The following is a 54,844-nucleotide window of genomic DNA, read 5'->3' as shown; positions in this document are numbered from 1 at the left end:
CAAAACGCTCGGCTGGAAAACCCCAGCCGAGCGTTTACGTGATTTACTACTAACCACCTAACCAGCAGGTGTTGCAACGACCCCTAGAAACCGCCAAGTGATCGGCCCGCCGTCGTGCGTCTTTGCGGCTTATTTCTTGCCCTGGTTGGCAACGGCGAGGATGGCCTCTGCAGCGGCATCGGGATCCAGGTAGGTGCCGCCGGGCTTGATGGGTTCGAAGTTCTCGTCGAGGTCGTAGACCAGCGGGATGCCCGTGGGGATGTTCAAACCGGCGATGGCTTCATCGCTGATGCCGTCCAGGTGCTTGACCAGCGCGCGCAGGGAGTTGCCGTGGGCCGTGACGAGGACGGTCTTGCCGGACTTCAGGTCTTCCTTGATGTCCGACTCCCAGTACGGCAGCAGGCGGACCAGGACATCCTTCAGGCACTCGGTGCGGGGCAGGGCGTCGCCCAGGTCCGCATAGCGGGGGTCGTGCGCCTGCGAGAACTCGGAGTTGTCGTCGAGGGGCGGCGGCGGGGTGTCGTAGGAACGGCGCCATTCCATAAACTGCTCTTCGCCGTATTCGGCAAGGGTCTGGGCCTTGTCCTTACCCTGCAGTGCGCCGTAGTGGCGTTCGTTCAGGCGCCAGTCGCGCTTGACCGGGATCCAGCCGCGGTCGGCCTTGTCCAGGGAGATGTTTGCGGTGTTGATGGCCCGCTTCAGCAGCGAGGTGTAGAGGATATCCGGGAGAACATCGTTCTCAACCAGGAGCTCCCCGCCCCGTGCTGCTTCCGTGCGGCCCTGGTCGTTGAGGTCTACGTCCACCCAACCGGTGAACAGGTTCTTGGCGTTCCATTCGCTGTGGCCGTGGCGCAGCAGAATCAGCTTGTAAGTCATGATTTTCATCCTAGCCGAGCGCTGCTGCCGCCCGCCCAGCGTTACAACTGCCGCCAACGCAGCGTTACGAGTGCACCGAGCGGCCGGGATGCGGCAGGGATAAGGTGGGGCGGTGGTGCAAAAAGCTGAACGGGTGGCCGCCCCGCAGATAACCGGCGGGAACCGGGCCGGCAGGCAGGGCCGGCCGGTAGGCAACGTCACCCGCGGCACCACCAATCCGAACCGCATGCGCCGGGTTGACCGCTGGCTGACGGGGCCGCAGGGGTGGCGGCTCCGGTCCGCTGAAAACCCCCTGGTGGTGGACCTGGGCTACGGCGCCACCCCGGCCACCGCCGTCGAACTCTTTGAGAGGCTGTCCGCCGTGCGGCCGGACGTCCAGGTGCGCGGCGTCGAAATTGAACCGGACCGGGTCCGGGCCGCCTTGCCGCTGCAGCGGCCGGGTCTGAGCTTCCATGTGGGCGGCTTCGAAATTCCCGTTCCGGGACGGCCAGTACTGGTGCGTGCGTTTAACGTCCTGCGGCAGTACGAGGAAGCGGACGTGGCCGGGATCTGGCGGCTGGTCCAGGACCGCCTGTCCGCGGACGGTTTGTTTATTGACGGAACCTGCGACGAGATCGGCCGGCGGGTGACATGGATTGCGCTGGACGCACAACGGCCGCTCTCGCTGAGTATCTCCGTCCGGTTCGGCAGCTTCGACCTGCCCTCCGATGTTGCCGAACGGTTGCCCAAAGCCCTGATCCACCGCAACGTCCCCGGCGAACCGGTGCACGCCCTCATGCAGGCGATGGACCGGGCCTGGCTGGAATCCTCACCGATGGCAGCCTTCGGCAACAGGCAGCGCTGGCAGTCCATGGCCAGCATCCTGCGCGACGCCGGCTGGCCGGTTCAGGACGGACCGGCCAGATGGCGGCTGGGCGAACTGACGGTGGACTGGGAAGCGGTGGCCCCGGGGGATTGAGTTGGCGTGTGGGCCCACATCGGCGGGGTTCCCTCGCCGCTTGCGGGCCGAAGGGGCGGTGGGGAGGCTACCAGGGTCCGTAGGGTCCCGTATTGCGGCTGCCGCCGCGTCCTGCATCCTTCACAGCCGGCCGCACATCTGCCAGGTAGACGGACGCCGCGACGACGGCTGCGAGCCCGAACAGGCCAAGCGTGCCGAAAAAGCCGCCGCTGCCAAAGAACGAAATGACGCCGACGAGGGCGGCTCCGCCGGTCAGGGCCATCCAAAAGGTCTTGGTGCGCTTTCCGGTGGCCTCGAAGGCATTGGCGCGGTGCCGGGCGCAGTCCACCACGGCCCACAATTCAAGTCCGAGCGCCACGAGGGCAAGAATAAAAAATACTGCCTGCTCTACAGGCCTGATAATGAGTTCACCGTCCACAAGCCCAGCCTAGCCGCCCAGCGCGTCCAGCGCCTGCTTCAAATCTGCCCAGAGGTCCTCAACGTTTTCGATGCCCACGCTGAGACGGACCAGATTCTCAGGCACATCCGGGGGCTCGGCGGCGTGCCGTCGCCGGCGTTCGATCAGCGACTCGACTCCGCCCAGCGACGTCGCAGGCAGCCATAGCTTCACCCCACGGACCACCGCGTCTGCAGCATCGGCGCCGCTCATCCCGTCCACGGGCGCTGCCTGGAAGCAGATGATCGAACCGAAGCCCTTCATCTGCACCTTCGCCCGTTCGTGGCCCGGATCGTTGGGAAGGCCCGGGAACCGGAGCGATTCGACCCGGGGATGGGCGGCTATGCGCTCCGCCAGGACCATGGCCGTGGCCTGGGACCGTTCAATGCGGAGCGCCAGTGTCCGCAGCCCGCGCAGGGCCAACCAGGACTCGAAGGGGCCGGCAATGCCGCCGTGGATGGTCCGGTGATGGAGCAGTGCGGAACGGATGTCCGGGTTGGACGTCACCAGTGCGCCAAGGACCACGTCGGAGTGGCCCGCCAGGTACTTGGTCACCGAATGCAGGACGACGTCGGAGCCGAAGCTGAGGGGCTGCTGGACCAAGGGTGTGGAAAAGGTGTTGTCCGTGACCACGATCGCCCCTGCCGCATGGGCTGCGGCCGTAAGAGCCGGCACGTCGGCGATGCTGAGCATGGGGTTCGTGGGGCTCTCTAGCCACAGCATGGCAGCGGCCCGTGCGGCCGGGCCGCCGGGCGAGAGGGCCTCCTTGACCGCGTCGGTATCTGCGATGTCCACGGTCCGGAGTTCGATGAAGCCCTTCTGGGCAAGCTCGGCCGCCATCACCAGGGACCCGGAATAGCAGAGCGTGGGCATAACCAGCACTCCCCCGGCGGGAATGAGGGACAGGGCGGAACTGACCGCAGCCAGGCCCGACGCGTACAGGAGCCCGGGCAGTTCCGACCCTTCGAGCTGGCCCAACGCTTCCTCGAAGGGATCCCAGGTGGGGTTGGAATACCGGCCGTAGCCGCGGTCCCCGTCAGCAAGGGCACCAATGCCGAAGAATGTGGAGGACAGGACGATGGGCGCGTTGACCGGCTGGTCCCTCTCCCGTGGGGGGCGCCCGGCGGCCACCACTACCGTCTCAGCTGCCAGGGAAGCTGCTTGCTGCTCGGAAAGACTCATGCTCGAAAGCCTACTGTCCGGTGCGGGCCCGCCGGAAAGCCGACACCCGCGCGCCAGTACTGTCCACATACCCCCACCCGCAATCTGCGATTGCCGGTGGGGATCGGTAGGCTTGACCGGTGAGCAAACAACGGGCAGGCCTTTTCATCGCATTTGAAGGCGGGGATGGTGCCGGCAAGTCCACCCAGGCAGCCCGGCTTGCAGACGCCCTTGAATCGCGCGGGCTCACGGTCCTGCGGACCCGCGAACCCGGCGGAACCCCGATCGGCGAGAAACTCCGCTCCCTGGTCCTCGACCATGGCCACGGCCACATCGATGCCCACACCGAAGCCCTGATCTTCGCCGCGTCCCGGGCCGCCCACGCCAGCCAAGTCATCCGGCCGGCGCTGGAGCGCGGGGAGATCGTCTTGACGGACCGGTATATTGACTCTTCCGTCGCCTACCAGGGAGCGGGGCGGGACCTCGGCCAGGACGCCGTCCGCTCCATTAACGCGTGGGCCACCTCCGGCTTGGAGCCCCACCTCACGGTCCTGCTGGACGTTGACCCGGCAGTGGGCCGGCGGCGCCGGACCGCCGGTGATGCCGCAGAGGACCGGCTCGAATCCGAAGCCGACGAATTTCATCTCAGGATCCGGGAAGCTTTCCTGCACCTGGCCGCAACCCGTGCCGGTTCCTACCTTGTGCTGCCCGCCCATCTGCCCGTGGGCGACCTTGCCGCCCAGATCCTCCAGCGCGTGGACGCGCTGTTGGCGGCCGCGGAGGGCGACGCATGACCGTGTGGGACGACCTTCAGGGCCAGGCCGCCGTCGTGGCACAACTCCGCCAGGCTGCCAGCGGCGACAGCCTGACGCATGCATGGCTGTTCACCGGCCCACCGGGGTCCGGCCGTTCAAATGCCGCCAAGGCGTTCGCCGCGGCATTGAACTGCGACCAGGAGGACGTTAACCGGCGCGGCTGCGGGCAATGCCACGCCTGCCTGACCATCCTTGGGGAAACCCACTCCGACGTCACTTTCGTCCGCACCGAAAAAGTGACCATCACCATTGACGAAGCGCGTGAACTGGTGTCCACGGCGGGCAACCGGCCGTCCTCCGGCCGCTGGCGGATCATCGTGGTGGAGGATGCGGACCGGATGGCGGAGCGCACCACCAACGTTCTGCTCAAAGCCATCGAGGAGCCAACCCCCCGTACTGTGTGGATGCTGTGCGCACCGTCCCCGGCCGACGTACTGGTGACCATCCGCTCGCGTTGCCGGAGTGTTGCGCTGCGCCTGCCGCCGGCCGCCGATGTGGCTGCCCTGCTGGTTAAGCGCGACGGCGTTGAACCGGCCCTGGCGGATCGCGCGGCCCGGGCGGCACAAAGCCACGTGGGTATTGCCCGGCGGCTTGCCCGGGACCCGGCAGCCAGGGAACGTCGTCTGGAAACCGTGAGGTTTCCCTTGGGACTGCGAGGCGTTACCGCCGCGGTGATGATGGCGGAAAAGCTGGTCAAGATCGCTACCGCCGAAGCCAACAGCTCGAACGAGGAACGCGACGCCGCCGAAAAGGCTGCCCTGCTGGCCACCCTGGGGGCACCGGAGTCCGGAACCCTCCCGCCTGCCATGCGGAGCCAGGTAAAGCAGCTTGAGGAGGACCAGAAGCGGCGGGCCAAGCGGTCCATCACCGATTCACTGGACCGGACGCTCACCGACTTGCTGTCCTTCTACCGGGATGTGCTGATTATCCAGCTCGGGAATGCTGTGGAGCTCGTAAACGTTGAGCTGAGTAGTGAATTGGAGGAGTTTGCCGGCCGCTCCTCACCAGAAGCCACGCTCGCGCGGATGGACGCCATCAATAAAGCCCGCGAACGGATTACCACCACCAACGTTGCCCCGCTGTTGACCATTGAGTCCATGGCAGCCAGCCTGATCTAGCCCCCTTCAAGGAGACCCGATGACTGCCCGCCCCCTGCCAGCACGCCCCCGATCCTGGGTGGTTGGCATGCGTGCCGCCGGGGCCATGGCGCTTGCCATGGTTCTGGCCTCCTGCACCCTTCTCGACGGCGGAGACCGCAGCCGGGAGCCGTCCACGGCCAAGGCGGATCCATCGATTGTGGCGTCCGCCCCGGCCGGGCTGGAGCAGTTCTACTCGCAGGAAGTGGTGTGGGAGGCCTGCGAAAGTGAATTCCAGTGCGCCAAGGTCAACGTGCCGATGGACTACGACAAGCCCGAGGGCGAAACCATCGACCTGGCCGTGCTGAAGGCTCCGGGCACGGGCGACAAGACCGGCAGCCTGCTGGTCAACCCGGGAGGACCGGGTGCCTCCGGTTATGACTTCGTCAAGGACGCCTCCGGAACACACTTTTCGCAGGACGTGCGCGACGCCTACGACCTGGTGGGTTTCGATCCCCGGGGCGTCAAGCGCTCCGCCCCCGTTTCCTGCTTGACGGACGCCGAGCGGGACGCCGCGCGCGCCAAAGTCTACGATCTTGAAACCGACGCCGGGCTGGAGACGGCCCGGGCGGACAACAAGGCGATCGCCGCACAGTGTGCCGAGCAGACCGGCCCGGTACTTGCCCATATCGATACGGTGAGCTCCGCCAAGGACCTGGACATCCTCCGGGCAGTGGTCAATGACACAAAGCTCAACTACCTCGGGTATTCCTACGGAACGTTCCTGGGATCCACCTACGCCTCGCTGTTTCCGGACAACGTGGGGCGCATGGTGCTTGACGGTGCCCTCGATCCGGCCATCAGCAGCGAGGAGTTGACCCGCGGACAGGCCCGGGCTTTCGAGAAGGCCATCCGGGCTTATGTCGCCAGCTGCCTCCAGCAGGACGGATGCCCGCTGAGCGGCACCGTTGATGCAGGAGTGCAGCAGGTCCGCGACCTCATCGCCGCCGTCCAGCAGACGCCCCGCACCGCCAAGGACGGGCGCGTCGTCAACGCCACGATGTTCGTCAGCGGCCTGATCACCCCGCTGTACAACGATCAAAGCTGGCCCGCCCTGACCCAGGCCCTTGAAGCGGCGATGACCGGAGACGTGAGCCTGATGCTCCGGCTGGCCGATCTTGGTGCCGACCGCGCTTCGAACGGGACATATACGTCCAACTCGACGTTCGCATTCAACGCCATCAACTGCCTGGACTACCCCACGGTTTCGGACACCGGGGCCATGCGGGCCGAACAGCAGCTCCTGATGCAGGACTCCCCCACGTTTGGGTATTTCTTTGCCTACGGCGGCACCAACTGCGCCGACTGGCCCTACAAGAACACCCGCACGCCTGCGCCTGTTGAGTACACCGGTGATTCGCCCATCGTGGTCATCGGCACTACCGGCGACCCCGCCACACCCGTCGAGTGGGCCGCCTCGCTGCGAAAGCAGCTGGGAAATGCCACCTTGCTGACCTGGGAAGGCGAAGGCCACACCGCTTACGGCCGGGCCAACACCTGCCTCGAGGACCCCGTGGACGCCTACCTTGTGAGTGGCCAGGTTCCCGCTGACAACACAGTGTGCTGAACGCCTCAGCCCTATCCTCCCGCCCATTTTGACCCGGGCGCAGGGACTCTATTACAGTTGACTCTTGCATGAGGCGCCCGGTTCATCCGGGCAAGCGTGCGGTGCTTCCTTAGCTCAGTCGGTAGAGCGTTTCACTCGTAATGAAAAGGTCATCAGTTCGATTCTGATAGGAAGCTCGGGATAAACCCCGTGTTGTCGTTGATTTCGACGATAATGCGGGGTTTTTCGCTGGTTAAGTGAAAATAACGCCGCTCCGGGCGTAGCGTACGCACCCCGGCGTGAGAACCCCAGGGCAGGGGTGGGCTGGACGGAGCCCGATCAAAGGAGCCCGGTCAGAGGGACAGCGTGATGGGCCCTGCCGTGGAGGGGCCGCCGCATTGTTCGCTGCCTCCGACCCGGGTCCAGGTCAGCTCCACCTCGCGTGCAGCGAGGACCTCCCCGCTTGCGGCCAAGGCCCTTACAGTGGCTTTGGCGGGGGCGTTCATGGGTGCGCTGAACTGCCAGGTGCGGTCATCGATTTTCTTTCCGAAGTACGGGCTGTATTTTGACCCGCTGTCGGCGCCTGGCGCTGCGGGAACCGCCGTCGCAGCCTGGCCGGGAATTGCGGAGGGGCCGGGAGCAATGGTGCTTTTGGGAGCCGTGGTTGGTTGCGGCGTGATGGAGCAGGCCCCGTCCGGACAGAACTGGACCGTGTCCACGCCGTCCACCGGCCCGTCAAGGACAACGGTGGCTGAGTTGCTCCAGCCGATCGCGGGACACACACCCGGCGTAGCACAACCTGCGGTCCCGGACACGAGAATCAAGAGCAACCGGACCCACAGCCTCTTCATACGCCCAGCATGACATGGGCAGACGATTAAGATGGGTGCCTTTCGGTTACGTCTTGGTCCGGAGATTGCACCTGGAAGACACACGCAAGTAGTTGACCCATCCAGGAGTCGAGTACTTCCTACGCATGCGTGGCAAGGTACTGGACTCTATCCTTGTGGGTACGGCAGCATGCCGGCCACGGCTGCTGCCGGCCATCCGGTTTGACCAGTGGTTCGTGCTCCCAGCCTAAGAAGACGGTACTGGGGCAGAGGATTCAATTTTCAGGAATTTCCATGCCGCTGTCCCCAGATTCAGTCGAAAAGCCCGCATTACTGGACACGCTCCCCCAGCAGGTGCCCCGGCAAGTAGCGCAGGCAGCCGTTCGCGAGGACGCCCTGCGGCAGGCACCCGGCCGGCCGGTCCTGATGCTCCGCCCTGCCCGGGTAAAGTCGGGTTCCATCATTGGACTCGCCATCGCCTATACGGTCACCCACGTCCTGGTGGAGTGGGACGACGGCGGCGGGAATGATGTGCGGTGGGTCGCCAGCTGGTTGGTGAGGCGGCTTTAGCTGAGCCAGGCACCGCGCCACGGCCACTCACGTGTGTGCAATGCCCGCTTCGTCGTAGGCTGAACTTCGCAAGCAACGAAGAGGAGACTGCGATGGCCGGGACCGCATTGACCGGGACAAGTGTGGCAGGGCTCATGGCGGAGCTTGCCGCCCTTGAGGACCCGCGGGCACGTGAAGTGAATGAAAAACACGGCGATGATCACGGTGTAAACCTCAGCAAGCTGCGTGCCGTCGCGAAGCGCCTGAAGACACAGCAGGAACTCGCCCTCGAGCTCTGGGACACCGGCGACACGGCGGCGAGGCTGCTGGCCCTTCTGATCTGCCGTCCGAAAGCCTTTGGGCGCGACGAATTGGACGGCATGCTGCGCGCCGCCCGCACACCCAAGGTGCACGACTGGCTGGTGAACTACGTGGTGAAAAAGAACCCTAATGCAGAGGAGCTGCGCCTTGCCTGGTTCGCCGATCCCGATCCGGTGGTCGCGAGTGCCGGTTGGGCGCTGACCAGTGAACGCGTGGTGAAGCAGCCCGAAGGCCTCGATATTCCCGGATTGCTGGACGTCATTGAAGCGGAGATGAAGGGCGCACCGGACCGTCTGCAGTGGGCAATGAACACCTGCCTGGCGCACATCGGAATAGCGCACGCCGGACAGCGGGACCGGGCCGTCAGCATCGGAGAGCGCCTGGAAGTGCTCAAGGACTATCCGACGTCCCCGGGCTGCACGTCCCCGTTCGCACCCAGCTGGATCGCCGAAATGGTTCGCCGGCAGCACGAAAATTAGCAAACGCCCTCGCTCAGGCGGAGGGGTATCCTTCTGCAGCAACACCGGCACCTAAGATGGCGTGCATGGAAGACGAGGCCTTGGCAGCGATCGCGAACGGGCTCTATGCCAAGCCGATGGAAGATTTTGTGGAAGCACGGGCCGCCGCAGCAAAGGAAGCTGCCGGTTCGGACAAGGAACTTGGTGCAGCGGTGCGCGCGCTGCCAAAGCCGTCGGTTGCCGCCTGGGCCGTGAACATGCTGGCACTGCACCAACCGGACGTCCTCATCGGGCTGGCGGACCTGGGCGGCAGGATGCGTGCGGCGCAGGCGTCACTGGACGCCGCGGCGCTCCGGGAGCTGGGGCGTGAGCGCCGGACCGTGCTGGCCGCCGCCGTCGACACCGCCCGGTCAGTTGCCCGGCAGCAGGGCCGGTCCATCAGCGATGCCATGGCCACCGACGTCGAGGAGACGCTTCGGGCCCTGACGGCGGACGAGGGAGCAGCCGCCGCCGTCCAGAGCGGGCGGCTCCTGAAAACACTCTCCGCCGACGGCGTGAACGCCGTGGAGCTTGAGGGCTCGGTGGCAGTCCCGGCCGCCCTGCCCGCACCCCGGGCCGCTCCCGCCCCGTCCAAGGCACCGGCCCGAAAGGAACAGCAAGGGAGTACGACGGCGGCAGGCACCGCCCGGAGCAAGCCGGACAAGCCGCGGCTTGAGGCCGTCCGGCAGACACCGCGGCCAACGTCACCACCCGCGCTGGAGAAAGCCAAAGCCGCGCTGGCAGAAGCGCAAGAGGCAGAAGCCGACGCGGTGCAGCTGGCCCGGGACCTGCAGGACCAGGCGGACGAAACACGGGCCGAGATTGCCGGGCTGAGCCAGGAGGCATCAGATCTGCGGGCACGCCTCAAGGCGGCCGAGGACCGGCTGGAGCAGTCCCGCAAAAGGCTCATCAGCACCACCGCCGAGGCAAAACAGGCCGCACGGGCCGCGGACAAAGCGGAGCGCACAGCCGTGCTGGCGCAGGAACGGGTCCTCCGGCTGGGCAACACGCGGGGTTGATTCCTAGGAATGTCAGACCCCGGTTGCAGACTGGATTTATGGAAAAACAACTCGTACAGGAATTCCACGTCACCTACTTCGACGCCGACTGCGGCCGGGCCCGCGCCGAAACTTTTGACACCCTGGCAGAGGCCGAGCGGTTCGCCAGCCGGCACTGTGACGGCGAGGACAGCTGGGCCGTTGTGGATGCAGTCCCCCTGCAGCAGGTCCGCATCGCCGCCTGAACCCGCCAGGCCTGCAAAGGCCACGGCAGCAGCAGATGAGTGCCGCTGCCGATCGGGCCGCTTAAAGCAGCAAACCCGCGTTGCCCGGGAAATTCCCCAGGCAACGCGGGTAAGCGGTCCGCTGATCGGGCCTGTTGAGACCGGGAAGCGGTTCAGCTTAGGCGAAGTCGGCCACCGCTGGATCGGCTCCGATACGGCCCTCGCCCTTGGCAGTGCGGTCCAGTGCGTTGATGGCTTCGACGTCGTCTGCCCCCAGGGAAACATCCAGCGCCGCGAAGTTTTCGCGGATCCGGGACTCCGTGACGGACTTGGGGATAACCACGTTGCCGATCGCGAGGTGCCATGCAATAACCACCTGGGCCGGCGTGGCACCGTGCTTGGCAGCGATGGACGCTACCGTTGCATCCTCGAGGAGCTCTCCGCCTTGGCCCAGCGGTGACCAGGCCTGGGTCAGGATTCCCTTGGAGGCGCCGAACTCGCGCAGCTCACGCTGGCTGAAGTAAGGGTGGAGCTCGATCTGGTGGATGGCCGGAACCACACCCGTTTCGTCGATAATCCGCTCCAGGCCCGCGACCGTGAAGTTCGAAACACCGATCGACTTGACCCGTCCGCGCTTCTGCAGCTCGATCAGGGCCTTCCAGGTGTCCACGTACTTGTCCCGCTTGGGCGTCATCCAGTGAATCAGGTACAGGTCCAGGGTTTCGAGGCCCAGCCGGTCCATGGACTCCTCGAAAGCGGCAAGGGTGGATTCGTAGCCCTGGTCCGCGTTCCACAGCTTGGTGGTGATGAACAGCTGCTCCGGCGTCAGGCCCGAGCTGGCGATGGCGCGCCCAACGCCAGCCTCATTGCCGTAGATCTTGGCGGTGTCGATGTGTCGGTAGCCCGCTTCGAAGGCCTGGCGGACAACCTTTTCGGCCACTCCGTCCTCAACCTGCCATACGCCATAGCCGAGCTGGGGAATCTGGTTTCCGTCGTTGAACGTCAGTGTGGGTGAAAGTGTCATGCCCTTTATCCTGCCAAACGACCTGCCCCGCACAGGAAGATCAGCCCCGACTAAGCCACACGCTTAACCGGGAATATCTTCCTGCCGGGAGCCGGGGCTTTCCTCCTGAAGGCGCCTCTCGGCGTCGGCCACCTGTTGGAACACTGCGTCCGCGCGGCGCCGCACGGATGCTGCTCCCACAGGGACCGGACCCACGGCTAGCCGAAGCATGGCTGCGGCCTCGGCGGTGGTGGCCAGTGAATTACCGGCCTTGGACAGGGAGCGGTGGACCCCGGCCAGGGCCACGGGAATATCCAGCCCCTCGCTGGGTGACTGTTGCTGTGCTTGAACGCAGACTGCCCTGACGCGGTCCAGCAGCGCGGCAAGCTCATTGGCGATGTCCACGAGTTCCGCATAAAGCTGGTCGTCCTCAACCCCTTCGAGGACCTGGTGGAAGCGGTCCAGCCCCCGGTGGAAGCGGTCATGGGCCCGGCGCCACAATCCCTTCCCCAGTTCCGCGTCGTCCTTGCGCCCCTGCCTGGCGGCGCTGAAGAAGCCCAACGACCCTAGAGGTACTGGCCGGGACCGTGGTCCGGGTCATTGGGCTGGCCCGGCCGTGCCGGACTACCGGACCGCTGCCCTGCTGATGCCCGCTGGGGCTCCCCGTTTTCCCCGATCACCACACCCGGCGCAATCACTGTGCCGGGTGGAAGCTGGCGGAGCTGCTGCTGCGCGGCGGCGTGCTCCCGGGCGGCGTGCTGGGCGGCAATGGCAGTCTGTATGCCGTGGAACAACCCCTCCAGCCACCCCACCAGCTGGGCCTGGGCGATGCGCAGTTCCGCGTCGGAGGGAGTGCCTTCATCAGGGAAGGGCAGGCTGATCCTGTCCAGTTCCTCCACCAGTTCAGGAGCAAGCCCGTCTTCCAGTTCCTTGATGGAACGCTCGTGGATTTCGGCGAGCCTTTCCCGGGCGGCGTCGTCGAGGGGGGCGGACTTGACCTCCTCCAGCAGCTGCCTGATCATCGTTCCGATCCGCATCACCTTGGCCGGTTCATCCACCAGGTCCTGCAGGTTGGTGCCTCTGGGCTTGCCGCCATCGGCCGGGACAGCCGGGGCAGGTGCCGGCTGGCTGCCGTCGATGGTGGTCCCCTCTACCGGGAGGTCCTCAGGTGCCTGAGTGTCTTTCGGATCGCTCATGCGTTCATACTCTCACGAGCGATCCGCCGCGGGTCCACTCCATGAAGCCAGCTGACGGTTTGTCCGCTGCAGGCTCAATCAGCAGCACCTGCCCTGCGGATTGGAGTCCTGCCGGTCAGTCCGGTCCCGCCAGAACTCGCGCTCGCCCAGGGGCGGCGTGTTGTGCCCTGCAGCCCGATGGTGCTCCAGGTACTTCGCGTAGGCGTCCGCCCCCAGCACGCCGCCAACAAAACGCGCGAATCCCCGGAAGCCCTCGGCAACCGCGGCGAGTCCGGAACTCATCTGTGGTGGCCTGCCCTCTCGAACCTCAGCTCGGCGGGGACCTTGTCCCACTCAGCCAAGAGCTCCCGCTCGGCGGGAGTAGGGATGAGCCCGGCCGGGGCAAAGACACGCGACGGCCTGGCGGGGTCCTCGTTGCCCTTGGAAGCTGCGCCGTCCGCACGGGTGCGGAACGCGTTGACGGTGGCGAGCACCGCCGTCGCGATCACAATGATGCTGAGCACCACGAAGATCACTGACAGCCAGCCCTGGATGGCGGTGTTGCGCACCACTGCCTCCATTGCTGCCACGGACTTCGCCGTGCCGAACTCCGTCTTCCCGTCTGCGAGCGCCTTGCTGAAGGCGGCGTTGTTGGCGAAGTATCCTACAGCCGGGGTGGGCGAGAAGATCTTCTGGTAGCTCGCCGTGATGGTGACCACCGCCGCGAACGCCAGGGGCAGCGCCACGATCCACAGGTACTTGAAGGTTCCACGCTTGGCAACGATGGCCAGGCACACGCTCAACGCGATGGCCGCCAGCAGCTGGTTGGCAATGCCAAACAACGGGAACAGGGTGTTGATGCCGCCGAGCGGATCGGTGACACCCATCAGCAGCACCGCGCCCCACGCGCCCACCATGATGGCTGTGCAAAGCCAGGCACCCGGCCGCCAGGAGGCTTCCTTGAATTTCGGAACGAAGTTGCCGATGGAATCCTGGAGCATGAACCGTGCCACGCGGGTACCGGCGTCCACTGCGGTAAGGATGAAGAGGGCCTCAAACATGATGGCGAAGTGGTACCAGAAGGCCATCATGGCTGTGCCGCCGATGAACTGCTGCATGATGTGGGCGAGGCCCACTGCCAGGGTGGGGGCACCGCCGGTACGCGAAACGATGCTTTCCTCGCCCACGTTGGCGGCGGTCTGGGCAAGGAAGTCCGGGGTGATGTTGACGCCGGACAGGCCCAGGCTGTTGACCCAGGTTGCCGCTGTTTCCACGGTCCCGCCGGTCAGGGCAGCAGGAGCGTTCATGGCGAAGTAGAGGCCGCGGTCAATGGAGATTGCCGCTACGAGGGCCATGATGGCCACGAAGGATTCCATGAGCATGCCGCCGTAGCCGATAAACCGGGTCTGCCGTTCCTTTTCCACCAGCTTCGGGGTGGTGCCGGAGGAAATCAGCGCGTGGAAGCCGGACAGGGCACCGCAGGCGATGGTGACGAACAGGAAGGGGAACAGTGCGCCGGGGAACACCGGGCCGTTGTCCCTGCCGGCAAACTCACTGAAGGCCGGAACAGTGATCTCGGGGCGGACCACCACGATGGCCAGCGCGAGCATCACGATCACGCCGATCTTCATAAACGTGGACAGGTAATCCCGCGGTGCCAGGAGCAGCCACACCGGCAGGATGGCCGCGATGAAGCCGTAGACGATGAGCCCCCAGGCAATGGTGACCTTGTCCAGGGTGAAGAGCTCGGCGCCCCACGGGGTTTCAGCCACAATGCCGCCGCCGATGATCGCTGCCATCAGCAGGACAAATCCGATCAGGGAAACTTCCATGATCTTGCCGGGCCTCAGGTACCGAAGGTAGACGCCCATAAACAGGGCGATGGGGATGGTCATGCCGACGGAGAAGACGCCCCAGGGGCTTTCACCCAGTGCGTTGACCACCACCAGGGCCAGGATGGCCACAATGATGACCATGATCAGCAGGGTGGCGATCAGGGCCGCCGTGCCGCCGATGACGCCCAGTTCCTCCCGGGCCATCTGTCCCAGCGAGCGCCCGCCGCGCCGCATCGAGAAGAACATCACCAGGTAGTCCTGCACCGCGCCGGCCAGGACGACGCCGACGATGATCCAGATAGTGCCGGGCAGGTACCCCATCTGGGCTGCGATGACCGGGCCGACCAGCGGCCCGGCGCCGGCAATGGCGGCGAAGTGGTGGCCGAACAGGACATTGCGGTCCGTGCGGACGTAGTCCTTGCCGTCCGCCTTGTACTCTGCGGGGGTAGCGCGGCGGTCATCCGGCCGGGTGATGTAGCGCTCGATGACCTTTGAATAGAAGCGGTAGCCGATGAGATAGGTGCTCACCGACGCGAACACGAACCAGATGGCGTTGACCGTCTCGCCGCGGATGATCGCGAGCATAAACCATGCCACGCCGCCCAGCAGGGCGATTGCCGCCCAGAGGGCGATCTTCCCCGGCGTCCATTTTTTGTCTTCCGCGTCGCGGACTTTTTCATCCAGCGCGGAAGGGGGGAGGCCGGTATCAGTAGCCACCGCTCCTTCTCCCCTGGCTGCGCTTCGTCGACTATCGGGCGTTTCGGCCATGTCTCCTCCTCGAGATTCTTTCCGTTTCTGCTGACAGGCACCCTACCAACGGCGGGTGCGGATCGGGCTGGATTCGGCTGCCCGGGGAGAGTCCCTGCGCCGAACGGCTGGCACCCGGCGCCCAACGACACCCTTCGGCTGCAGCCAGCGGCGCCGGCTCGAGAACGCTTCCAAGCAAAGAGGGCCCCCATCCGGTGTTCCGGACGGAGGCCCTGAGTCCCGCCAGTGGCGGATTCGGTTGCTAGGCGTGCGCGTAAGTGAGGCAGTCGGCGTTGTCGGCCCCCGGACCTACATGCACTTCCGGCGCCTTGCACATCAGGTGGTCGTTGTGGACGCATTCAGAGCGCTGGCAAGCTCCGACGTCGGCCAGCACTTTGGGGAGTCCGCCGTGGGCGCCGGTATCGATGAACGTGGCGCAGCGTGCGTGGTTTTCCGCGCCGCCCACCGTGATGGCAGCGGCATTGCAGTTGGTGTGGTCGTTAAAGGAACAGTTCGTTACGCTGCAGTCTGCGACGTGCGTTGCCATGGAAAGTCCTCCTGTTTTCGCTGCCCCGGCCGGACAGCTCCTGAACCCCACGGTAAACCCGCCGGGAACAATCAAAAAGACCCAATTTAGTGACCTAATTGCTCACATACCCTGTGCCTGCTGGACCATCCTCGCTTCACAAAGATCCAACCACCGGACTTCCGCTTCGGTCTGGAAGATTAGGGAATCAAAGACCAGCAGCCAGGCGATATCCCCCGACCGCTGACTGGCGGCGGTGTCCCGGCGCGCCTTCGTGTAGTCCTGCAGCGCCCTGATGGAGGCCACCCGCTGGGCCTGGATGATGGCCTGCACGTCCACGCCCGGGATAGTGACGGCGAGGGCGAGCTTGATGGCGAGCTCATTGCGGGGCGGATTGTTCCGCTCCACCGGGGCTGCGAACCAGCTTCCCACCTCGGCTTTGCCGGCTGCGGTGATGCTGTAGACCACGTGGCCCTCGCCGTCGTCGCCGTCCTTGGCGACCAGGCCGTCGCGTTCCAGCCGGTCAAGCGTGGTGTAGACCTGCCCGATGTTCAGCGGCCACGTGGTCCCCGTGCGGTTTTCAAACTCGACCCGCAGTTGGTAGCCGTAGCGCGGCTGGTCCTGCAGCAGGGCGAGGAGGCTGTGGCGGATGGACATGGAGCTCCTCGTGCTTCGTGGGCCTCGGTGTGCGGTGTCTACAGAAGCAGGAGGATCTTGCCCACGTGGTCGCCGGAGTCGAAGTATTCGTGCGCGGCCCTGACCTCGTCCAGGGGGAAGGTCTTGGCCACGAGGGGACGGATCCGGCCGTCGCTGACCAGGGGCCAGACGGCGTCGCGGACGGCGTTCATGATGGCGCCTTTTTCCTCTACCGGCCGGGGCCGCAGGGCTGTGGCCACCACTGCTGCGCGCTTCTTCAACAGCTGTCCCAGGTCCAGCTCGCCCTTAACTCCGCCCTGCAGGCCGATCACCACCAGCCGGCCATAGTCGGCGAGCGCCTCCACGTTCTGCGGCAGGTACTTGGCGCCCACGACGTCGAGGATCACGTCAGCGCCCCGCCCGCCATTCTGCTCGCGGAGGCTCGCCGGGAAGTCCTCTGTTGCATAGTTGATGGCAATGTCCGCACCCAGGAAGGCTTTGGCGGTTCCCACTTTTTCGTCAGTTCCGGCCGTGGCGGCCACTTTGGCGCCCAGCGCCTTGGCGAGCTGGATGGCCATGGTGCCGATCCCGCCGGTGGCGCCGTGGATCAGGACCGTCTCGCCGGCCTGGAGCTGGGCAGTCATCACCAGGTTGGAGTAAACCGTGGCGGCGACCTCCGGCAGGGACGCAGCTGTCACGAGGTCAACACCGTCGGGAACCCGCAGGACCTGTTCGGCCGGCACCGCCACCTGCTGGGCATATCCGCCGCCCGCCAGCAGTGCAACCACCTTGTCGCCGAGCGAAAACGGTTTGCTGACACCGGGGCCAAAGCCCGCTATCCGGCCGGAGACTTCCAGCCCGGGGATCTCGGATGCACCCGGCGGCGGCGGGTAGAAGCCCCTGCGCTGCTGCACGTCCGCCCTGTTCAGGCCGGCGGCCACGACGTCGATGAGCACCTCCCCCGGTCCGGGCACAGGTGCGTCCGCCTCCCGGATCTCCAGCACGTCCGGGCCGCCCGGTTCGGATATGTAGACGGCTTTCATGGAACACTCCCGTTTCTGACTGAATACTGACTGCAACCAGTGTGCACCGGACACCTTCCGGTCTCTGTTTTGTTGCAGGCAAGTGCCTATGAAACACTACTAGTCGAGGAAGGTTGTCCGAGCGGCCGAAGGAGCTAGTCTTGAAAACTAGTGTGCGGTAACCCCGTACCAAGAGTTCGAATCTCTTACCTTCCGCGATTGGGACCCCTGTCCGCCAGCACGCTGGCCGGCAGGGGTCCTTTCGTTTACCCGGGAATGCAGGCCCTGGATGGACCCTCAGCTTTTATACACGGCAAAAAGGCACCAAAAGAACTGCCGGCCGGGGCTTCCCCTAAAGCTACCGGCCGGTATCATTTTGTGATGGCCGGCACACGGGGTTCCGGCCACCAAACCAACCACTGCTGACAGCATCACCGGTCCGGGCCACTGTGGCTCCGGCCGGCGAGGCAGCCCGTTCCGCTGGGGAACGTCCCGCCGAATGCACGCGCTATCAACCTTGCGTTCATTCACCGCTGTTTTGATGTGCCGGATACCACTTGACCAGGAGCAGGATCCGGGCCCTTGTCCATCGGTACAACCTGGACACCTTCCATCGGCTCCCCCACCGGGGAGACCCTTCTGAAAGTAAGAGCAGATGCACACACCTTGGAAATTAGCGCTGGGTACAGCGCTGTCGGCAGGGCTGATAGCTCCGCTGGCAGCCATCCCCGCGGCCGCGGAGGTCTCGCCCGCGGCGGGAACCTCGCCGGTTGTCATCAACGAGGCCTATCTCAGCGGCGGCAGCACAGGCGCCGCCTACAAGAACAAGTTCGTTGAGCTGTACAACTCATCGGACGCCCCGGTTTCCCTTAACGGCTGGTCGGTCCAATACCGTTCGGCCGCAGGCGTTGCCGCCCCCACCACCGTGGCCGCCTTGACCGGTTCGATCCCGGCGAAGGGGCACTACCTGATCCAGGGCTCCAGCAATGGCGGCAATGGCGCCGAACTCCCCGCCCCGGACCTGGTCGCGACGGGCCTGAACCTCAGCGGCACAACCGGCACCATCGTGCTGGCAAAGCAGCCCACCGCCGTCGCGCTGGGCACCGGGTCCCAGGTGGAGCCTGCCGGCGTGGCCGATCTCCTGGGCTACGGCAGCTCCAACACCTTCGAAACCGCCCTCGCTGCCGGCCCCTCCGGCACGGGAGACGTCAAGAGCCTCAACCGCACGGCCGGCGCCGACAACAACACGAACGCCGCCGACTTCAGCCTGAAAGCCAGCATCACCCCAACCGGCACGGGCGGCACCACCACCCCCGAGCCGGATCCCACACCTGACCCCACGCCGGCTCCCACGCCCTCCACCCGGACCGTTGCCGAAATCCAGGGCACGGGTACCGAAAGCCCGCTGACCGGGTCCACGGTGACCACCACGGGCAAGGTCACGGCAGTCTTCCCCACCGGCGGACTTAACGGGTATTACCTTCAGACTGCGGGAACCGGTGGGGATCTGACGGCAACCAACCACGCGGCGTCGGACGGTATCTTCGTCTACTCCCCCGCCACGGCGGCGTCGGTCCAGGCCGGAGACCACGTGCAGGTGACCGGCACGGTGGCCGAATACTTCGGTATGACCCAGCTCAACGTCGCTGCCGCTGCAGGGCTCACCAAGCTCACAGCTCCCGCACCGGAAGTGAAGGCCACCACGTTCACGCTGCCGGCCAACGAGACCTTCCGCGAGTCCCTGGAAGGGATGCTCCTGGCACCCCAGGGCCCCCTGACGGTCACGGACAACTACACCCTGAACCAGTACGGCGAGGTAGGCCTCGCCGGCGGAACAACACCGCTGGTCCAGCCCACCGCCGTCGCTCCCTACGGCTCAGCCGGGTACACCGCCGCGGTGGCTGAAAACGCGGACCGCGGGATCAAGCTCGACGACGGGTCCAGCACCAACTTCCTCAAGGACGCCGCCACCAAGGCCGAGGTCCTGCCGTACCTGACCACAACCGACCCGGTACGCGTGGGCGCCCCCGTCAGCTTCACCACCAACGTGGTGCTCGGCTACGGCAACAACGCCTGGAAGCTCCAGCCGCTGACCCACCTGACGGAGGCCAACAAGGCCGCCGTCCAGCCGGCCACCTTCGGCGCCACCCGCACAGAGGCCCCCGCCGCGGTAGGAGGCAACCTGAAAATCGCCTCCTTCAACGTCCTCAACTACTTCCCCACCACAGGTGACACCCTCACCGGCTGCACCTTCTACGAGGACCGCGCAGGAAACCCCATCACCGTCCGAGGCGGTTGTGACGCCCGCGGGGCCGCCAACGCCGAGAACTTCGAACGGCAGCAGGACAAGATCGTCGCGGCCATCACCAAGGCCGGCGCGGACGTTGTCACGCTGATGGAGATCGAAAACTCCGCACAGTTCGGCAAGAACCGGGACGACGCCCTGGCCAAGCTCGTGGATGCCCTGAACATCGAAACCCCGGGTATCTGGGACTACGTCCGCTCGCCTGCCAACGCCCCGCCGCTCAGCGATGAGGACATGATCCGCACCGCCTTCATCTACAAGAAGGCCGCCGCAGAACCCGTGGGTGAATCCATCATCCACAACGACACCGCAGCATTTGCCAGCGCACGCAAGCCGCTGGCCCAGGTCTTCAAGCCAGTGGGTGGCGGCGCCGGGACTGAGTTCATCGCCATCGCCAACCACTTCAAGTCCAAGGGTTCCGCTGCCACTCCGGAGGACACGGACAAGGGCCAGGGCGCATCGAACCTGGCACGCACCGCCCAGGCGAAGTCGCTGCTGGAATTCACCAAAACCCTGCAGCAGTCCAAGGGCACCGACAAGGTCTTCCTCATCGGCGACTTCAACGCGTACGCCAAGGAAGACCCCATCAACGTCTTCACCGCCGAGGGCTACGTCAACCAGGACGAAAAGGCCCGCAACGCCGACGGCACCGCCAAGCACTCCTACCTGTTCGGCGGAATGGTGGGCTCGCTGGACCACATCCTGGCCTCCCCCGCAGCGGACGCTGCGGTGACGGGTGCGGACATCTGGAACATCAACTCTGTTGAGTCCGTGGCACTGGAGTACAGCCGCTACAACAACAACGTCACCGACTACTACGCCCCGGACCAGTACCGAGCCAGCGACCACGACCCCGTGATCGTGGGCCTGAACCTGGAGTCCGCACCTGCTGCCGTTGACCTGAACTTCCTGGGCATCAACGACTTCCACGGCAGGATCGACACCAACACGGTCCAGTTCGCCGGCACCATCGAGAAACTCCGCGCAGCCGCTCCCGGCGCCACCGCCTTCCTCTCGGCCGGCGACAACATAGGGGCGTCGCTGTTTGCGTCCTCCGTGGCCAAGGACCAGCCCACCATCGACGTGCTCAATGCCCTGGAGCTGCAGGCATCCGCGGTAGGCAACCACGAGTTCGACGGCGGCTGGGCGGACCTGAGGGACCGCGTCATCGCCGGCGGCGACAACGCCAAGTTCCCCTACCTGGGTGCCAACGTCTACCGGAAGGGCACTGCCGAACCGGTCCTGCCCGAGTTCACTGTCCTGGACATGAACGGCATTAAGGTCGCAGTCATCGGCACCGTTACGCAGGAAGTTCCCTCCCTGGTGACTCCCGCCGGCATCACCGACCTTGAGTTTGGCGACCCGGTGGACGCGATCAACCGGGCAGCTGCGCGGATCACCGCGGAGAACCTTGCCGACGTCATCATCGTGGAAAACCACGACGGCGCCGGTTCGGGAACGGTGGAAGGTGCCACCCTGGAAGAGGAAGTGGCAGCCGGCGGACCGTTCGCGAAGCTCGTCACCGAAACGTCTTCGGACGTCGACGCCATCTTCACCGGCCACACGCACAAGGAATACGCCTGGGACGCCCCCGTTCCGGGGGTCGAGGGTAAGACCCGCCCGATCGTCCAGACCGGCAACTACGGCGAGAACGTGGGACAGATCCAGCTCACCGTGGACACCGCCACCAAGCAGGTGACGGCGCATAAGGCCGGCAACGTCAAGCGCACCACGGACACTGCCGCGGACCTGATCGCCGCCTACCCGCGGGTGGCCGCCGTCGACGCCATCGTCAGGAAGGCACTCGAGGACGCCGCAGTCGTGGGCAACCAGCCCGTCGGCGCTGTCACGGCGGACATCACCACCGCTTTCACCACGGACGCCGCCGGAGTGGCCAAGCGTGACGACCGCGGAAACGAGTCGACACTGGGCAACCTCGTGGCCGACTCCCTGCTGGACTCCCTGCAGCCAGCTGAGCTGGGCGGCGCCGAAATCGGTGTGGTCAATGCCGGCGGACTGAGGAACGAGCTCTACTACGCCCCGGACGGGACCATCACGTACGCAGAGGCAAACGCCGTGCTGCCGTTCGTGAACAACCTCTGGACCACGTCCTTGACGGGGGCCCAGTTCAAGACCCTTTTGGAACAGCAGTGGCAGACCAACTCGGACGGCACGGTCCCCAGCCGCGCCTACATCCAGCTCGGCCTGTCCAAGAACGTGAACTACACCTACGATGCCGCCCGCCCGGCCGGGGACCGCATCACGGCCGTCAGGGTGAACGGCGCCGTGCTCGATCCGGCGAAGTCCTACCGGGTGGGCACGTTCAGCTTCCTGGCCACCGGCGGTGATAACTTCCGCATCTTCACGGAGGGCGCCAACACGAAGGACTCGGGGCTGGTGGACCGGGATGCCTGGATTGGATACCTGAAGAAGAGCAGCCCGGTCTCGCCGGACTTTGCCCGCCGATCGGTAGCCGTCACCAACACCACAGCCGGTGAGGTCAAGCCGGGCGATCCCATCACGGTGGCCGTCTCCAAGCTGGACCTGACCTCGCTCGGCAGCCCGGTCAACAAGACGCTGTCAGCCGTGTTGACAGACTCGGCGGGCACCGTGACCCAGCTCGGGTCTGTGCCGGTCGCTGCCGGTGCCGCGAACGTGAGCCTGCCTGTTCCGGCCGGCGCCGCTCCCGGGACGGGGACGCTCGTTCTCACCACGGCAGAATCCGGCACGGTGGTCACTGTTGACGTGACGGTGGCCAGTGTTGTGGTTGAGCCGGTGTGCACTGCGCCGGTGAAGCCCACCAGGTGGTACGACGTTCTGGGCTGGATCCGCTACGCGGCAGCCTGGTTCCAGTACCAGGTGTGCCTCCGCGGCTGAGGAGCTAATTCGGCGACTCCCGTTGACGCTCTCTCACATAATTCGCGTATTACTCCCACGCTCTTTCACCCAGGAGAACTGGGTGAAAGAGCGTTCGGGCTTAAGCCGCGGCAAGTGAGAGAGCGTTTGGGTTTGCTACCGCGTCAGGATGGCTCCGGCGATTTCGTCGGCGTCACGCAGTGTCCGCTGGCCGCTGCGGTAGTTCGGGCCGCCGGGCTGGACAGCCTCGGCGGCGATGGCTGTGCCCCACTGGGCGGACGAAAGCTGCAGCCCCAGCACGTACAGGCCTTCGGTGACGGACCCGTTGGCTGCCACCGGCCGGTAAGGATGCGGTTCGACATCCAGGCCGGTGGACTGGACGGGGGCTCCCTCCACGCTCATCATGAGGCGCGGCCGAACCAGGCCGTCCGCCAGCAGTTGCTCCAGGACCGGCGAATCGTTGGCTGAGACCCGATTGCCCGGCGCCAGTGCCTCCACCATGGTCCGTGCGGTCACCGGGGCGTCGTCCACCCACGGTGAAAAGGCCGTGAACACACCGTTCCGGCGGTCCACCCCGAACTTGGGGTCGGGCCCCACAAAGCTGACCACTCCTGCCCTGGCCAGCGCCGCAAGCTGTTCCGAGCGCAGTGCCGGAGGCCCGCTGGCGAGTCCCTCCACGAACGACTCGAACCAGCCACGGAGCCCGGCAACCCAGGACTCATCGGTGATGCCGCCGTCGGCCACGGCTGTCTTGAGCACGGCGCGCCCGTGATGGAGGGCCCCGATGGCCATCTTCACGGGGTCGTCCTCGCCGAGCGCGGACCGGCGGGCGTCATCCAGCAGGTATTCCACAACGGCGGTGTCGTGCTCGGCGCGGGAAGCAAAGGAGCGTCCCGCCAGCGGCGCGGCAAGGCCCGGCAGGTCCAGCCGGTGCCGGGGCCCTACGTGGACGGCGAGCACGCTCTCCACACTGTCCTCCCAGTTCGCGGCGCTGTGCGCATGCGGGTGGAGCGCTTCGTCCAGGGCATCGAGGAAGGCTGCCGTGTCAGGCACGGCATTGGGCTGCGAGCGCACCAGCGTGGAGTAGTAGGCCCACAGCGCATCGCGGTGCAGGAGCGGCCACAGGTCGTGATCGAATGCCGGGCGGATCCCGGCGGTGCGGAAGCGTTCCAGCGCCGCCTCGGTGAAATAGCGCAGGGTGACCGACGCCGGGTAGTAGCCGTCCAGGGCAGCTTTCGCCCGGTAGGACGTCCCCCGCCGGGAGGCAGCAATGATGTGCGGTTCCTGGCCTGACGGCTCGTAACTCAGCACCGAACCGTTGCTGACGAATTTTCCGCCGCGGCCCTCGGTCAGCTGGCCCATGGTGTCAAAGAAGTTCAGGCCCATGCCCCGGACCAGGACCGGCTCGCCGGCAGGAATCCGGGACCAGTCCACATCGGCCGGCACGGCTGGAGGCAGGTACCGCAGGCCCAACTGCCCTGCCGAGGCCTCCAGGTCCCGCTGCTCGTGGTTCAGCCGGGACGGGATGTGCCCCAGTGCCAGCACCACTGATCCGGTGCGGATTGTCGCGCCGGTGGCCAGGCCGACGTCGAACGTTCCGTTTCCCGAGGGACGGACTGACAGTGCCGACGTCTCATGGAAGTCGATGGTGACGCCGTGGGGCGCGTTGCGTATCAGCCCCTCCAGGGTGTTGCGGAGGTAGCGGCCGTAGATGGCGCGGCTGGGAAAGTCGCTGGATGCCAGGACGGCGAGTTCTGCACGCTCTTCCCCGCTGAGGTCCGGCGACGGGTGCTTCTGCTGCCGGGCACGCCATTGGTCGAAGGTGGTGCCGGCCACCGGCGGCGCCAGGGAAGGGTCCTCCGGGATGACAGTCGGATAGAAAGACTGCGTGTTCATTAGGAACAGTCGGGACTGCCCGGGCTGCCACACATGCCCCGGACCTGCCGGGTAGGGGTCGATGACGTCGATGTGGAGCCGCAGCGGGCCCGAGCCGGAAGCACTTTGCGCAGCACAGCGGGCGAGCAGGCGTTCCAGGACGCTGGTGCCCCGCGGACCTGCCCCGATAATGGCGGTCCGTATGCTCTGCGTTATTTCCACGGCATCCAGCGTACGGGCTGAAAGCAAAGGATGGGCTGAACGCTTGACTTGCTACCCGGGCGGCGATGTTGTTTGGATGGGCGCATGACCACCACTGCAGCTGATCCAGCGCCCGCCCCCGGTTCCGGCAACACCTCCGGCACCCCGTCGGGTATCGCGCCCGAGCCCACTGACGAGAATGTCTGGCTCGAGGAGATTTACGGCGAGCAGCAGCTGGCCTGGGTGAAGGAGCAGAATTCCCGCACGGAGGACCTGCTGGAGGACGCCGATTACGTGGAACTCGAGAACGGCATCCTTGAGGTGCTGGACTCCACCGACCGGATCGCCATGGTGGGCAAGCGCGGCGACTGGTACTACAACTTCTGGAAAGACCAGCAGAACCCCAAGGGCCTCTGGCGGCGCACCACGTGGGACAGCTACTGCACGGAGACACCGGACTGGGACGTCCTGCTGGACATCGACGCCCTGTCCGCTGCTGAGGGCGAAGAATGGGTCTTCCACGGGGCAACCTTCCTCCGCCCTGCCCCCGGCGAGCCCTACCGGCTCGCGCTGCTGGCGCTGTCCCCTGATGGCGGCGACGCAAACCGCTACCGGGAGTACGACGTGGAAACACGCACGTTCGTGGACCCCGCGCGCGGCGGCTTTGACCTGCCGACGGCGAAGGGCAACGTCTCGTGGCTTGACGCGGACACGCTTCTGGTCGCTTCCACCGGCGGGGGACTTCCGAAAACGGCCTCCTCCTACGCCCGCACAGCCGTCACCCTCAAGCGTGGCGGCTCCCTGCCGGACGCGCCCCGCCTGTTCGAGGTCCCGGAGAACCACATGATGGCGGTGGTGGCCCACGACTCCACCCCGGGTTTTGAGCGGACCTTCGCCGTTGACTACATCGATTTCTACAACCGGAGCAACGCTGTCCTCCGGGACGGCTCGTGGGTGGTGATCGACGTTCCCACTGACGTCAACGTCAGCGCCCACCGCGAATGGCTGCTGTTCCGCCCGCAGCAGGACTGGCTGCTCAACGGGTCCACCTATTCCGCGGGCTCGCTCCTCGCCGCCCCGTTTGAGGACTACCTGGCCGGCTCTCGGGAGATTTCGGTACTGTTCGCTCCGGACGCCACCACGTCGCTGCAGTCCTGGAGCTGGACCCGGAACTTCCTGCTGCTCAACTTCCTGAAGGATGTGTCCTCCGAGATCCGCGTGCTGGACCCGTCGCGGCCAACGGGCGACACGGACGGAGCATGGGAGTCCACGCACCTTGACGCCTGCCCGCCGCTGCATGACGTCAACGCCTATGCCGTGGATGATGAAGACGAAGCCGACGGCGCCGGTGACGATTTCTGGCTCGTTGCCACGGGCTTCACTACCCCCAGCACGCTGATGCGCGGCACCTTGGAGCGCGCAGCATCGGGGACCCCGGGCGTAGTGAGCCGCCATGCCCCAGTCAAGACGTCGCCGTCGTTCTTCGCCGATGAAAACTACGAGGTGCAGCAACACTTCGCGGTTTCCGACGACGGAACCCGGGTTCCCTATTTCCAGGTCGCCTCCCGCGACCTTGCGCTGGACGGACAGAACCCCACCCAGCTCTCCGGCTACGGCGGCTTCGAAGTTTCCCGCACTCCCGCCTACAGCGGGACAGTGGGCAGGGCGTGGCTGGAACGCCGCACATCAGTGTCCGCCGTCACCAACGGGGCAGCGCCGCACTCGCGGGGCGGCGTGTACGTGGTGGCGAACATCCGCGGAGGCGGTGAGTACGGGCCGGGATGGCACCGGGCCGCACTCCAGGAGAACCGGCACAAGGCGTACCAGGACTTCGCGGCCGTTGCGCGCCACCTCATCTCCCGCGGCGTTACGTCGCCGGAGCGCCTGGGTTGCGTTGGCGGCTCCAACGGCGGACTCCTCGTGGGCAACATGCTGACGCAGTACCCCGAGCTGTTCGGGGCCGTATCCTGCGGCGTGCCGCTGCTGGACATGCGCCGCTACACCAAGCTGTCCGCCGGCCATTCGTGGATCGCCGAGTACGGTGACCCTGACGTCCCGGAGCAGTGGGAGTACATCAAGACTTTTTCGCCGTACCACCTGCTCAAGGACGGGGTGGAGTACCCGGAAACGTTCATCTGGACCGCCACTTCCGACGACCGTGTGGGCCCGGTGCAGGCCCGCAAGATGGCTGCCCGCATGTTGGCAATGGGCATCCCCAACGTCTGGTTCCATGAGGCCCTCGAGGGCGGCCACGCCGGAGCGTCGGACAACCGGCAGGCCGCTTCGCTGCAGGCCCGCAGCCAGCATTTCCTGTGGAAGGCACTGGCTGGCGGGACCCCGTAACGGTGGCCCTGGTGGTGCGGCGTGCAGTGGCAGCCGACGTGGAGCAGCTGGCGGAGGTCCATGTCCGCTGCTGGCAGGAGACGTACCGCGGCATGTTGTCCGAGGGATTTCTCGCGTCGCAGGGTCCCGAAACCCGGCTGCCGCTGTGGCGCCACCTCCTCGAGCCACCGGGGCAGGGGGAAGCATGGGTGGCCTCCGACGGCGGCACTGTCATTGGGTTCGCCGGTGTCCGGCACGTGCCCGCTGACGGATCACTGCACGAGGCCGGGCCGCCGCCGTCCGGGGAGCTGGAGTTGTGGGGGCTGTACCTGCTGGCATCGCACCAGGGGCTGGGCCTGGGGCGCCGTCTCCTGGAGGCAGCGCTGGGCAGCAACGCTGCGAGTTTGTGGGTGGCGGCTGAGAACGGGCGGGCCATCGGTTTTTACAGCCACTTCGGGTTCGCACCCGACGGCGCCGCGGACGTGATCCCCGACTGGGAGAACCTCCGCGAAATCAGGATGGTTCGGCCCGGGCAGGCCCCGCGGCCGTAAGCGCCACCCCCACCCGGCAAGGCCTGGCAGGCGCAGCGCAGCCCCGCGCCGCCCGTTTTGCACTGCGTGCCACGTTCTGCGTATCCTTGGTGGGCTAGGAATAGCAATTGGAGACGTGCCAGAGCGGCCGAATGGGCTTCACTGCTAATGAAGTGTGGGGCACAACTCCACCGGGGGTTCAAATCCCCCCGTCTCCGCGTTTGGCCCCGGTCCTGGACCGGGGCCTTTTGCGTGGAAAGATAAGCAGATGGCAGCAAGCAACACGGTGGACAACGCCGGCAGCACGCAGGCTTGGAGTCCCCGCCTGGCGCTGCTGGTGGCCGCCACCTTCTTTATGGAGTTCCTCGACGGCACCATCCTCACCACGGCCATTCCCAACATCGCTGCCGACTTCCGGGTCCCCGCGGCGGATGTCAACATCACCATGACGGCTTACCTGCTGACCGTTGCCATGGGCATCCCGCTCAGCGGCTGGCTGGCCGAACGGTTTGGCGCACGCCGAATCTTCTGCATCGCCATCACAATCTTCACCATTGCGTCCCTTGCCTGTTCGCTCAGCCAGGACCTTCCTGCGCTCACCATCAGCAGGATCGCACAGGGATTTGGCGGTGCCATGATGGTGCCGGTCGGAACCCTTCTGGTGCTGCGCGGAACGCCAAAATCAGAGCTTCTCCGCGCCACGGCATTCCTGGTGTGGCCGGGCCTGCTGGCACCGGTCCTGGCACCGTTGGTGGGCGGGGCCCTCACCACCTACCTGTCCTGGCACTGGATCTTCCTGATCAACCTTCCGCTGGGTGTTGCAGCGCTGGTTGCCGCACTGCGGCTGGTTCCGGCCGCTGCCGGTGACCGCAGGCGGCGGCTGGACTGGCTGGGGCTGTCCCTCACCACGCTCGGGGTGGGGGCGTTGGTGGTTGGACTCGAACTGGCGAGCACACACCCCGACGCCCCCTGGGCGGCCCTCAGCGCAGGGGCGGGTGCGGTGGCGGTGGCCGGTGCCGTGCACTGGATGCGGCGGACCCGCAATCCGCTCTTTGACCTCGGGGTGTTCCGCACCCGCACGTTCAGGGCCATGGCAACCGGCGGGTTCGCCTACCGGCTGACCATCAGCTCCGTCCCGTTCCTGCTGCCGCTGATGTTCCAGGCCGGGTTCGGCTGGTCACCGCTGCACGCAGGCGCCATGGTGGCGGCCGTCTTCATCGGAAACATCGGCATCAAGCCAGCCACCACACCCCTGATCCGGCGGTTCGGCTTCAAGGCGATGCTTGTGTTTGCCTCAGTTGCTTCTGCAGCCACCTTCGCGCTGTGCGCCCTGCTCACGGCGGAGACCCCCGAGCCGCTGACGTTCGCCCTGCTGGTCTGCAGCGGAGCCTTCCGCTCCATCGGCTTCTCAGCCTACGCATCGGTTCAGTACGCGGACATCGCACCGGCACAGCTCACCTCGGCAAACACTGTTTCTGCCACCCTGGTGCAGCTGGCCGCCGCGGCAGGCATTGCGGTGGGAGCCTTGCTGATCCGGCTGTTCGACGGACTCGGCACTTTCCCGGACGACTCGGCCGGACCCTTCCGCGGCGCCTTCCTGGCCATGGCGGTGCTGATGCTCGCCAGCACCGCCGACAGCCTGTTCCTGCCACGGCACGCCGGCGCGGAGGTCAGCCAGCGTAAAGCCCAGCGGGTCTAGTCACCCGGCCTGGGCGAGGACCAGCGGAAGGACAGCCCCCGCGCCTGCCTGCCGAAGGGCCCGCCCGGCCACCGTCAACGTCCACCGGCTGTCTGTCAGGTCATCGATCAGCATCACCGGCTGCCCCTGCACTGCGCCCAGGGCGGCTTCGAGCTCAGGGCCCACCACGAGCCGGTCCCACACCCCCGCGAGCCGGTAGGCGCTGTTGCCGCCACGGCCTCCCGTAGGACCGCCGTGCGCCAGCTGCAGCCCGCCCAGGTAGGGAATGCGCCCGATCTCCGAGATCCCCCGGGCCAGGGAGCCCACCAGCTCCGGCTTGCTCCGGGACGGAATGCTCACGATCGCGGCAGGCCGGCCAACTCCGCTCCAGCCAGGGTTGCGGCCATCACCGGTCCCCCATTCCCGCAGGACCTGCACGCAGGCCTGGAGCATAGCCGGATCCATGGGCCGGTCTTCAGCTCCCGACGCGAACAGACCGCGCAGGGCACCACCCCAGCCGAGGTCGGTCAGCCGGGCCAGGACGCGCCCCTCGGCGAGGCCTTCACCGGCCTTGAGCTTCCCCTTGACCGGGACGCCCAGGCGGTCCATGCCGCTGGGCCACTGGAGCCGGGCTTCGAGGACCCCGCCTGCCCTGCTGAGGGTCTGCCCGGCGGCCTGCGTGGCTGTTTCCGCGATGTCTGCCCGGAACCAGCGCCCGGCGCAGTTGTCGCAGCGGCCGCAGGCCCGGGCGGTTTCGTCGTCGAGGACGGAGGTGATGTATTCCATCCGGCACCCGGCAGTGTCCTGGTAAATCACCATCGAGTCCTGCTCGTCCACGCGCGCCTCGGCGATCCGCCGGTAGCGCTCGGCGTCGTAGATCCATGGCTGGCCGGTGGACCGCCATCCACCTCCCACCCGTTCCACGGCGCCGTCGACGGACAGGACTTTCAGCAGCAGTTCCAGCGGGGTGCGGCGGAGGTCGACGCGTGCTTCCAGGGCCACCGTGGACAGCGCACTGCCCGCTTCGGCCAAAGCTGTGAGGACGGCCGCCGCTTTCTCCTCGGAGGGCATGGACGCCGTGGCGAAGTACTGCCAGATGTCGCGGTCCTCTGAGCCCGGAAGCAACAGGACATCGGCGTTGGCTGCACCACGGCCGGCACGGCCCACCTGCTGGTAATAGGCCACCGGGGACGACGGCGCTCCGAGGTGGACCACAAAGCCCAGGTCAGGTTTGTCAAAACCCATCCCCAGGGCCGAGGTTGCCACCAGGGCCTTGACCTGGTTGTCCTTCAGCAGCTGCTCGGCGCGCTCCCTGTCCGCTGGATCGGTCCGTCCGGTGTAGGCCAGCACGTCGTGCCCGGCTTCGGCGAGGAGCCGGGCGGTGTCCTCCGCCGCCGACACGGTAAGGGTGTAGATGATGCCGCTTCCGGGCAGATCGGCCAGATGCGTCAGGAGCCAGCCCAGGCGCTGCTTCGAGTCCGGCAAAGACAGGACGCCCATCCGCAGCGAATCACGCCCCAGGGAACCTCGGATGGTGAGGACTTGGTCCCCAAGCTGCTCCTCGATATCGTGTACCACCCGCGAGTTGGCCGTGGCGGTGGTGGCCAGCACCGGAACCGTGTCCGGCAGCTGGGTGATCAAGTCCGCGATCCGCCGGTAGTCGGGGCGGAAATCGTGGCCCCAGTCGGAGATGCAGTGGGCCTCGTCGATAACCAGCAGGCCGGTCCGCCGGATAAGCTCCGGCAGCTGGGTTTCGCGGAAGGCCGGGTTGGTGAGCCGCTCCGGTGAGACCAGCAGCACGTCCACCTGGTCCGCGGCGAGCTGTTCACGGACGGTGTCCCATTCCAGCTGGTTGGCGGAGTTGATGGCCACGGCACGGACGCCGGCCCGGGCAGCGGCGGCCACCTGGTCCCGCATCAGGGCAAGCAGGGGCGAAACGATGAGGGTGGGCCCGGCGCCGCGGCGCCGCAACAGCAGCGAAGCCACAAAGTAGACGGCCGACTTGCCCCAGCCGGTGCGCTGGACCACCAAAGCCCGCCGGCCGCCGTCGACCAGCGCCTCAATGGCTTCAAACTGCCCCTCATGGAAGGCGGCCCCGGGGTGCCCCACGAGCTCGCGGAGCACTTCCAGTGCCTGATGGTGGGTTGCGGAGGCAGGACCGGCGGAGGGGGCTGCGGAACGGGGCGGAAGACCGTCCAAATTCCGGGCAGGGTCAGAAATTGCTGGGGCGTGCTGGTTATTGACCATTGATTCAGTATCCCAGCCGCCCCTGACACCCGGCACCGGCCGCAGCTCTTCTGTGGAAAGTGCGGGAACATCGCGGTCCCGCGAACCGCCGTCGTCATATACAGGGCTTCCAAACCTGTCCTCCACAGGCAGTTCCGCCGTCCACGTAAGATAAAGCCCGTGACTAGCGAACAGACAACGACTTTTGACCTTTCGGCATCCTTCAAGGCGTACGACGTCCGTGGCATTGTGGGCGAATCAATTACGGCCGAAATCGTCGAAGCCGTGGGGGCCGCGTTTGTGGATGTCCTGCAGCTCAAGGGCCAGACCATCCTGGTGGGCGGCGACATGCGCCCCTCCTCCCCCGAGTTCAGCAAGGCCTTCGCCAACGGTGCAACTGCCCGCGGCGCCGACGTTGAGCTCCTGGACCTGATCTCCACTGACGAGCTCTACTTCGCCTGCGGCCACCTTAACCGTGCCGGCGCCACGTTCACCGCCAGCCACAACCCCGCGGGCTACAACGGCATCAAGATGTCCAAGGCCGGAGCAGTGCCCATCTCCTCCGAAACCGGGCTCAAGGACATCCAGACCCTCGCCGAGCAGTACCTCAACACCGGCTCCATCCCGGCCGCCGAAACCCGTGGACAGATCAGCGTCCGGGACGTCCTGAAGGACTACTCCGAATACCTGCGCAAGCTCGTGGACCTGTCCGCCTCCCGCCCCTTGAAGGTGGTCGTGGACGCCGGCAACGGCATGGCCGGCCTCACCACCCCGGCAGTGCTGGGTGATGCTTTGCTCCCCAAGCTGCCCCTGGACATCGTTCCCCTGTACTTCGAGCTGGACGGCTCTTTCCCCAACCACCCCGCCAATCCGCTTGAGCCGGAAAACCTCCGCGACCTGCAGGCGGCAGTACTCCAGCATGGCGCCGACCTCGGACTGGCTTTCGACGGCGACGCTGACCGCTGCTTCGTCATCGACGAGAAGGGCGAGCCCGTCTCGCCGTCGGCCATCACCGGGATGGTGGCCCGCCGCGAAATCGCCCGCGCCAAGGCCCAGGGCGAAGCTATCCCCACCATCATCCACAACCTCCTGACGTCCCGCGCAGTTCCTGAACTGGTGGAAAACGACGGCGGCCGGGCGGTACGTACCCGGGTGGGCCACTCCTTCATCAAGGCAGTCATGGCGGAGGAAGGAGCGGTGTTCGGCGGAGAACACTCGGCGCACTTCTACTTCCGCGACTTCTGGAACGCGGACACGGGGATGCTCGCGGCAATGCACGTCCTGGCCGCCCTGGGTGAGCAGGACGGACCGCTGTCCGAGCTGGGCCGCGAGTACGAGCCCTACGTATCTTCGGGCGAAATCAACTCCGAAGTGGAGGACAAGGCCGCGGCAGTGGAGCGGGTGCGCCTCGCTTTTGCGGACGAGGACCTCACCATCGACGGGATGGACGGGAGCACGTTTACGGCCAACGACGGCAGCTACTGGTTCAACCTGCGCCCGTCCAACACCGAGCCGTTCCTCCGGCTTAACGCCGAGGCCACGGACCGCGCCACCATGGAACGTGTCCGGGACCGCGTGCTGTCGATTGTCCGGGCTTAGTCCAGGCATGGCTGAGGACACCGGATTGGACGCCGGAAAAGGTACCCCCGCGCAGGCGTCCTGGCGGGACTCCGTCCCGGAGAGCACGGCCACTGACCTCGAAAACCTTTTGGGTACCGGTATCAGCGCTGCCCAGGAACAGCTCCAGCGCAACGGCGGATTCCTGCCCTTCGCCCTGACAGTGCAGAACGACGGCGAGGTACGCCTGGTTGCTGTTTCCCCGGCGGATGCGCAGGAAGGCTCAGGCGGCGACTTTGACGCCGATGCCATGATCAGCGACCTCACCGCCCTGCTGCGTCAAAACCGGGAAGACTTCCGGGCCGCCGCCGTGGTCTGCGACATTTTGCTGGTGGAGGAGGACTCGGACGCCATCCATGTGGCCACCGAGCACCGCGAGGGCCCGGTGTTCGCAGCCGTCCTGCCTTACGCCGCCGACGCCGCCACGCGGACCTGGGAATTCGGCGAGCTTGCCGCTGACTCCAGCGAGCCCGTTATCTGGGTGGACTAGACCGGCGCACGGCCATGAAGATCAACGCTTTTGCTGATGTGAGCCTGCGGGCCCTGATGGTGCTGGCAGCCGCCCCTGCCGGCACCCTGCTCACCACACAAAACGTTGCGGACACGGTGGGAACGCCGTACAACCACGTCAGCAAGGCGATGGCAAAACTGCGCAACCTCGGGCTGATTGAGGTGGAGCGCGGCCGGACCGGCGGTTCGCGGTTGAGCCACGCGGGCCGGGTCGCCACGGTTGGCCGGATCCTCCGCCAGCTCGATACCCGCGCCGACGCAGCAGACTGCGTTGCCCCCGGCGGCAACTGCCCGCTTATCAACGAGTGCAAGCTCAGGTCCGCCCTGTCCCGCGCCCGTGAGGCGTTCTACCGCGAGCTCGACGACGTGGTGATCGCTGATCTTCCTGCCTCCCGGCAGATGGCTCCGGTCTTCGAGATGATCGGACTGCGTCCCGGGCTTTAGGCGCCTGCCCGGAGCTTCTTCCTCCGCTGTTACGCGACCCCAAACGTTGTGGCCCGCACGATTTGATCCCAAGTTCTACGGCGTGTAGAACTTGGGATACGAATACAGGCATTTCTTCTGCAGGTATTCGACAAGGCCGGACGAAGGCCCCGGTCGCTACCTCAGGAGTTCCCATGCTCTCGGACAAATCCCGCCCGGTCATCGAGGCCACGCTGCCTCTTGTCGGGTCACGCATCAGCGAGATTACCCCCAAGTTCTACCAGCGGCTGTTCGCCGCCCATCCTGAACTCCTGGACGGCCTGTTCAGCCGCTCCAACCAGCGCTCGGGCAACCAGCAGCAGGCGCTGGCCGGCAGCATCGCGGCGTTCGCATCACACCTCGTTAACAACCCGGGAACCCTCCCCGAGACAGTCCTTTCGCGCATCGCCCACCGGCACGCGTCCCTAGGCATCACCGAACCGCAGTACCAGGTGGTCTACGAGCACCTGTTCGCTGCGATCGCCGAGGACCTGGCAGAAGTCATCACCCCGGACATCGCGGAAGCGTGGACCGAGGTGTACTGGCTCATGGCGGACGCGTTGATCAAACTCGAGAAGGCACTGTACGCCGGCCAGGCGAACGACAGGATGTGGATGCCGTGGCGGGTCACTGCAAAGACTCCCGCAGGCGCCGGCTCCATGACCTTCACCCTGGAGCCCGCAGACGGTACCCCGGTCACGCCGGCGCTCCCGGGCCAGTACATCAGCGTCAAGGTGGTCCTGCCGGAAGGCCTTCGCCAGGTGCGCCAGTATTCGCTGTCCGGCGAGGCCGGGACCAGCCGCAGCTTCACCACAAAGCTGGACGACGGCGGAGAGGTCTCCCCGGTCCTTCACACCAGCGTGCAGGTGGGCGACATCCTGGAGATCTCCACCCGTACGGCGAGATCACCCTCAAGGACGGCGACGGACCGGTGGTGCTGGCTTCCGCCGGCATCGGCTGCACACCTACCGCCTCCATCCTCCGGTCCCTGGCAGAGTCAGGAACCGGCCGGCAGGTGCTGGTGCTGCACGCGGAAAGCACCCTCGACAGCTGGGCGCTGCGCAGCCAAATGACGGACGACGTCGAACGCCTGGACGGTGCCGAGCTGCAGCTGTGGCTGGAACAGCCCGAGGCGGGGGCCAGGGAAGGGTTTATGTCCCTGCGCGAAGTGGACCTTCCGGCGGATGCGTCCCTCTACCTCTGCGGGCCGCTGCCGTTTATGAAGAACATCCGCAACGAGGCCATTAACGCCGGCATTCCGGCCACCCGGATCCACTACGAGGTCTTCGGCCCGGATATCTGGCTCGCAAGCTGAATTCCCACTGGGCCGATGGGGAACGACGGCGGCCCCGCACCTTCAAATCTCAAGGTGCGGGGCCGCCGTCGTACTTGGATGCTTAGCCCAGACGGGACTTCAGGCTGGTGAGCTCAGACTGCAGCGCATCGGGCAGGGACCCGCCGAAGTTGGCGAACCATTCCTCGATGGAGGCGAGCTCCTTGGACCATTCCGCGGGGTCCACCTTGACTGCCTCTTCCACCTGCGCGGGGGTCATGTCCAGTCCCTCGAGGTCGATGGCGTCACCGGTGGGCACGAAGCCGATGGGGGTTTCGACGGCGTCTGCCTTGCCTTCGAGCCGCTCGATGGCCCACTTGAGGACACGGGCGTTGTCGCCGAAGCCTGGCCAGGCGAAGCCGCCCTCGGAATTGCGGCGGAACCAGTTGACCAGGAAGATCTTGGGCAGCCGCTCGGGGTTGGCCTTGGCGGAGAGGTTGACCCAGTGGTTCAGGTAGTCGCCGGCGTCGTAGCCAATGAAGGGCAGCATGGCCATCGGGTCGCGGCGGACCACACCCACGGCACCAGCTGCGGCAGCAGTGGTTTCCGAGGACAGGGTTGCGCCCATAAAGATGCCGTTGGACCAGCTGCGGGCCTCGGTGACCAGCGGGATGGTGGTCTTGCGCCGGCCACCGAACAGGATGGCAGAAAGTTCCACACCGTTGGGGCTGTGGTACTCCTCGGCCAGCATGTCGATCTGGTCGATCGGCGTGCAGAACCGGGAGTTGGGGTGGGCCGCCGGCTTGTCCGAGTCCGGCGTCCAGGAGTTGCCCTGCCAGTCCGTCAGGTGGGCCGGCACCTCGTCGGTCATGCCCTCCCACCAGACACCGCCGTCGTCGGTCAGTGCAACATTGGTGAAGATGCTGTTGCCCTTGGCGATGGCGCGCATGGCATTGGGGTTGGTGCCCCAGCCTGTGCCCGGGGCAACGCCGAAGAGGCCTGCTTCAGGGTTGACGGCGCGCAGTTCGCCTTCCTTGCCGAACCGCATCCAGGTGATGTCGTCGCCGAGGGTTTCGACCTTCCAGCCCTTGATGGTGGGATCAAGGAGGGCAAGGTTGGTCTTGCCGCAGGCGGAGGGGAAGGCAGCGGAGACGTAGTACGTCTTCTGTTCGGGCGAGGTGAGCTTGAGGATCAGCATGTGCTCGGCCAGCCAGCCCTCATCGCGCGCCATAACGGAGGCGATGCGCAGGGCGTAGCACTTCTTGCCCAGCAGCGCGTTGCCGCCGTAGCCCGAGCCAAAGGACCAGATGGACCGCTCTTCGGGGAAGTGGACAATCCACTTGTCCGGGTTGCAGGGCCAGGGGACGTCCGCCTGGCCGGCTTCCAGCGGCGCACCCAGGGAGTGAAGGGCGGGGACGTAGAACGCGTTCGTTTCGGTGATGCGGTTCAGGACGTCGGTGCCGATGCGGGCCATGATGCGCATGGATGCGACAACGTAGGCACTGTCCGTGATTTCGACGCCGAACTTGGGGTCCTCGGCGTCGAGGTGGCCCATAACGAACGGAATGACGTACATGGTCCGGCCCCGCATGGATCCGGCGAACAGGCCGCGAAGCTTGTCCTTCATCGCTGCCGGCGCCATCCAGTTGTTCGTAAACCCGGCGTCATGCTCCTTCTCGGAGCAAATGAAGGTCTGCTCCTCCACGCGGGCCACGTCAGCGGGATCGGAGAAGGCCGCGAATGAGTTGGGGAACAGTTCCTGGTTCAGGCGGGTCAGTGTTCCTGCTGCCACCAGCTCGTCAGTGAGGCGGGTGTTCTCCTCTTCGGAGCCGTCAACCCAGTAGATCCGGTCCGGCTGCGTAAGCTCAGCAACCTCTTCGACCCATGCCAGCAGACCGGCATGTGTGGTGGGTGCTTTCTCAAGCAGCGGCTTCTGCGCCAGATCGCCCATTTCGGTTCCCTTCCTCGGGTTCATCGGTGTGTGCTAAATGCTATGGTCCGGACCACTCGAGTTTTTTGGACGTATGCTGAGCATTCTGGGCCCGAAGAATCCGTTTCCGCGGAAATTCAAGGAACTTCAGGCTCAAATCGTACAATAAAGTGACGAAGGTCACCTATACCGGTCTAGTTGCTGAGATTACACCGCCTTCGATTTGGCATCGCACCCAACCCTCGCGTAAAGTAATTCGAGGTTCAGGGAGTGCGGTTCTTCTCCCGGACACAAGATGCGCCCATAGCTCAGCTGGATAGAGCGTCTGTCTACGGAACAGAAGGTCAGGGGTTCGAATCCCTTTGGGCGCACAGACAAGGTCCGCACCGGTTCGCCGGTGCGGACCTTTTGCGTTGTGCAGGCTCTTGCTTCGCGCCGGGCGGGCCGCCCCATTCGTTACGCCACTTGGCGGCCGCGGCACTTTTCCCATTCAGTCCCGGAAGCCGATCCCCGGCGTAGGCTTTCCCCATGATGCCCGAGGCAATTTCGCGTGAGTTTGATGTTGTAGTGATCGGCGGCGGCGCCGTGGGGGAAAACGTCGCGGACCGGGTGGTACAGGGCGGCCTTACGGCCGTGCTGGTGGAGGCGGAACTGGTGGGCGGCGAGTGCTCCTACTGGGCATGCATGCCGTCGAAGGCCCTGCTCCGCCCGGGCACCGCCCTCCACGGGGCGCAGACCGCACCCGGCGCCAAGGAGGCAGTGACCCGGACCCTCGACGCCGCAGCCGTGCTCAAGCGCCGGGATGCTCTCACGTCCAACTGGCAGGACGACGGACAGGTCAAGTGGGTGGAGGACACCGGAATCGAACTGATCCGGGGCCATGCATGGCTGACGGCACCCCGGTCGGTCGACGTCGCAGGACTCAACGGCGACTCCTACCGGCTCCAGGCGCGTCATGCGGTGGTACTGGCCACCGGCTCAGCGCCCAACTCTCCCCCCGTCAAGGGGCTCGAGGACGTGCAGGTATGGGGCACCCGGGAGGCGACCTCGGCCAAGGAAGTGCCGCCACGGCTGGCAGTGCTGGGTGGCGGGGTCGCCGGCACGGAAATGGCCCAGGCCTATGCCCGGCTGGGCTCGGCGGTAACGCTGGTGGCACGCAGCGGGCTGCTCCGGAGCTTCCCCGCGGAAGCAGCAGACCTGGTTGCGGCCGGGCTGCGTGCCGACGGCGTCGAGATCCGGCTCAACACGCACGTCGAAAGCATCGGCGGGAACGACGACGGGACACTGAGCCTGCACCTCGGTGACGGTTCCAGAGTGACTGCCGAAAAGGTCCTGGTGGCCACAGGGCGCCATCCGGCACTGGAAGGCCTGGGGCTGGAGAGCGTGGGTTTCGAGCCGGATGAGGAAGGGCACCTCACCCTCACCACTGACAATTCGGGGCTGGTGGAAGGAGTTCCCGGCGGGGAGTCCTGGCTTTACGCAGTAGGCGACGCCGCCGGAAAGAACCTGTTCACCCACCAGGGGAAATACGGTGCCCGCGCCACCGGAGACGCTATTGCCGCCAGGGCCAAGGGGGAGCTGGAAGGGCCGGCCAGCGATTGGAGCCGCTTCGCACAGACTGCCAACGAACATGCAGTACCCAGTGTGGTTTTTACCGATCCGGAGCTTGCCGCCGTCGGCCGCACCTTGCAGGCCGCACACAGGGATGGCTACAACGCTTCGTCAGTGGAACTTCCCATCCAGGTGGCCGGGTCCTCGCTGCACTCCGAGAGTTACGAGGGGTGGGCGCAACTTGTTGTGGACGAGGACCGCAAAGTCCTCCTGGGCGCGACGTTCGCCGGACCGGACGTAGCGGAACTCCTGCACGCAGCCACTATCGCGGTGGTGGGCGAAGTGCCCCTGGACCGGCTGTGGCACGCAGTCCCCTCGTATCCCACCATCAGCGAGGTCTGGCTGCGGCTGCTGGAAAAGTACGGCTTGTAGTCTCTATTTGAACTGACTGGTCAGTTTTACTAGACTGGAGCGCAGAACACGTCTGTGAAAGGCCCTCTTGCTCCTAGCTCAGCAGCTCCACGTCCACGGCCGCCGGGACCCCCTGCTCCCCGCGACATCCCTCCACGCCAGCCGCGGGGACCTGACCCTCGTTACCGGGGAACGGCAGGACCACCGCACGGCACTGGCACTGGTTATCAGCGGCCGGATGAAAGCCAACGGGGGCTCCGTCAGCTGGGACGGCAGCCGGGGAATCAAACCGCTCCGCCTGGTGAGTGCATTGGTCGACGCCCATGGCGTCAACGAGCCCGAGCCCCACCTCAACGTGCGGGACCTGGTGACGGAGGACCTGGCCCTGATCCCGCGCCGCTACCGGGGCGCCCTGCTCAGCAGTCCATGGCTCAAGGTGAACAGCTTTGAGGACATCGCGGACCTGTGGACCGAGCAGCTCGTCCCGTCCCGCCGGCTGGAGCTCCTGACGGCGCTGGCACTGGCCAACCCGCGTACGGACTTGCTGGTGGTGGACTCCCCCGACCGGCACGGCGCAGGATCCGAAAGCTGGCTGCCGCGCCTGCAGCAGCTGGCGTCCGACGCCGGCCGGCCGCTCGCCGTCGTGGCCACGGTGGCTGCCCTGCCGCCGTCCTGGTCCGGGCCTGCCGCCACGATAGGCAACGCGGTGCCGCGGGAGCCCGCACCCGAAGCGGGAGCCGGGCCGGAAGGCCACACTGCCGCCCCTGAATTCGCACTCGAACGTGAGGATGCCAAGTGACAGTACTGCGGCTGGCCCGCTCCGAGCTCAAGCGGATGACCGGCGGGCTGCTGCCGAAGTTGACCATCCTCGCCCTGATTATGGTTCCCCTGCTGTACGGGGCCGTATACCTCTACGCCAACTGGGATCCGTACGGCAACCTGGACCAGATCGACGCCGCGCTGGTGGTGGAGGACACCGGCGCCACCGCCAGCGACGGTGCGGAGCTCCGGGCGGGCGAGGAGGTGGCGGAAAGCCTGGTGGAGGGCAACGTCTTCCACTGGATCCCGTTGGCCGGCGCGAATGAGGCGGACGAGGGCGTGGCCAGCGGAAAATACGCTTTTGCGCTGAAGATACCGCAGGACTTTTCCGCCCACCTCGTATCCCCCGGCAGCTTTGACTCCGCCAGCCAGGCCATGCTCAACGTCACCACCAACGATGCCAACAACTATCTGCTGAGCACCATCGTGGACAAGTTGACCACTTCCGTGCACAGCACTGTTGCCGCCGACGTCGGAGAAGAGACCGCCAACCAGCTGCTTACGGGCTTCGGCACCATTCATACGCAGATGGTCAGGGCCGCAGACGGTGCCGGCCGGCTCGCCGACGGCGTGGCCGCGCTCCGGGACGGAACGGCCGCCCTTCACGACGGCACTGCCGCCCTGAGCAGCGGGGCCGACGGGCTCCACGCCGGCCAGCTCAGACTTCGCGACGGCGCCAACCAGCTGACCGACGGCGCCGGCCAGCTGAGCAGCGGGCTTTCCGTCCTCAAGGACAAGACAGCAACGTTGCCCGGCGACTCCCAGACACTGGCCGCCGGCGCCGCGGAGGTGGCCGCCGGAAACGCGCAGCTGAACACGAAGATCCAGGACGTGGCGGCCCAGCTGGAGGCCGCGGACCAGGGACTTCGGACCAGGGTGGTGGAGTCAAACACCAGGCTGGTTGCTGCCGGAGTCCTCACGCAAGCCCAGGCGGACAGCATCCTTGCGGATTTCGACTCGATGGCGGCCTCCAACCCGGTGGCAGCAGCCAAAACGAAGATCCAAACGGATGCTGCACAGATTCAGCAGCTGGCTGACGGTGCAGAATCCGTCAGTGTGGGTGCAGCCCAGCTGGCCGCCGGCACCCCGGCATTGAAAGAGGCCGTCCTCCAGGCATCCGCAGGTGCGGACCAGCTGCATACCGGCGCGGCCACGCTGGCTACCGGTCAGCAGACGGCGGTGGACGGCGCCTCCGCCCTGGCGGAGGGGGCCCGCAAGCTCGACGCCGGCGCAGCGCAGCTCGGGGAAGGGGCGGGCTCAGCCGCAGCCGGGTCCCGGACCCTGGCGGACGAGATTGGCAGCGGTGCGGGGCAGGTGCCAAACCCTGACGACGCCCAGAAGAGCAACCTCTCCCGCGTTATCGCCGACCCTGTGGCCGTCAGTAACGTTTCGCAGGCGAAGGCCGGATCCTATGGCGCTGGACTTGCACCGTTTTTCCTCACCCTCGCCCTGTGGATCGGCATCTTAATGCTGATCCAGGCAATGCGGCCCCTGACGCAGAGGGCGTTGGCGTCCAACGCCCGTTCCTGGAAGATCGCCGTGGGCGGCTGGCTGCCCTTCCTTGCCGTTTCGGTTGTCCAGGCCACCCTCCTCACCCTCGTGGTCAACCTCGCGCTGGGCCTCGACGCCGCCCATCCCGTGCTGATGTGGCTCTTTATGCTGGCTGCGGCCATGGCCTTCAGCGCCATCATCCAGGGCATCGTGGCATTGCTGGGTTCCCCCGGCAAACTTGTGGTGCTGATCCTGCTGGTCCTCCAACTGGTGTCCTCGGGCGGCACCTTCCCCTGGCAAACCACGCCGCAGCCCCTCCACGTGGTGCACGAGATCCTGCCCATGGGATATGTGGTTACCGGGATGAGGCACCTGATCTACGGGGCTGACCTGTCGATGATTGTCCCCACCGTGCTGGGACTCGCCGGGTACACAGCGCTCGGGCTGGCAATGTCCACCCTCGCCGTCCGCAAAGGCAAGTACTGGACGCTCACGACGCTAAAACCGGAGATAGCAGTATGAGCTCCCGGAATGCCGACCCGGGGCGGGCGGGCCCGGAGCCAGCCAAGAAACTCCGCCCTGCCCGGACCACTGCCACCCGGCAGAAGCTTTTTGACGCCTCCATGGAACTGATCGGTGAGCGCGGCGCGGCCGGCGTGACCGTGGACGAAATTGCGGCTGCCGCGGGTGTCTCGAAGGGAACCGTCTACTACAATTTCGGCAGCAAATCCGACCTCATTGCCCAGTTGCTGCGGCATGGCGTGGACATCCTCAAAGGCCGCCTGCTGGAGGCACCTGAGGAGGCGGTGCCCGAAGGCGGGGCTTCAGTCAGCGGGCCAGCCGGCGGCGGTACCCGCCAGGACCCTTTGCTGGCGATGGAAGCCATGATCGGGCAGGCCATGGATTTTATGGCTGAGTACCCGTCCTTTGCCCGCCTTTGGGTTAGTGAAAACTGGCGTACGCCCAGCGAGTGGCAGGGGACGTTCACGCTCCTGCGGGCCGAGCTCCTGGCAGTCATTGGGGACGCTGTGGAAGACGTGGCCAGGGCGTACCCGGTGGATCCTGGCGTTTCACGGGGCAGCCTGGAAACAGCCGTCTTTGGCGCTTGCTTTGTAGTAGGGCTTGACCGGCAGACGTACAACCCCGAGCGCACCCGTGACCAAAGCGTTGCAGCAATCATGGCCATAATGCGCGGCTACGTACTGAAGCCGTCCCCTCCTCGGGGATGATGGTGCACATGCGTCACATGGGGAACAGCGGAAAGTTCGCGGTCATAGCCGGCCTTGTGGCTGCGGGGCTGCTGGTCCTGACGGGCATGACCCTGGCCGAGCCTGTGTTCATCGCATTCCTTGGCGTCCTCGGGCTCGCCTGCCTCGCCTGCATTATGGAGGTACTCCGCCGCCGCCGCTTCTTGATGCTCGCCATCGCCGGCCTGTCCACCAGCCTGGCCGTGGCGGGATCGCTCGCCTTCCTCAGCACCTGGGAGCTGGCCTCCGCCGACCAGACCTCACTGTTCGGCACTCCGCTGCCCACCTCGGACCCGGACAACTACTTCTTCCTGGCCGCCCTCGCCCTGCCGACGGCGCTGGCGGCACTGTTCCTCGGCGCCATGTGGCCGGGGCGCCGGCGGACCACCCAACATCCCGGCGCATCCAGGAGTGCCGGCGTCCGGAGCACTGCCCGCGGCAGCAGCACCGCCGCGAGGAGGACACCGGCCCGGCAGCCTGGCGCTTCGCAGCCGCGCACCCCCTCCAGCGGACGCGCACCGGTGCGGCAGCCGACGTCGTCCGCGCGGCAGGTACCGCAGAGGCAGGGCCCGGTGAGGCGAAGTGCTCCAGGACAAGGTGCGACGAACCAGGGCGCCGCCAGGCAGAGTGTGGCGAAGCAGCCTCAGCGCCGTCCCGCACCGAGGAAATAACCGGCCTAGTGGGACCTTGGCACCTTGAACCTGGTGATCCGTGCGTCCTGCCCGTCCAACTCCGCCCATGACTTCTCCGTTTCGAGGACGGTAAGGGCATTCGTTGGGTACCTCGTGGCAGCGTCCATGTAAGCGTCGTGATCGGAATCGCGGGAGGCGAGGTGCATGGCAAGGTCTTGCACACCCGGCAGGTGCGCGATCAGCATCAGGGTGGTCACCGTATCCGGCACGTGGTTGACCACGGTCAGCATCCGAAGGGCTGACGCCGCGTAGAGGCCATCTTCCAGCTTGGGCGTAGGCGCCTTATCCCCCAACTCAGAACACACCCAGGTGCAGGTCTGCCGGGTCCGGAGGGCGCTGGAGCACAGGATGAAGTCGGGCACGATGTTGTGCTTGAGCAGCCACCGTCCAGCGAGGGGAGCCTCCCGGTGGCCCCGCTCCTCCAGGGGGCGCTCATGATCCGCCACGCCACCGGGCCAATCGGCCTTGGCATGCCGCATGATCACAAGGCGTCGAAGATGGTGCTGGCTCATGGCCCAAGCCTAATGCCAGCGCGTATTAGCCGCGGAAGCGAAAGCGCCCGCCCCAGTGGGACAGGCGCTTTCGGGTGTCAGTGCTAGATCGAGTATTCCGGAGCGGCCCAGACAACAACCTCGGGGTGCTCGTAGAACCGGTAGCCCTGGCCGCGGACGGTGCGCACGGTGTTGGCGAGGCGGCCCAGCTTGGAGCGGAGGCGGCGGATGTGGACGTCGATGGTGCGCTCGTTGGGTACCTCTTCGGCGTTGCGCCACAGGCCTTCGAGCAGTTCGTCGCGGCCCACGGTGCGGGTGCCGTTTTCCACCAGGTAGTTCAGCAGTTCGAACTCCTTGAACGTCAGGTTCAGGGATTCACCGTCAAGGTGCACTTCGCGGCGGGCGAGGTCGATCAGGACGCCGGAGGGACGCGGTTCCTGGGGCTGCTGCGGCCGGGGGGTTTCGGTGCGCTGCCGGGTGTTGACCGTGGGGTCGCCGAAGGTGGAGCGGACGACGTCGAGCGCTGAGCCGGGCGTGCCGGCCGGGGCGACGGCAACAGCGGCGTAGCTCTCGGCTCCGGTGACCAAGGACTGGGCGTAAGCGCGGATCTCCTGGGCAAGCTTGGCGATGGAGGTGCCTGCGGCGGCCGCGGTTTCCTCATCGATCCCCATGTACAGAACGAATCCGCGGGCAACGTTGTCGTTGGCAACCGGGCGGACCGGGTTCGGTCCTGCCACTACGGGCGTGGGGGCAGTGACCGGCGCAGCCTCGGCCGCCGGGACGGCCCGGAGCTGGCCGTAGGAGTTGGGGTTGTAACCCTGGGGGCCGTATCCCGGGCCGGGGAAGCTGCTTCCCGAGGTTGCGGGAGCGAGCGACGTGCGTGGACCGAAGCCAGGGCGGAGGCCTGAAGGCTGGCCACCCTTGGCGGCGTTACGGACAGAAATGTGGACGTATCCGGATGCAACTGACATGGATTGCTTACCTCAATGTGAATGGCCGTCATCGCGGCTCGAATGCTGGGTTCCCGGCAATAAAACTGGGGAGGACGCCCGACGCTGGGCTGGGGCGTATGCCTACGAACTTCGGGGGTGGGAAGGTCAGGCGTACATTCGACAACAGCGCATGTCGACAGCAGCGGATGTGCTGGGCCAATTGTCTGCGGCTGCAGGTGCTGTTGAGTTCTTGTTCACAATGGAAGTGTGCAGCGTAACAATGCTAACTTGCAAGTAACAATGGGCGCTTTGGTCCGCATATTGAGACAAAAGCGCTTAATGTGCCGCAAGTCACGATTCTGGACAATGGTCAGATTACTGATCATTATCTAATTTTCAGGGCCTTGTCCTGACCTTGCCAGAATTTAATTCGCAGATCACGAATCTCTGGAACTTTTTCTTCAGATGTCCCGGAAATGCCGAAATCGTCCTCGCTCTGTCCAGCGGCACCCGGAGCCGGACAGAAAAAATCCCTCTTCCGCCGCGGCCAGGGCGATTGCATCCGGGAGGCAAGCTGTGCGGGCTCGCGTAGACACAACTCGCACCGAGGCAGCCGCCACCCCCCATCAGCACCCAGCTCGCTAGGCTGGGATTCACAGCTGAGGCACAGGAACCCCATAGCCGCGGCTAACCGATCGATCGGAGAGTTGTCCCATGGCCACTTCGCACTCCATGACCAACAACCTCCCCCAGCTCTCCCACCCGGACGGATCCCCCATCCGCGCCCTGGTGGTCGACGACGAGCCAAGCCTGTCCGAGCTCATGAGCATGGGCCTGCGCATGGCCGGCTGGTCCGTGGCGGTGGCCGCCGACGGCCCCGAGGCAGTAAAGCTGGCCAAGGACTTCCGCCCGGACGTCCTGGTGCTCGACGTGATGCTGCCGGGGTTCGACGGCGTCGAACTGCTGGGCAGGATCCGCGCCTTCGCGCCCGAGGTGCCCGCGCTGTTCCTGACAGCCAAGGACGCGATCCAGGACAGGATCGTGGGCCTGGCGGCCGGCGGCGACGACTATGTCACCAAGCCCTTCAGCATGGAGGAAGTCCTGCTTCGGCTGCACCGCCTGGTCCAGCGCGCCGGCGTCGCCGCCATGGACACGGCAGAACTGGTGGTGGGCGACCTGGTGCTCAACGTGGATACGCGCGAGGTCACCCGGGCGGGCGACGAGCTGCAGCTCACGGCCACCCAGTTTGAACTGCTCCGCTACCTTATGGAGAACCCCAGGCGCGTCATCAGCAAGGCGCAGATCCTGGACCGTGTGTGGAACTACGACTTCGGCGGCCAGGCCAACATTGTGGAGCTCTACATCTCCTACCTGCGCAAGAAGGTGGACGCCGTGCACCCGCCCATGATCCACACCGTGCGCGGCGCCGGGTACGTCATCAAGCCTGCGGAGTAGGCACACCATGGCGTCACCTCGGACGGCCCGGCCCCACCGCAGGAGCTGGCTTAAGCCCGGCACCTGGCACCTGCGCACGCGCCTCATCCTCCTGGCCATGGCCCTGCTGATCGCCATTTGTGGTGCCGTGGGCGTTGCCAGCTATGCCTCCATGGACGCGTTCCTCACCCGTCAGCTGGACGAGCAGTTGAGCCAGGCGGCGAACCGCTCCAACGATCCGGGCCGCCCTCCCGGCGGGGGCTTCAACGGGAGGGACCCGCTGGACGCCCGGGGCCAAAGCGTGGGAACCATGAACGCCCGGATAGTGAACGGGCAAGTCACCGGCGGCGGGTATCTCACCTCGAACACCACCCGGTCTGCACTTTCCACCGAGGACAAGCAAGCCCTGCTGGCGCTCGCGGAGGACGCGCAGCCCGTGGACCGCACCCTGTCCAATGGCGGTTACCGGCTGATCGCGGTGAAAACCGACTTCGGCGATGTCCTGGTGACAGGGCTTCCCCTCGCCGTGAAGGAAAGCACGCTCGCGTCCCTGGTGTGGACCTTTGTGTTCGTGTCCCTCGGCGGCCTGTTGCTGATCGGACTGGTGGGCACCGTCCTCATCCGCCGCACCATGAAGCCGCTCGAACAGCTGTCCGAGGTTGCCACCCGGGTTTCCCGGTTGCCGCTCGACGCCGGCGAGGTGGCGCTCGCGGTGCGTGTCCCGCCGTCGAACTCCAATCCGGGGACGGAAGTGGGCAGTGTGGGTCACGCACTCAACCTCATGCTGGACAACGTGGCAAACGCGCTGCAGGCGCGGCAGAAGAGCGAAACAAAAGTACGCCAGTTTGTGGCTGACGCCTCCCACGAGCTGCGCACTCCCCTGACCGCCATCCGGGGCTACACCGAACTCATGAGGATGACGGAGGATTTCACCCCCGACGGCAAAAAGTCGCTGGCCCGCGTGCAGAGCCAGTCGGAGCGGATGACCGCGTTGGTGGAAGACCTGCTCCTGCTGGCGCGGCTGGATGAGGGCCAGCCGCTGAAGCTCAGCGAGGTGGACCTTACGCAGCTGGTGATTGAAGGCGTCAGTGATGAAAAGGTGATGGCCCCGGGCCATAACTGGCGCCTGCAGCTTCCGGATGAACCCATTGTGGTCAACGGCGACCCCTCCCAACTGCGCCAGGTGCTGATGAACCTGTTGTCCAACGCGCGGAAACACACGCCTGCCGGCACCACTGTTGTTACCGGAGTGGGCCGGACGGCAGACGGCGCTGCGCTGGTCACGGTAACGGACGACGGCGGCGGGATCCCTCCGGAGTTCGTGGACCACGTGTTTTCGCGGTTCGCCCGTGCAGACGCGGCTCGAAAAGGCACGGGAGACCAGGCCGGGGCTTCAGCTGCCGAAGGGACGAGCGGTCTTGGACTGTCCATCGTGGAGTCCATTGTCGAAGCCCACGGCGGAAGGGTAACGGTGACATCACAACCGGGGCGCACAGAGTTCGCACTTCAGCTGCCTCTACCGTGACACTTGCGAGCAAGGCGACGCGCCGCCGTCGTGATCTCTGTTACCAAAATGTGACTTAAGCGCCGCATCCCTGTACCGTTGATTGGGTGCGGTCCGGCGTTCGGGCCGCATATCCGGATGACGCCAAGCTCTGCCACTTCCCGGATTCCGCTTGAGTCAAGGCAGAGGCGGGGGACCCACCGTCCCGGGCACTAATTGCCCTTGGGGTTAAGCCAGCACGTGATCTTTCCGTGTGGCCGGATGCCCTCATCCGAACCCGACAGCTAACTCCGCAGGTGTGAGAGGCGATTCAACATGTTCAAATTCCCGGTAAAACCACGCCCAAAAAACGAGTCCGCGCCGCAGGCCGGGCCGGAAACCGGCAGCAGGATTCCTTCTTTGGGCAAGCGCGCCGCCGTGGTGGCCGCATCCTGCGCACTGCTCATTGGAGTGGGCGCTGCGGGACAGGCAACCGAAACCAGCATCCGCGTAGCAGCCACCGAGACGCAGGCCGCCCAGGCGGAGTCCAACCTCAGCATCGAGAAGAGCGAGATCACGGCGAATCCCGCTCCCGAGTCCGCCGCCCCGGCCGTGCCGGACATCAATGTGGTGCCCCAGGCCGCCGAGCCCGCACCGGCGCCTGCTCCCGAGCTTGCCCCGGCACCGGCTCCCGAGCCCGCTCCGGCACCTGCTCCCGCTCCAGCTCCGGCTCCGGCTCCCGCACCTGAGCCTGCCCCCGTCGTCGCGGTCAATGATCCCGCCGGCGCCCAGGCTTATGCCGCCAGCCAGCTGGGAAACTACGGCTGGGCTCCTGACCAGATGCAGTGCCTGAAGACCCTGTGGACCAAGGAGTCGGACTGGACCACCACGGCCACCAACCCGAGCAGCGGCGCCTACGGCATCGTTCAATCCCTGCCGGCCGAGAAGATGGCCAGCGCCGGTGCGGACTACCGCACCAACTACCGCACCCAGATTAACTGGGGCCTGAACTACATTCAGGAGCGTTACCAGTCCCCGTGCGGTGCCCTGAACTTCCACCTGTCGAACAACTGGTACTAAGCACGCAGGTACCACAAAACGCCTGCCCTCGCGGCCCGCACCTTATTGGGGGGCGGGCCGCCTGGCGTCTGCACCGGGCCTGGCTACGTCAGTGCCCGGTGCACGGGGATGTCAGCCGCCGCTGACCGGGTGTCGGGGAGCCTGCTCAGGCGTCACGGCCCGGGATGTACTGGACTGCCCACCTGTTGCCATCGGGATCGGCAAAGTACACGAAGTGGCCCCAGTCCTGCACGTCCACGTCGCTGACGTCCACTCCGTTGTTCTTGAGGTGTTGATGGGCGGCATTGATGTCACTGACCACCAACTGGAGGTTGGAGCCCGTACCGGGAGGCGCATCCGTAAGCCCGTCCCCTATGCAGATCGAGCAGGCCGATCCGGGAGGTGTCAGCTGGACAAAGCGGATGGAGTCCGTTGGCCGCTCATCAAAGTCGGCGTTGAACCCCACCTTGTTAACGTAGAAGTCTTTGGCGCGGTCCACGTCCGACACAGGGACATACACAAGTTCGAGTTTCCAGTCCATCCGCACAGGCTAGCGGCGGGACGCGGAATCCAAAAGGCTTGAGGACTACCCGGCGATGCCGTAAAGGCGGTCGCCCGCATCCCCCAGTCCGGGGACAATGTAGGACTTTTCGTTGAGCTTTTCGTCGATGGAGGCAAGGACGATGGTCACATTGGCGTCTGCGAGTTCTTCCTCGAGCTTGGCCAGGCCTTCCGGAGCGGCCAGCAGGCAGATGCAGGTGACGTCCGAAGCACCGCGCTTGAAGAGGAACTTGATGGCTTCGCGCAAGGTTCCGCCGGTTGCGAGCATGGGGTCCAGGACAAAGATCTGGCGGTCCGTAAGGTTCTCCGGGAGTCGCTCGGCGTAGGTGATGATGTCCAGGGTTTCCTCGTCCCGGGCCATGCCCAGAAAGCCGACCTCTGCAGTGGGAACGAGTTTGGTCATTCCCTCGAGCATGCCGAGGCCGGCGCGCAGGATGGGGACCACCAGGGGGGTGGGCTTGGTAAACGCTGTGCCAACCGTGGTGCTGACCGGTGTTTCGATGGTGACTGGCTGGGTGCGGACCTCGCGCGTGGCCTCATAGGCGAGCAGTGTTACCAGCTCCTCCGTCAGCTGCCGGAAGACCGGGGACGGGGTGTTCTTGTCCCGCAGGACCGTGAGTTTATGGGCGACCAGCGGGTGGTCCACAACGAGAGTGCGCATGGGTCAAAACTATCACCCGGCCGCAGATGCCCCTCTGCCGTCAGCCTCCCGCAGTTGTCCGCGACGAGCCGCCGTCACTCCCCCGCCCAGTGCCGCCGTCGTGACTTTGTGCGGTGCCGCCGTCGTTCCCCCTCGATGAGCCGCCGTCGCTCCGTTCGGACGTGCCCGCGCTGCCCGGCAGGGGGTCCCCGCTGTGGTCCTCGCGGAGGACCGGATGCTCGAAGGTGGGCGCCGGCCCGGCATGCTCGCGCTTCCGCATCAGGTGGAACAGCCGGTGGGCAAGGATCACCATGCACACCCAGGCCAGCCCCAGGAACCACCCGGCCATCACGTCCGTCATCCAGTGGTGCCCCAGGAATACCCGGCTCAAGCCCATGGCAATGATGAAGATGGCCCCGGCGGTGATGGCAGTGATCCTGGCCCAGAGCATCTGGAACTGGAGGCACATGATGTACACCAGGACTCCGATGACCACTGTTGTGTTCAGAGTGTGGCCGCTCGGAAAGGACGGCGACGTTTCGAAGGGCGGCACGGCTTCGGAGTGGTCCGGACGGGTTCTGCCCACCAGGCGCTTGCCCAAGGTGGTGGCTGTGGTGGAAACGAGGGCCGCTCCGCCCACCAGGACGATGGGCCGCCAGGTCCGGCTGAGGAGCGTCAGCCACGCCGTCAGGATGCTTGCGAGGATTGGCATCCCAATTCCGCCGCCAACGTTAGTGAAGCCCGTGACGAATGCGTCGACCTCAGGGTTCCGCAGCGACTGGGAATATTCCAGTGCAGGAATATCAAGGCCCGACAGCCCCTCCTCGTCCACCACATCCGAGTAGACTTCCGCGCCGAGCAGGGCCATGGTGAGCACCAGAGCGCCGCCGATCATCATGGTCAGCCACAGGGCGGCGTAAGGCTTGATCCACTTGTCCACGCGGTCTCGGACCGTGCTCATTGTGCCTCCCGGCGGTGTACGTCACGGGCTCTGGGTATCCTTCGAAACTATCATTGAGCCATGGTCTCCGCTGAAAATAAACACGATGTGTGGATGGGCCTTGCCCTGGCGGAGGCCCGCCGTGCCCTTGCCACGGAGGATGTGCCCATCGGCGCCGTAGTTATAGGGCCCGACGGCGGCGTGCTGGGTTCCGGACGGAACCAGCGCGAGGAGCTCGGAGATCCTACCGCCCATGCGGAAGTGGTGGCCATCCGCGAAGCCGCTGCCCGGCTGCGTGAACTGTCGACGGCCGGCGGCGGCAGCGGGGACGGCTGGCGGCTGGCCGACTGCACGCTGGTGGTGACGCTGGAGCCCTGTGCCATGTGTGCCGGGGCGATTGTCCTGGCACGGATTCCCCGGGTTGTTTTTGGGGCTTGGGACGACAAGGCCGGAGCCGCCGGTTCCGTGTTCGACGTTCTCCGTGAGCGCCGGCTGAATCACTGGGTTGAGGTTTACGCGGGGGTCCGCGAGGACGAATGCGGCGGTATGCTGCGTGACTTCTTTGCAGGGCACCGCACGCGGCTCTAGCTGCCTTCCCCTGCCGGTGACCCGGGCCCGGCGTTCAAGTCGCGAAGGATGTCCAGCATGTGAGCGGCTGTCTGCTCCCAGCCCGGCAACCGGTCCCTTGTGTCCAGCGCGGCGGCGCGCCAGCTGTCCCTGGTTCCGCTGTGCAGCAGCCAGCGGCTGAGAACCTCGGCCAGCACGGCGGGGTTCTGAGGATCGTCGGTTGCCGGGACAGGAGCTGCCGTGCCCGGAAGGCGCCCGCTTTTGGCTTCATCCGGTGCCGCAAAACTCAGGGCTTCCACGGCACCCGTGCCTGCGCGCACCACCACAGGGATCCCGTGTGCCAGGGATTCCGTGACCACCATGCCGAAGGCCTCGGCCCGGGAAACCAGGACACTCAGGCTTGCGCGGTTCCATTCGTCCTCGAGCGCCCGGCCTTTCAGCTCGCCGGCAAGCCGCACCCGTTTTTCCAGCCCGTGCGAGGCCACCGCGGCCCGCACCAGGCCAGCGTAATCCGGGTCAGCCTGGTTTGATCCCACCAGCGATGCCGTCCACTCGAGGTCCCGGATCCGTGCCAGGGCTTCTATGGCCAGCAACTGGTCCTTGTTGGGCAGGAGCGCGGCCACAATGATCAAGTGCGGAGGGGCTGATCCTTCCGCTGCGGGCGCCGGGTCAGTCCCGGGAAGTGCGACGTGCAGTCCGCTCAGCCCGTGCCTGCTTTTCAGGACGTCGGCTGCCCAGTTGCTGGTACAGATCACACCCGAAGCCGCGCGAAGGGACCGGGCCTCCAGCTCGTAGTTCGCCGGCGCGGGCATGTGCACCAGTACCCAGGTCTCCCGCCGGGCTTTGGCTGCGAACTCCAGTTCGTCCGGCGCACCCATGGCGATCCGCCCGTCCACGATGGTCACCGGCAACCCGGGTCCGTGCCCCGGCTCCCACGCCCCCAGCAGGCTGCCCAGCCGCCGTCGTTCTTTTGCAGTGGACTCCGGCCATGAACCCTCGACAGGCAGCACCTCAACCTCCACGCCCATGGCCCGCAGACCCTTCACGAGGCGGGCGTTGTAAACGTTGCCGCCCGAGTTGTGGAGGATATTGGCAGGAGTGAGGAGCCGGAGGGAGCGCACTGGAATCAGGCGGTGAGGTCCAGCGAGTAGGTGGCCCAGGCGTCGGGGTTCTCACGCAGGGTGACGTCAATGCCGGCGAGCCGGCCGCCGTCGTCGTCATCCTTCAGCTTGTCCGCAACCGACTGCGCAATGTACTCCGCCAAGGCCTCGGTGGTGCTGAGTTTGCCTTCGAAATCCGGGTGCTCGTCCAGGTTGCGGTAGTTCAGGCCGGCCAGCACCTCTTCGATGATGGTTCCCGCGGCACCGATGTCCAGCACGATGGCGTCGTGATTGAGCGTCCGACGCCGGAACGTCACCTCCGCTACGAAGGTCGCCCCGTGCAGGGCTTGGGCGGGGCCGAAAGCCTCCCGCGGAAGGCTGTGGGCAATCATGAAGTGGCGGCGGACGGTCAGGCTGAACATGGGCTACCTCTGGTCTTCGCGGGTTGGATCTTGGGGATATTCGATGACGTGGCACAGCGCTTCCAAAGAGCCGTCAGCAAGGCCCTGCACGGCGTCGGGAAGTTCAGTAAACGGTGAGGATCCGGTCAGGAACGCTTCAAACACCGGATCCGCCAGAAGCGAAACGGCAAGGTCCAGGCGGTCCGCGTTGGTCCTGCGGTGGCGTCGCGGCCGTGCCACAACGCCCACCTGGCTCGCCCTGATGGACAATCTGCGTGCGTGGAAGTCCTCGCCCAATGGCAACGTAACCTCCCGGTTCGCGTACCACGACATCTCGATGACGTCGCCCTCGTCACCGACCAGCTGGAGGCTCCGCTCGAGGCCGCCCTGCGATGCTGAGCAGTGAAACACGATGTCACAGTCCGTGAGGGCGGCATCCGGGTGCGAGAAGTCCACACCCAGTGTATCGGCGAGCTGTTTCCGCCCCGGATCCAGGTCCACGAGCTGAAGTCGCTGCAACGGAAAGGTCCTCAACAGGGTGGCGACCATGCCGCCGACCAGTCCTGCACCCACCACCGCCACCCGGTCCCCCAGCCGCGGACCGGCCTCCCACAGGGCATTGACGGCCGTTTCCACCGTTCCGGTGAGGACAGCACGCTGTGAAGGTACGTCGTCGGGAATTTTTGTGAGCGCATCCATGGGAACGACGTACCGGTCCTGGTGCGGGTTCAGGCAGAACACCCGCTGGCCTATCCATTCGGCCGGGCCGTCTTCGACAACCCCGACGGACAGGTAACCGAACTTCACCGGTCCCGGGAACTGGCCCTCCTGGTGCGGGGCCTGCATTTCCTTGGCCACGCGGGGCGGGACCGAGCCGTGATGGACCACCATCTCAGTGCCCTTGCTGATTCCGGAGTAAAGGGCGCGAACCAGCGCCTCGCCGGGACCTGGCGCCGGCAGCTCCTCCGACCGGAGCTCGCCCTGCTCCTTGGCTGTAGTCCAATAGGCTGTCGCGTGGATCGGCGTGCGTGAATTAGTCATCTTGCTGATGAATCTAGCGGGCTGCGTGCGCTGGGGAAAGTTCGACGGCGGTTCATCCCATACTGGGATGCTTTGTCAGCACCCCCTTAGCACGGGCACACCGCATGCGCCATGAGCACAGCACGCCCGATCCTCTGCACCCGCCGTGAGCACCGCTCGCCTGGTCTCTGACGGCATGCTCGATCATGCTGCTCACCCCCCTCATTCAGGAGTGTCGCTACCTGCTGCGGGCGTTGGCTTCGCAGGCCGTTTCCCACCACAAGTGTTGCGGGACGGGGTCTTTGGGTGGGCGGTACCCGCGCTGGAACCAGTCGTCGAACGTGTCTTCCGGAAACTCGTCCACAGGATAATGACCCAGGCCACCCGGGTGGTCTGGCAGGTGGTGCGTGGAGGAACCGCACCAGACTGTCTTCGCCGGGTGAGAATTCCACGTAGACGAAGTCCGGAGGGTCGCCAATGGAATCCGGGGGCGCGGACGTCGGTCGGTGGGGCCAGTGGGGTGGTTCCCAGTCGTGGTGTTCGGGTTTGTAGTGCCGGCCGGTGGGTGAGGTCCACCCGGGGGGCGCGTTCTGCGTGGTTGGGGTGGGCGTCCAGCCGCTGTTGTGTTTGAGGCGGTGGTGCTTTGGGCAGAGTTGGGCCAGGTTGCTGAGCCCGGTGGTCCCGCCGTGCTGCCAGGCCGTAAGGTGGTCGGTTTCGTTGTCCAAAGAGGGGTTGTTGCAGCCGGGGAAGGTGCATCTGCCGTCCCGGAGCTGCACCGCCTTTTTCATGGCCTGTGTGAGCCGGTAGCTGGTCCGGCCGATCTCCAGCGGCGCCCCGTCCCGCGGATCGACCAGGACCCGGTAGAACGAACCCGCTCCGTTGGCCACCAGGTCCCGTGCCATCGACGGGGGGATCGGCCCATACCCGTC

General features: G+C 66.0%; 48 protein-coding genes, 4 tRNA genes, 1 pseudogene and 1 riboswitch. Of the genes and pseudogenes, 29 read left to right on the top strand and 24 right to left on the bottom strand.

Features of this window, described 5'->3' with window-relative positions; translation table 11 throughout:
• Nucleotides 1-129: 129 nt before the first annotated feature.
• Nucleotides 130-876, bottom strand: coding sequence for a phosphoglyceromutase (locus tag ACFVYC_RS20540; protein ID WP_387553743.1), 747 nt, complete (start codon nucleotides 874-876; stop codon nucleotides 130-132).
• A 112-nt stretch (nucleotides 877-988) separates the two neighbouring features.
• Here ACFVYC_RS20540 and ACFVYC_RS20535 point away from each other — a divergent pair, with 112 nt between their 5' ends.
• Nucleotides 989-1,834 carry a class I SAM-dependent methyltransferase gene (locus ACFVYC_RS20535; RefSeq protein WP_387553741.1) on the top strand — a complete coding sequence of 282 codons (846 nt, stop codon included), beginning with the start codon at nucleotides 989-991 and terminating at the stop codon, nucleotides 1,832-1,834.
• 67 nt (nucleotides 1,835-1,901) lie between these two features.
• On the opposite strand, the gene ACFVYC_RS20530 is transcribed toward ACFVYC_RS20535, so the two are convergent.
• Both ACFVYC_RS20530 and ACFVYC_RS20525 read right to left on the bottom strand, forming a co-directional pair.
• Entirely contained in the window at nucleotides 1,902-2,252 is a 351-nt protein-coding gene (locus ACFVYC_RS20530) for a DUF2516 family protein (protein ID WP_387553740.1), read from the bottom strand.
• 9 nt (nucleotides 2,253-2,261) lie between these two features.
• The gene (locus tag ACFVYC_RS20525; protein WP_387553738.1) at nucleotides 2,262-3,452 is read right to left on the bottom strand and encodes a trans-sulfuration enzyme family protein; all 1,191 of its coding nucleotides are present in this window, start codon (nucleotides 3,450-3,452) and stop codon (nucleotides 2,262-2,264) included.
• A gap of 119 nt (nucleotides 3,453-3,571) precedes the next feature.
• Here ACFVYC_RS20525 and tmk point away from each other — a divergent pair, with 119 nt between their 5' ends.
• The 4 genes from tmk to ACFVYC_RS20505 all read left to right on the top strand — a co-directional run bounded on the left by tmk (nucleotide 3,572) and on the right by ACFVYC_RS20505 (nucleotide 7,125).
• Nucleotides 3,572-4,225, top strand: coding sequence for a dTMP kinase (tmk, locus tag ACFVYC_RS20520; protein ID WP_387553736.1), 654 nt, complete (start codon nucleotides 3,572-3,574; stop codon nucleotides 4,223-4,225).
• Complete coding sequence (locus tag ACFVYC_RS20515; protein WP_387553734.1) at nucleotides 4,222-5,364, top strand: DNA polymerase III subunit delta'; 1,143 nt, start codon at nucleotides 4,222-4,224, stop codon at nucleotides 5,362-5,364. Before tmk ends, ACFVYC_RS20515 begins: the two co-directional genes overlap by 4 nt.
• Before the next feature lie 19 nt (nucleotides 5,365-5,383).
• Complete coding sequence (locus tag ACFVYC_RS20510) at nucleotides 5,384-6,949, top strand: alpha/beta hydrolase (protein WP_387553732.1); 1,566 nt, start codon at nucleotides 5,384-5,386, stop codon at nucleotides 6,947-6,949.
• A 103-nt stretch (nucleotides 6,950-7,052) separates the two neighbouring features.
• Nucleotides 7,053-7,125, top strand: a tRNA-Thr gene (locus ACFVYC_RS20505).
• Between the two features lie 156 nt (nucleotides 7,126-7,281).
• On the opposite strand, the gene ACFVYC_RS20500 is transcribed toward ACFVYC_RS20505, so the two are convergent.
• Complete coding sequence (locus ACFVYC_RS20500; RefSeq protein WP_387553730.1) at nucleotides 7,282-7,779, bottom strand: hypothetical protein; 498 nt, start codon at nucleotides 7,777-7,779, stop codon at nucleotides 7,282-7,284.
• Between the two features lie 273 nt (nucleotides 7,780-8,052).
• Here ACFVYC_RS20500 and ACFVYC_RS20495 point away from each other — a divergent pair, with 273 nt between their 5' ends.
• The 4 genes from ACFVYC_RS20495 to ACFVYC_RS20480 all read left to right on the top strand — a co-directional run bounded on the left by ACFVYC_RS20495 (nucleotide 8,053) and on the right by ACFVYC_RS20480 (nucleotide 10,368).
• Complete coding sequence (locus tag ACFVYC_RS20495) at nucleotides 8,053-8,328, top strand: hypothetical protein (RefSeq protein WP_387553728.1); 276 nt, start codon at nucleotides 8,053-8,055, stop codon at nucleotides 8,326-8,328.
• Between the two features lie 92 nt (nucleotides 8,329-8,420).
• Complete coding sequence (locus tag ACFVYC_RS20490) at nucleotides 8,421-9,107, top strand: DNA alkylation repair protein (protein WP_387553726.1); 687 nt, start codon at nucleotides 8,421-8,423, stop codon at nucleotides 9,105-9,107.
• 65 nt (nucleotides 9,108-9,172) lie between these two features.
• Entirely contained in the window at nucleotides 9,173-10,144 is a 972-nt protein-coding gene (locus tag ACFVYC_RS20485) for a hypothetical protein (protein ID WP_387553724.1), read from the top strand.
• Nucleotides 10,145-10,182: 38 nt separating this feature from the next.
• A complete protein-coding gene (locus tag ACFVYC_RS20480) occupies nucleotides 10,183-10,368 on the top strand; it encodes a hypothetical protein (protein ID WP_387553722.1) in 186 nt (61 codons plus the stop codon).
• 157 nt (nucleotides 10,369-10,525) lie between these two features.
• Here the strand turns inward: ACFVYC_RS20480 and ACFVYC_RS20475 are convergent, their stop codons facing one another.
• The 8 genes from ACFVYC_RS20475 to ACFVYC_RS20440 form a co-directional block, all read right to left on the bottom strand.
• The gene (locus ACFVYC_RS20475; protein ID WP_387553720.1) at nucleotides 10,526-11,371 is read right to left on the bottom strand and encodes an aldo/keto reductase; all 846 of its coding nucleotides are present in this window, start codon (nucleotides 11,369-11,371) and stop codon (nucleotides 10,526-10,528) included.
• A gap of 63 nt (nucleotides 11,372-11,434) precedes the next feature.
• Nucleotides 11,435-11,911 (bottom strand): hypothetical protein, encoded by a 477-nt coding sequence (locus ACFVYC_RS20470; protein ID WP_387553718.1) that lies wholly within the window; start codon nucleotides 11,909-11,911, stop codon nucleotides 11,435-11,437.
• Between the two features lie 5 nt (nucleotides 11,912-11,916).
• A complete protein-coding gene (locus tag ACFVYC_RS20465; RefSeq protein ID WP_387553716.1) occupies nucleotides 11,917-12,546 on the bottom strand; it encodes a bacterial proteasome activator family protein in 630 nt (209 codons plus the stop codon).
• A gap of 78 nt (nucleotides 12,547-12,624) precedes the next feature.
• Complete coding sequence (locus ACFVYC_RS20460) at nucleotides 12,625-12,828, bottom strand: YbdD/YjiX family protein (RefSeq protein ID WP_387553714.1); 204 nt, start codon at nucleotides 12,826-12,828, stop codon at nucleotides 12,625-12,627.
• A complete protein-coding gene (locus ACFVYC_RS20455; RefSeq protein WP_387553712.1) occupies nucleotides 12,825-15,128 on the bottom strand; it encodes a carbon starvation CstA family protein in 2,304 nt (767 codons plus the stop codon). The genes ACFVYC_RS20460 and ACFVYC_RS20455 overlap by 4 nt, the downstream gene beginning before the upstream one ends.
• 241 nt (nucleotides 15,129-15,369) lie before the next feature.
• The gene (locus ACFVYC_RS20450; RefSeq protein ID WP_387553710.1) at nucleotides 15,370-15,654 is read right to left on the bottom strand and encodes a DUF1540 domain-containing protein; all 285 of its coding nucleotides are present in this window, start codon (nucleotides 15,652-15,654) and stop codon (nucleotides 15,370-15,372) included.
• 102 nt (nucleotides 15,655-15,756) lie between these two features.
• Complete coding sequence (locus ACFVYC_RS20445; protein WP_387553708.1) at nucleotides 15,757-16,290, bottom strand: PadR family transcriptional regulator; 534 nt, start codon at nucleotides 16,288-16,290, stop codon at nucleotides 15,757-15,759.
• Nucleotides 16,291-16,328: 38 nt separating this feature from the next.
• Nucleotides 16,329-17,312: an NAD(P)H-quinone oxidoreductase gene (locus ACFVYC_RS20440; RefSeq protein ID WP_387553706.1), complete on the bottom strand. Its 984-nt coding sequence runs from the start codon at nucleotides 17,310-17,312 to the stop codon at nucleotides 16,329-16,331.
• Between the two features lie 107 nt (nucleotides 17,313-17,419).
• Between ACFVYC_RS20440 and ACFVYC_RS20435 the strand changes: the two genes are divergently transcribed.
• Together ACFVYC_RS20435 and ACFVYC_RS20430 are read left to right on the top strand one after the other, a co-directional pair.
• Nucleotides 17,420-17,507 (top strand) — tRNA-Ser (locus ACFVYC_RS20435).
• Between the two features lie 439 nt (nucleotides 17,508-17,946).
• Nucleotides 17,947-22,473: an ExeM/NucH family extracellular endonuclease gene (locus ACFVYC_RS20430; RefSeq protein ID WP_387553704.1), complete on the top strand. Its 4,527-nt coding sequence runs from the start codon at nucleotides 17,947-17,949 to the stop codon at nucleotides 22,471-22,473.
• A 135-nt stretch (nucleotides 22,474-22,608) separates the two neighbouring features.
• On the opposite strand, the gene ACFVYC_RS20425 is transcribed toward ACFVYC_RS20430, so the two are convergent.
• Nucleotides 22,609-24,549, bottom strand: coding sequence for an FAD/NAD(P)-binding protein (locus ACFVYC_RS20425; protein ID WP_387553702.1), 1,941 nt, complete (start codon nucleotides 24,547-24,549; stop codon nucleotides 22,609-22,611).
• An 84-nt stretch (nucleotides 24,550-24,633) separates the two neighbouring features.
• On the opposite strand from ACFVYC_RS20425, the gene ACFVYC_RS20420 reads away from it, so the two are divergent.
• The 4 genes from ACFVYC_RS20420 to ACFVYC_RS20405 all read left to right on the top strand — a co-directional run bounded on the left by ACFVYC_RS20420 (nucleotide 24,634) and on the right by ACFVYC_RS20405 (nucleotide 29,079).
• Nucleotides 24,634-26,871, top strand: a complete 2,238-nt coding sequence (locus tag ACFVYC_RS20420) for a prolyl oligopeptidase family protein (protein ID WP_387553700.1) — start codon at nucleotides 24,634-24,636, stop codon at nucleotides 26,869-26,871.
• Complete coding sequence (locus ACFVYC_RS20415) at nucleotides 26,841-27,401, top strand: GNAT family N-acetyltransferase (protein ID WP_387553698.1); 561 nt, start codon at nucleotides 26,841-26,843, stop codon at nucleotides 27,399-27,401. The genes ACFVYC_RS20420 and ACFVYC_RS20415 overlap by 31 nt, the downstream gene beginning before the upstream one ends.
• Nucleotides 27,402-27,510: 109 nt before the next feature.
• Nucleotides 27,511-27,598: transfer RNA gene (locus ACFVYC_RS20410), tRNA-Ser, on the top strand.
• A 50-nt stretch (nucleotides 27,599-27,648) separates the two neighbouring features.
• The gene (locus tag ACFVYC_RS20405; RefSeq protein WP_387553696.1) at nucleotides 27,649-29,079 is read left to right on the top strand and encodes an MFS transporter; all 1,431 of its coding nucleotides are present in this window, start codon (nucleotides 27,649-27,651) and stop codon (nucleotides 29,077-29,079) included.
• Here the strand turns inward: ACFVYC_RS20405 and ACFVYC_RS20400 are convergent, their stop codons facing one another.
• A complete protein-coding gene (locus ACFVYC_RS20400; RefSeq protein WP_387553694.1) occupies nucleotides 29,080-31,305 on the bottom strand; it encodes a RecQ family ATP-dependent DNA helicase in 2,226 nt (741 codons plus the stop codon).
• A gap of 159 nt (nucleotides 31,306-31,464) precedes the next feature.
• Between ACFVYC_RS20400 and ACFVYC_RS20395 the strand changes: the two genes are divergently transcribed.
• The 4 genes and pseudogenes from ACFVYC_RS20395 (at nucleotide 31,465) to ACFVYC_RS20380 (ending at nucleotide 35,188) form a co-directional block, all read left to right on the top strand.
• Entirely contained in the window at nucleotides 31,465-32,883 is a 1,419-nt protein-coding gene (locus ACFVYC_RS20395; RefSeq protein ID WP_387553692.1) for a phosphomannomutase/phosphoglucomutase, read from the top strand.
• 7 nt (nucleotides 32,884-32,890) lie between these two features.
• Nucleotides 32,891-33,391: a hypothetical protein gene (locus ACFVYC_RS20390; protein ID WP_387553690.1), complete on the top strand. Its 501-nt coding sequence runs from the start codon at nucleotides 32,891-32,893 to the stop codon at nucleotides 33,389-33,391.
• Between the two features lie 14 nt (nucleotides 33,392-33,405).
• The gene (locus ACFVYC_RS20385) at nucleotides 33,406-33,855 is read left to right on the top strand and encodes an RrF2 family transcriptional regulator (protein ID WP_387553689.1); all 450 of its coding nucleotides are present in this window, start codon (nucleotides 33,406-33,408) and stop codon (nucleotides 33,853-33,855) included.
• Between the two features lie 173 nt (nucleotides 33,856-34,028).
• Nucleotides 34,029-35,188: pseudogene (locus tag ACFVYC_RS20380) on the top strand (globin domain-containing protein).
• 82 nt (nucleotides 35,189-35,270) lie between these two features.
• Here the strand turns inward: ACFVYC_RS20380 and ACFVYC_RS20375 are convergent.
• A complete protein-coding gene (locus tag ACFVYC_RS20375; protein WP_387553745.1) occupies nucleotides 35,271-37,097 on the bottom strand; it encodes a phosphoenolpyruvate carboxykinase (GTP) in 1,827 nt (608 codons plus the stop codon).
• Between the two features lie 276 nt (nucleotides 37,098-37,373).
• On the opposite strand from ACFVYC_RS20375, the gene ACFVYC_RS20370 reads away from it, so the two are divergent.
• From ACFVYC_RS20370 to ACFVYC_RS20345, 6 genes are all read left to right on the top strand, one after another.
• Nucleotides 37,374-37,447, top strand: a tRNA-Arg gene (locus ACFVYC_RS20370).
• Nucleotides 37,448-37,604: 157 nt separating this feature from the next.
• Entirely contained in the window at nucleotides 37,605-39,059 is a 1,455-nt protein-coding gene (locus tag ACFVYC_RS20365; protein ID WP_387553688.1) for a dihydrolipoyl dehydrogenase family protein, read from the top strand.
• A 67-nt stretch (nucleotides 39,060-39,126) separates the two neighbouring features.
• Nucleotides 39,127-39,837, top strand: coding sequence for an ABC transporter ATP-binding protein (locus tag ACFVYC_RS20360; RefSeq protein WP_387553686.1), 711 nt, complete (start codon nucleotides 39,127-39,129; stop codon nucleotides 39,835-39,837).
• Nucleotides 39,834-41,870 carry a YhgE/Pip family protein gene (locus tag ACFVYC_RS20355; RefSeq protein WP_387553684.1) on the top strand — a complete coding sequence of 679 codons (2,037 nt, stop codon included), beginning with the start codon at nucleotides 39,834-39,836 and terminating at the stop codon, nucleotides 41,868-41,870. Before ACFVYC_RS20360 ends, ACFVYC_RS20355 begins: the two co-directional genes overlap by 4 nt.
• Nucleotides 41,867-42,577, top strand: a complete 711-nt coding sequence (locus tag ACFVYC_RS20350) for a TetR/AcrR family transcriptional regulator (RefSeq protein WP_387553682.1) — start codon at nucleotides 41,867-41,869, stop codon at nucleotides 42,575-42,577. Before ACFVYC_RS20355 ends, ACFVYC_RS20350 begins: the two co-directional genes overlap by 4 nt.
• A gap of 17 nt (nucleotides 42,578-42,594) precedes the next feature.
• Nucleotides 42,595-43,266, top strand: coding sequence for a hypothetical protein (locus ACFVYC_RS20345; RefSeq protein ID WP_387553680.1), 672 nt, complete (start codon nucleotides 42,595-42,597; stop codon nucleotides 43,264-43,266).
• A gap of 5 nt (nucleotides 43,267-43,271) precedes the next feature.
• On the opposite strand, the gene ACFVYC_RS20340 is transcribed toward ACFVYC_RS20345, so the two are convergent.
• Entirely contained in the window at nucleotides 43,272-43,799 is a 528-nt protein-coding gene (locus tag ACFVYC_RS20340) for a SixA phosphatase family protein (protein WP_387553678.1), read from the bottom strand.
• Between the two features lie 83 nt (nucleotides 43,800-43,882).
• Complete coding sequence (locus ACFVYC_RS20335) at nucleotides 43,883-44,749, bottom strand: winged helix-turn-helix domain-containing protein (protein WP_387553676.1); 867 nt, start codon at nucleotides 44,747-44,749, stop codon at nucleotides 43,883-43,885.
• Between the two features lie 675 nt (nucleotides 44,750-45,424).
• Here ACFVYC_RS20335 and ACFVYC_RS20330 point away from each other — a divergent pair.
• The 3 genes from ACFVYC_RS20330 (at nucleotide 45,425) to ACFVYC_RS20320 (ending at nucleotide 48,707) form a co-directional block, all read left to right on the top strand.
• The gene (locus tag ACFVYC_RS20330) at nucleotides 45,425-46,165 is read left to right on the top strand and encodes a response regulator transcription factor (protein WP_387553674.1); all 741 of its coding nucleotides are present in this window, start codon (nucleotides 45,425-45,427) and stop codon (nucleotides 46,163-46,165) included.
• Nucleotides 46,166-46,172: 7 nt separating this feature from the next.
• Entirely contained in the window at nucleotides 46,173-47,669 is a 1,497-nt protein-coding gene (locus ACFVYC_RS20325; protein WP_387553672.1) for an ATP-binding protein, read from the top strand.
• Nucleotides 47,670-47,807: 138 nt separating this feature from the next.
• Nucleotides 47,808-47,958, top strand: a riboswitch (cyclic di-AMP (ydaO/yuaA leader).
• Nucleotides 47,959-47,963: 5 nt separating this feature from the next.
• Nucleotides 47,964-48,707 carry a hypothetical protein gene (locus ACFVYC_RS20320; protein WP_387553670.1) on the top strand — a complete coding sequence of 248 codons (744 nt, stop codon included), beginning with the start codon at nucleotides 47,964-47,966 and terminating at the stop codon, nucleotides 48,705-48,707.
• A gap of 145 nt (nucleotides 48,708-48,852) precedes the next feature.
• On the opposite strand, the gene ACFVYC_RS20315 is transcribed toward ACFVYC_RS20320, so the two are convergent.
• Genes ACFVYC_RS20315 through ACFVYC_RS20305 form a run of 3 tightly spaced genes read right to left on the bottom strand, consistent with a single transcriptional unit; the run spans nucleotide 48,853 to nucleotide 50,848 of the window.
• On the bottom strand, nucleotides 48,853-49,227 hold the full coding sequence (locus ACFVYC_RS20315) for a glyoxalase superfamily protein (protein WP_387553668.1): 375 nt from the start codon (nucleotides 49,225-49,227) through the stop codon (nucleotides 48,853-48,855).
• 45 nt (nucleotides 49,228-49,272) lie between these two features.
• Nucleotides 49,273-49,908, bottom strand: a complete 636-nt coding sequence (gene upp, locus ACFVYC_RS20310) for a uracil phosphoribosyltransferase (RefSeq protein ID WP_387553666.1) — start codon at nucleotides 49,906-49,908, stop codon at nucleotides 49,273-49,275.
• 40 nt (nucleotides 49,909-49,948) lie between these two features.
• Nucleotides 49,949-50,848 (bottom strand): phosphatase PAP2 family protein, encoded by a 900-nt coding sequence (locus tag ACFVYC_RS20305; RefSeq protein ID WP_387553664.1) that lies wholly within the window; start codon nucleotides 50,846-50,848, stop codon nucleotides 49,949-49,951.
• Between the two features lie 60 nt (nucleotides 50,849-50,908).
• Here ACFVYC_RS20305 and tadA point away from each other — a divergent pair, with 60 nt between their 5' ends.
• Nucleotides 50,909-51,415 (top strand): tRNA adenosine(34) deaminase TadA, encoded by a 507-nt coding sequence (gene tadA, locus ACFVYC_RS20300; RefSeq protein WP_387553662.1) that lies wholly within the window; start codon nucleotides 50,909-50,911, stop codon nucleotides 51,413-51,415.
• Here the strand turns inward: tadA and ACFVYC_RS20295 are convergent.
• The 4 genes from ACFVYC_RS20295 to ACFVYC_RS20280 form a co-directional block, all read right to left on the bottom strand.
• Entirely contained in the window at nucleotides 51,412-52,515 is a 1,104-nt protein-coding gene (locus tag ACFVYC_RS20295; RefSeq protein ID WP_387553660.1) for a glycosyltransferase family 4 protein, read from the bottom strand. The genes tadA and ACFVYC_RS20295 overlap by 4 nt on opposite strands.
• A gap of 5 nt (nucleotides 52,516-52,520) precedes the next feature.
• Entirely contained in the window at nucleotides 52,521-52,916 is a 396-nt protein-coding gene (locus ACFVYC_RS20290) for a 6-pyruvoyl tetrahydropterin synthase family protein (protein ID WP_387553658.1), read from the bottom strand.
• Between the two features lie 3 nt (nucleotides 52,917-52,919).
• Entirely contained in the window at nucleotides 52,920-53,936 is a 1,017-nt protein-coding gene (locus tag ACFVYC_RS20285; RefSeq protein WP_387553656.1) for a dehydrogenase, read from the bottom strand.
• A gap of 86 nt (nucleotides 53,937-54,022) precedes the next feature.
• Nucleotides 54,023-54,844 (bottom strand): HNH endonuclease signature motif containing protein (locus tag ACFVYC_RS20280; protein WP_387553654.1); only part of this gene is annotated, 822 nt, incomplete at its 5' end.

Source organism: Pseudarthrobacter sp. NPDC058329, from assembly GCF_042879835.1.
Taxonomy (GTDB): Bacteria; Actinomycetota; Actinomycetes; order Actinomycetales; family Micrococcaceae; genus Arthrobacter.
Note: the sequence above shows the minus strand (reverse complement) of the source record. Positions and strands in the feature narration are given on the sequence as shown.

Excerpts from the sequence above, each read along its gene's own strand:
- ACFVYC_RS20330 (WP_387553674.1), top strand. The coding sequence starts at position 45,425 with ATGGCCACTTCGCACTCCATGACCAACAACCTCCCCCAGCTCTCCCAC.
- ACFVYC_RS20445 (WP_387553708.1), bottom strand. The coding sequence starts at position 16,290 with ATGTCCATCCGCCACAGCCTCCTCGCCCTGCTGCAGGACCAGCCGCGC.
- ACFVYC_RS20305 (WP_387553664.1), bottom strand. The coding sequence starts at position 50,848 with ATGAGCACGGTCCGAGACCGCGTGGACAAGTGGATCAAGCCTTACGCC.
- ACFVYC_RS20460 (WP_387553714.1), bottom strand. The coding sequence starts at position 12,828 with ATGAGTTCCGGACTCGCCGCGGTTGCCGAGGGCTTCCGGGGATTCGCG.
- ACFVYC_RS20420 (WP_387553700.1), top strand. The coding sequence starts at position 24,634 with ATGACCACCACTGCAGCTGATCCAGCGCCCGCCCCCGGTTCCGGCAAC.
- ACFVYC_RS20540 (WP_387553743.1), bottom strand. The coding sequence starts at position 876 with ATGACTTACAAGCTGATTCTGCTGCGCCACGGCCACAGCGAATGGAAC.
- ACFVYC_RS20510 (WP_387553732.1), top strand. The coding sequence starts at position 5,384 with ATGACTGCCCGCCCCCTGCCAGCACGCCCCCGATCCTGGGTGGTTGGC.
- ACFVYC_RS20455 (WP_387553712.1), bottom strand. The coding sequence starts at position 15,128 with ATGGCCGAAACGCCCGATAGTCGACGAAGCGCAGCCAGGGGAGAAGGA.
- ACFVYC_RS20375 (WP_387553745.1), bottom strand. The coding sequence starts at position 37,097 with ATGGGCGATCTGGCGCAGAAGCCGCTGCTTGAGAAAGCACCCACCACA.
- ACFVYC_RS20335 (WP_387553676.1), bottom strand. The coding sequence starts at position 44,749 with ATGTCAGTTGCATCCGGATACGTCCACATTTCTGTCCGTAACGCCGCC.
- ACFVYC_RS20390 (WP_387553690.1), top strand. The coding sequence starts at position 32,891 with ATGGCTGAGGACACCGGATTGGACGCCGGAAAAGGTACCCCCGCGCAG.
- ACFVYC_RS20485 (WP_387553724.1), top strand. The coding sequence starts at position 9,173 with ATGGAAGACGAGGCCTTGGCAGCGATCGCGAACGGGCTCTATGCCAAG.
- ACFVYC_RS20320 (WP_387553670.1), top strand. The coding sequence starts at position 47,964 with ATGTTCAAATTCCCGGTAAAACCACGCCCAAAAAACGAGTCCGCGCCG.
- ACFVYC_RS20385 (WP_387553689.1), top strand. The coding sequence starts at position 33,406 with ATGAAGATCAACGCTTTTGCTGATGTGAGCCTGCGGGCCCTGATGGTG.
- ACFVYC_RS20525 (WP_387553738.1), bottom strand. The coding sequence starts at position 3,452 with ATGAGTCTTTCCGAGCAGCAAGCAGCTTCCCTGGCAGCTGAGACGGTA.
- ACFVYC_RS20490 (WP_387553726.1), top strand. The coding sequence starts at position 8,421 with ATGGCCGGGACCGCATTGACCGGGACAAGTGTGGCAGGGCTCATGGCG.
- ACFVYC_RS20350 (WP_387553682.1), top strand. The coding sequence starts at position 41,867 with ATGAGCTCCCGGAATGCCGACCCGGGGCGGGCGGGCCCGGAGCCAGCC.
- ACFVYC_RS20365 (WP_387553688.1), top strand. The coding sequence starts at position 37,605 with ATGATGCCCGAGGCAATTTCGCGTGAGTTTGATGTTGTAGTGATCGGC.
- ACFVYC_RS20315 (WP_387553668.1), bottom strand. The coding sequence starts at position 49,227 with ATGGACTGGAAACTCGAACTTGTGTATGTCCCTGTGTCGGACGTGGAC.
- ACFVYC_RS20515 (WP_387553734.1), top strand. The coding sequence starts at position 4,222 with ATGACCGTGTGGGACGACCTTCAGGGCCAGGCCGCCGTCGTGGCACAA.
- ACFVYC_RS20500 (WP_387553730.1), bottom strand. The coding sequence starts at position 7,779 with ATGAAGAGGCTGTGGGTCCGGTTGCTCTTGATTCTCGTGTCCGGGACC.
- upp (WP_387553666.1), bottom strand. The coding sequence starts at position 49,908 with ATGCGCACTCTCGTTGTGGACCACCCGCTGGTCGCCCATAAACTCACG.
- ACFVYC_RS20450 (WP_387553710.1), bottom strand. The coding sequence starts at position 15,654 with ATGGCAACGCACGTCGCAGACTGCAGCGTAACGAACTGTTCCTTTAAC.
- ACFVYC_RS20440 (WP_387553706.1), bottom strand. The coding sequence starts at position 17,312 with ATGAAAGCCGTCTACATATCCGAACCGGGCGGCCCGGACGTGCTGGAG.
- ACFVYC_RS20495 (WP_387553728.1), top strand. The coding sequence starts at position 8,053 with ATGCCGCTGTCCCCAGATTCAGTCGAAAAGCCCGCATTACTGGACACG.
- ACFVYC_RS20430 (WP_387553704.1), top strand. The coding sequence starts at position 17,947 with ATGCACACACCTTGGAAATTAGCGCTGGGTACAGCGCTGTCGGCAGGG.
- ACFVYC_RS20285 (WP_387553656.1), bottom strand. The coding sequence starts at position 53,936 with ATGACTAATTCACGCACGCCGATCCACGCGACAGCCTATTGGACTACA.
- ACFVYC_RS20325 (WP_387553672.1), top strand. The coding sequence starts at position 46,173 with ATGGCGTCACCTCGGACGGCCCGGCCCCACCGCAGGAGCTGGCTTAAG.
- ACFVYC_RS20340 (WP_387553678.1), bottom strand. The coding sequence starts at position 43,799 with ATGAGCCAGCACCATCTTCGACGCCTTGTGATCATGCGGCATGCCAAG.
- ACFVYC_RS20475 (WP_387553720.1), bottom strand. The coding sequence starts at position 11,371 with ATGACACTTTCACCCACACTGACGTTCAACGACGGAAACCAGATTCCC.
- ACFVYC_RS20465 (WP_387553716.1), bottom strand. The coding sequence starts at position 12,546 with ATGAGCGATCCGAAAGACACTCAGGCACCTGAGGACCTCCCGGTAGAG.
- ACFVYC_RS20400 (WP_387553694.1), bottom strand. The coding sequence starts at position 31,305 with ATGGTCAATAACCAGCACGCCCCAGCAATTTCTGACCCTGCCCGGAAT.
- ACFVYC_RS20290 (WP_387553658.1), bottom strand. The coding sequence starts at position 52,916 with ATGTTCAGCCTGACCGTCCGCCGCCACTTCATGATTGCCCACAGCCTT.
- ACFVYC_RS20480 (WP_387553722.1), top strand. The coding sequence starts at position 10,183 with ATGGAAAAACAACTCGTACAGGAATTCCACGTCACCTACTTCGACGCC.
- tadA (WP_387553662.1), top strand. The coding sequence starts at position 50,909 with ATGGTCTCCGCTGAAAATAAACACGATGTGTGGATGGGCCTTGCCCTG.
- ACFVYC_RS20345 (WP_387553680.1), top strand. The coding sequence starts at position 42,595 with ATGGGGAACAGCGGAAAGTTCGCGGTCATAGCCGGCCTTGTGGCTGCG.
- ACFVYC_RS20405 (WP_387553696.1), top strand. The coding sequence starts at position 27,649 with ATGGCAGCAAGCAACACGGTGGACAACGCCGGCAGCACGCAGGCTTGG.